The following is a 50030-nucleotide window of genomic DNA, read 5'->3' on the forward strand; positions in this document are numbered from 1 at the left end:
CCGCGCAGAAAACATTTGCCGCTGCCGCCTTGCTTTCGCGCAGAAAACATTTGCCGCTGCCGCCTTGCTTTCGCGCAGAAAACATTTGCCGCTGCCGCCTTGCTTTCGCGCAGAAAACATTTGCCGCTGCCTCCTTGCTTTCGCGCAGAAAACATTTGTTGTCCCGTACCAATCGGGCTTTTACGGGCAGTTGATCTCCTACTTATGGAGTCTTACTGCCAGTTCATACGGGATAAACTTCGTAGCTCTTCTAACATTTCGTTGTTAGAAAAGCTATTTTTTCTTCGTTTAACCATAATGCCCCTACCTCTATAGAAATCTTACAATTTTGAAATATTAGGCCCGCTAATTTGAAATCTATAAAACCAGCACGTTATAATCAAAGTATCACGTGATGGTTCGGAGGTGTTTGCATTGGGACAGAGAAATTAAAAATTGGCGAACTTGCTGAAAAAACAGGTATTACAAAAAGAACAATCGATTATTACACAAACATTGGCCTGTTAGAAGCAGAACGTTCTACATCAAATTATCGCTACTATGACATTAAAATGATTGACCGACTTCAATTTATTGAGCAACGCAAACAACAGGGTCTTTCACTTGTAGAAATTCAACACCAACTAAACATCACACCGTATGAAGAAATCGATGTACAAATGCTACGTATAAAAATGCAAGACTTAGAACATGATGTAACTTCTCTACTAGAAAAAATGAACAAGCAAGACAATATAAGAATTGAAACGATTAAAAAAAATGTTTCACCCGAAAGTATTGCACTCATGCAATCTTTACTTTTACTTATTCATAATTAGGAGGTGACGTTCTGTCTATACAGAACGACTATTTGGAGACCATACTTAACTTATCGATTTTTATCATTTTATTAGCTTTAACTGGCTTTTTCGTGGCAACAGAATTTGCCATTGTAAAAGTACGTTCCTCAAGGCTTGACCAATTGATTTTAGAGGGTAATAAAAAAGCCATTTCTGCTAAGCATGTTGTGAGCCATTTAGATGAGTACTTATCTGCCTGTCAACTTGGTATTACTGTAACAGCCCTTGGTATCGGGATGGTCGGTGAAAAAACGTTTGAATTTATGCTACATCCACTTTTCGCAATGATTGGCATTTCGGATAAGTATATGACGATTTTCACAATTGGTAGCGCTTTTGCCATTGCAACATTTTTACACGTTGTTGTCGGCGAGCTAGCCCCAAAAACTGCTGCGATTCAAAAGGCTGAAACGATTACACTTCTTTTTGCCAAGCCCATTATGCTGTTCTATAAAGTGATGTATCCATTTATCTGGTTCTTAAATGGTTCAGCTCGAGTATTAGTTGGCATATTCGGCATGAAGCCTGCTTCTGAGCATGAGCTTTCCCATACAGAGGAAGAGTTGCGATTATTGCTATCTGAAAGCTTTAAAAGTGGTGAAATCAATAAAACAGAGCTAAAGTTTGTAAATAATGTCTTTGAATTTGACGAGCGTATTGCACGCGAAATTATGGTTCCTCGAACAGAAATTGTTGGCATTGAAAAAAATGAATCATTTACTAACATCATTCATTTTATTGCCGCTGAAAAATATACTCGATATCCTATTTATGACGGTGACCGAGATAATATTTTAGGCTTTATCAACGCCAAGGAATTGTTTACACATGGTTTGCTTGAGCAGTTAACGGACGATTCTTTAAACCTCGAGGAATTCATTAATCCTGTGATTCGGGTGATCGAAACCATTCCCATTCAACAATTACTTGTGCGTATGCAAAAAGAGCGAATTCATATCGCCATTTTAATGGATGAATATGGTGGAACATCCGGGTTAGTTACAGTCGAAGATATTTTAGAAGAAATTGTTGGTGAAATTCGTGATGAATTTGACGATGACGAAATTGCAGAAATCCGAAAAGTAAGTGACAGTCACTATATATTAAATGCAAAAATGCTCGTTGAGGACGTTGAAAATCTACTAAATATAACGCTTGATGCAGAGGAAGTCGAAACATTGGGCGGTTGGTTCTTAACAGTGAATAATGGCATTAAAGCAACAAAAAATATTGAGCTAACTCCGTATGTATTTAGTATTTTTGAACAGCAAGGTCATCAGATACATTACATCGAGGTTCGTCCCCTTCGCAAAGTTATACCTACTGTAACAGAAATCTTATAATACTGTACGATTTTCTTAATAGTTTATAACAATTTTAGCTTCACAATTATTATTCAAATAAGGCTGTAATAGTTTTTCAAATACTTTTGTCTTATTCCATTATTAGCCATATCCCTTTATAATAAAATATGAATATGATTTTATTTTCAGGGGGCATCACATATGAAATTGTTTAAACTTTATCATTCTGACGGTATTCACATTATTACTGACGTCAAAAAACACAAAACTAACATCGAATTAAAAACTATTACCGGTGAAGTTTTATATATTATTGTTGTTACAGATGAAAACTATACAGTGTACGATGATCGCTTTGCTGGTGCTTCAAAGCAATTAAATTCTGTAGAGGCATTTGATATTGACGGAAACTTCCGTAGCCTAGATTTTGATAATATGCGCACACTTTTTAAAGAGGCATTTACGATGTTATTACAAGAAATCGCTGAATGTGTCAATGATAAAGACGAGTTAGTAGATATTGATACACTACGTCACAAAGTAAGTGCTCAAATTAAAGGAATCCATTTCCGCGTTATTTCTGACACTAAAAAATACGAGATTTAAACATGAAACAGACTGTTCAAAGCAATTTTTGGCCAGTCTGTTTCACATTACATAACTTAACTTGTAGGAAATTCAAAAGCACCTCTTTCTTACTTGAGGTATAATTGTTCTTAACTATCTGAAAGAAAGGGTGTTTGGATGAATCGTGAACAATTAATCACACTCATTTCAGAAAAACTGAAATTAATCCGTACAGAAAAAGATTTAACACAGGATCAGATGAGTGATTTACTAGGACTGTCCAAAAAAACACTTGTTCAAATTGAAAAAGGTCGTATTCAAACTGGTTGGACCACAGCGGTTGCAGTCTGTGCATTATGCCGGGAAAGCTCAATTTTACAACACGAACTTGGCGGTGACCCACTCGAGCTTGTTGACTTAATCATTAACAACGGAACATTACTGCCTAAGGAAAAAACGATGGGTGGATACATATGGTGGAAAAGTCTTCATGAGCACAATGGGTATCGCCTACAGCAGAACGTTATTAGTCAGCATTTTCGAATATTAGATGCAAACAACTACCGACTTCTCTCAACATTTGACGAGCAAATAGCTAAGGAAGAATGGGCTAAGCTTAACGACTAATTCAATGTTAGTTTGCCAAATACTCGCACTAGAGAGGAAGTTTGCCAATCCTTCTGATACTTGTGCGAGAGGCAATATAGTTCCTTTATTTCCTTTGCTTCTACATAACACTATTCCCCTCACCTTTGAACAACGCCTTTTTAAACCTCTTTGAGCAATATCACTTCGTTTTTAAACGACTCCTTATAGTGAACAAGCTATATAATTCCCGTACACTTAAAATAATGATAAATAGATCGCGAGCAATTTTTCGTAGCCAAAAAGGATTTTCCAACATTCTAGACAAATGAATAAAGAAATGGAATCACGTTATCATATGCTAAAGTGAAACTAGAAACTTTTGGTATGGAGTGATAACTTCACAACTACTCTATTCTAGGGAAGTTAGACCAGTCGAATTTTGCTGAACTATTCTCTATACTTATTAGTAACTGTTCTTATATTGGAAAGGATGCTTTTTATGGGTCGAAAATTGGCAATTAGTGATATACATGGGGAATTAGAACTTTTTGAAGAATTATTAATAAAAGTTAATTATGATACTATGCAAGATCAGCTATTTTTACTTGGAGATTATATTGATCGAGGGCCTGCATCCTGTGGTGTTTTAAATTTAGTAGGTGAATTGCAAGCAAAGGGTGCACAAGTTCTCTTAGGAAATCATGAAGCCATTATGCTAAAAGCCTGTCGCTCAGGTCATCCTAAACCTTGGAGTCATTGGGTTGGACTTTGTGGTGGCGATGCAACACTTGCCAGCTATGGCTATCATCTAGATGATTTTGAGGAAGCCATTCAAAACAATACATTATCTAGTTTTATTCAGACTTTATCAAAGCTCGAAGAACATTTACAACTTATCGAAACATTTGGCACTTATATTGAATTAGAGGATGCCATTTTTGTACATGGTGGAGTTGTACCTGGAGTAGCTTTGACTGAAACTGACCCAATGCAATTTTTATGGATTCGTGATGAATTTCATGTCGGTTATCAAGGAGAGAAAACGGTAATCTTTGGTCATACTCCTACCTACAGACTTCACCAGAATCCAACAGATTACAGTGTCTATGTTGGTGAAAATAATATCATTGGTATTGATGGTGGCGCTGTTTTTGGAGGTCAATTACATGCTTTAGAATGGCCAAGTCGTCAAATCATCTCAGTGGAAAACGAAAAGCCAACAAGTATAAAATAATTTGTTGGCTTTTCGTTCTAAATGAAAGTTCTAATACAATTTAAAGATAACACCTACTAAAGAGTAGACAATCACTGTTGAAAATAAAATGGTCATATGGAACAGTGAGAAAACAAACATTTTGGTCGCCCATTTAATTTGATCCTTGTTACTATGATAGCCGTAAATACTCATAACAAGCCATGCAATGCTAAGCAATAGCGCAACAAGCATAATGCCAACACTTAAAGTTCCGAATAAGAAGCTTGATAAGATCAATAAAATTAAATAAAAGTTCGTTTGATAATAAGTACGTCGCATTCCTTTTACAACAGGAAGCATCGGAACACTTGCCGCTTCATAATCTGCATGTTTACGAATGGCAATTGCATAAAAATGAGGCATTTGCCAAATAACCATGACAAAAAATAGGCCAAGTATGGCAGGATGTGTAATATCCGTAGAAACTGCAGCCCAACCGATTAAAGGTGGTACCGCACCACTTATACTTCCGATTTCCGTATTATATATAGTGCGTCGTTTTGTCCACATTGTGTACGGTACTACATATAAAAATACACCTAGGAGGCCAAATGCTGCAGCTAGTGGCGAAGCAAGTCCTAGTACAGCTGTCCCGATAATGAGCAGGGCAATAGCTAATATCAACGTAGATTTCGCTGACATTTCACCTGTTACGGTTGGCCGACTTTGTGTACGAGGCATAATAGCGTCAATATCTCGATCATAGACATTATTAAATGCCCCAGCAGCGCCAATAACAAATGCCGAACCGATCGTTGCAAAAATAATTTCAGGTATATTTTCTACAAAAGTCATTTTGTTTTTGTACATCCCTAGCGTTAAACCAGCCCACATAGGAATTAAATTTGATTTAATAATTCCTGTTTTGACTGTCTGCGCTAAAATAGTAGAGCGTGAGGACTTCCCTGAAGATTTCTCGGAAAGTTGTGATTGCTGCTCAGTCTTTAGATTTTGTTCCATTCATTTTAATTCCTTTTCTCTCATAATTTCTACACGCTTACCCGATAGAAAGCGACAAATTTTGCATTAATCATATCAAATTATTATTTTACCTCTTTAGATAGAGTCTGTCTTCATGTTCACATAAAGTACATGATTTCCTTTATCTCTTCATTGTCGATTTCACAACATCTTCTATGATACCACCGTCTGACGTGAATTTGAACCTAATTGGCTTGATTCCTGCATATTGCTATTCAAGAAAAACAATCTGCTCTATACTTATGTGTATGCTTTAACTAAATAAAGGAGTGTCTACCACGTGAAATACGGATTTATCGGCCTCGGAAATATGACTACAGCCATCATTAAAGGAATGTGCAAAAGCGGAGATTTCGATTCTACTTTTATTTATGGCTATAATCGCACCAAAGTAAAAACCACAAAATTAGCAACCTCCTATGGTATTCAAACAGCAAGCTCTATTGCAGATATTATGTCAAATTGTGACGTCATTATCCTTGGAGTCAAACCCCAAATGCTGCCAGATGTATTACCAGAGGTGAAAAAACATTTGCATAGCAACCATGTTATTGTTTCCATTGCTGCAGGTAAAAATATTACATACTTACAAGAGTATTTATCTGAAGTTACCCCTATTATTCGTGTCATGCCAAATATTAACGCTCTCATCGGTGCTTCTACAAGCTGCTATACAGCAAGTGAACAGGTATCAGATGCACACCTTCAATGTGTCATTTCACTGTTTGAAACAGTTGGTACAATTATCGAAGTGCCTGAGCATTTATTTTCCATATTCACAACGATTGGTGGTGCTTCACCAGCATTTACCTATATGTATATTGACGCATTAGCACGTGCGGCTGTACGTGAAGGTATGCCAAAAAGCATGGCACTTGATATCGCAGCAAATGCAGTGCTAGGTAGTGCAAAAATGATTTTACAATCACAGGAACATCCGTGGGCACTTGTCGACCAAGTTTGCTCGCCAGGCGGAACTACTATTCAGGGCGTGTCGTCATTACAAAGCAATCATTTTGAAACAACTATTCATGATGCAGTTGCTGCCGTGACTGACAAAGACCGCAGCTTATCGTAATAGCTTAGCTTTAAACCTAATAAAGATTAAAATGAAAACCGAGACCTATCATGTCTCGGCTTTTCATTTTATTAAATATTTTCTTGTAATTCCTGCGCTAGAAATGCTGTAAGATCACTTATATTTTCAGGAGTAACACCATGACCATCTGGATATTGTTTAAATATCACATTTGCACCAAATTGTTCAAATAGCTCTTTACTTTCAATTCCCCATTGAGATGGGATGACATAATCATAGTCACCGTGAGAGATAAATGCCTGTAAATGATTGACTGAGCGAATTGCATATTCTTCTGTTACGAATTTTGGCGTGTAGCCACTTAATGCTACTATACCTGAAATTAAGTTCCCCATAACAAAGGCAAGCGACTGTGCCAGAACAGCCCCTTGACTGAAGCCAAGCACGTATACTTTATGTGGGTCAATTTGATATTCATCAATTGCCTCTAACATAAATCTTTGTAAGGCCACTAAAACTTTATCAAAAATTTCTCGATCTGGTTTACCCACCTCTTGGATTGTGAAGAAAGCGTAGCCAGGCTTCTGTGTGATTGGACCACGTAAGCTAAAAACATGACATTGCTCTTTAAAATCCTGCACTAATTGTGGTAAATCATCTTCATTACTACCCATCCCATGCAATAAAAAAATCGCTGGATATTTTTTATTCGGGTCCATTGTCGTAGGTTGTGTATGTTTAAATGTAAATGGTGTATTCATTAAATAAAATTCCTTTCAGGTGAACTTCATATTCTCTTAAGACAAACTAGATTAATTTTGTTTTATTGATAATGCTGTCTATATGATAAGCTATATAGCCGTTAATAATACGGATCGTTTCTTGTGGATCTGCATTAAAAAGTATTTTTGATTGCTCTGGTGTTGAGACAAGTACCGTTAACAAATCTATGCGCATTGAATGTCCAGCAGAGCTATAGGCATAATCATATACAATATCTTCCTCTGTCATGCCTGCTGTTTCATATTGCTTATGGAATAGTTCTTTTGCGGCATCCATTTGTTCAGCGACTTGCTGACGAATACGCATTTGATGCATCAATAGCTCTTCCTCGAGAACTGTTGGCATTAACCACTCTTTCTTTTCAAGCATTTTCAAAAATTCATGTTCCCAAACTTGCTCATTTTCAGTAAAATACAGCATATTCATCATAAGTCTATCCCAAAAATCAATTTGAGATTGTGCCGAATCACGTTGCATTTCGATGGTTTCTTTAAAGTGCTGTTCAACCGACATCACATTCATATTACGCACTAAATGATAACATACATTTTCAATAAACTTATTTGCCACTTCTTGTGCCATAAAAAAACCCGTCCTTTATATCTACAAATCATTGCCTCACTATCATACCATGATTGTAGAATATAAAGAAACGGGCAACGCTTAAGCCTGCAATGTTGGTTGTTGGAATAACACTGAAACGCCTGATTCGATAGCAGCACTTCCGACAGCTTTGGCTACGACACCTGCAACACGCTCATCCAATGACTTTGGAATGATAAATTCTTCACATAACTCTTGATCTGATACTAATGAAGCAATCGCCCCTACAGCTGCCAGCTTCATCGCTTCATTAATATCTGTCGCTCGAACATCTAATGCACCACGGAAAATACCAGGGAAGGCAAGCATATTGTTCACTTGATTTGGATAATCGGAACGACCAGTCCCCATCACTCGAACACCCCACGCACGAGCATTATCGTATGTAATTTCAGGGTTAGGATTTGCTAAAGCAAAGACAATTGGATCTGCATTCATAGATTCAATATGTGCTTTTGTTAACAGATTGGCAACTGAAACGCCGATAAAGACATCACTTTTTGTAATGGCATCCTCCAATGTACCTTGAAGATTTTGTGGATTTGACAATTTCGCAATTTGCGCCTTAATGCTATTCATGCCTTCTTCACGACCATCATATATAATTCCTTTTGTATCACACATAACCACATTTTTATAGCCTATCTGAAGTAAAAGACGTAAGATAGCAATACCTGCCGCACCAGCACCATTTATCACTACTTTCATATCCTCTGGTTTTTTGTTGACGATTTTTATAGCGTTTAATAAGCCTGCCCCTACAACGATAGCCGTACCATGCTGATCATCGTGAAACACTGGAATATTACATTCCTGGCGTAGACGGTCCTCTATCTCAAAACAGCGTGGTGCTGAAATATCCTCTAGATTAATGCCCCCAAATGTTGGCGCAATCGCTTTAACAGTACGCACAATCTCATCTACATCTTTTGTAGCAAGACAAATTGGAAACGCATCTACATCTGCAAAGCGTTTCAATAAAATAGCCTTTCCTTCCATTACAGGCAGTGCAGCTTCTGGTCCTATATCACCTAGCCCAAGTACCGCTGTTCCATCAGTTACTATTCCAACTAAATTCCCTTTGATTGTATAATCGTACACAGCCTGAGGATTATTCTCGATTTCTATACAAGGCTGTGCAACTCCTGGTGAATACGCTAGACTTAAATCATATGTATCCTGTACAGGTACTTTCGCAACAATTCTCATTTTCCCCTGTGCTTCTCTATGCATTTCTGCAGCTTTTTGCATAATATCCATTAATCAAACTCCTCTTTTCATAAGATTCATATTAACGTTCATAAATTATCGAATTTATTTTTATTGCAAAACTATTCTTACAATTTAACTTTGAAAATTATATTACTTCACTTGAGTAAAGTCAACGCCACAAAACTTATTCTCATCAAGAACTAGAAAAGTTGTTATTATTTTGTGAATATTAAGAAAAATATAAATCGTTTACATTGGAATACTATCCAAAAATAGGGTTTTCTTTTTAAAGCAATTCACTTTATCTGTTTGTCTGAATATATTTAGTGTTTCCTATCTGTTAACAATAAAAAAACATCCCCGTTATACCATGAAACGAGGATGTTCTATAAAGTGGAACATATTGTACCTGACGATTCGCTTTCGATACAGCCGTTAAAGCGGGAGAAAGCTCTATGCTTCAAGTGCCGTAATGGTATCTAAAATACCTTTTGCATTTTTGTGAAGCGTTTGGTAGCTTTCCTGTAAAATATTAGGAGGTATCGGTTTACTAAATAAGAAGCCCTGAACTGTGTCGCATTTGCTTGCTACTAAATAAGATAACTGCTCCCGCTCCTCTATTCCCTCTGCAACCACTTTAAGCTGTAGATGTTTTGCCATAGAGAGAATCATATCTACTAATGCTTTATCAGTAGAATCAGATTTAATTTTTTGAACGAAAGAACGATCTATTTTTAAGCAATCGATTGGAAAATCCTTTAAATAAGATAATGACGAATAGCCTGTTCCAAAATCATCTACCGCGATAGTAACACCAAGTGCCTTTAATTGCTTTAAGATAGTCGTCATATGATCGATATGAATGCTCATACTTTCGGTTATTTCTAGCTGCAAATATTGTGGCTCTAAATGGGTTTTCTCAAGCACATGTTGGATCATTTCAACTAAATTTTGCTGAAAGAGTTGACCTAATGATAGATTGACCGCTACTTTAATCGGTGGCAATCCAGCAGCTTCCCACTGCTTCACCTGTTTACAGGCTGTTTCTAACACCCATTGACCAATTGGAATAATTAATCCTGATTCCTCAGCAATTGGAATGAAAACTCCAGGGGAAATCCACCCTTTCTTTGGGTGCTGCCATCTAACCAAAGCCTCTACAGACGAAATCTGACCCGACTTTAAATCTATTTGCGGTTGATATTCTAAAAAAAGCTCTTGATTGTCTAAGGCATCGTGTAAATCATTTTCTAATAAAAGCCGTTCAGTCATTCCGCTAGACATTGGCGATTCATAAAATTGTATACGCGATGGTGTTTTATGTGCCTCATGCATAGCGTATAGTGCAAACCTAACAAGCTCCTCCTCCTTATAAGAATCTGTTGGAAATAATGCAATACCAATATTTAATTGACTATTTAGTGAAAAATGCTGTATTTGGAATGATTCTTCCATAACAGATTGCAACTGCCGACTAAGTTTGGTTAATTCATTAACATTATTTACGTCATCTACAAAAACGACAAAATAGTCTTCTCTCAGTATGCATAATAAATATTTCTCTGGTAAAACATTTTTTAGCCTTTGCGCTATGAGACCTATCATTTGGTCTGCATATGTACTCCCTAAAGAAGCTTTCATAGCAGAAATTCTTTCTATACCAATAGCAAGAATAGCCTTTTGTGATTTTGATATGTATAAATTTTCTCTTAATGATTCCATTAAAAAACGATCATTTGGCAAATCCGTAACTTCATTATGATATGCCATAAAATGCATTTTTTCACGAGACTTTTCTAAATGTTCTTGTGTATCGATCAACTGCTGAAAAGGTTGTTCAATAGATGAAAAATAAATAGCTCTAAATAAAAAATAATAAGCACTCAACTGGAGAATATGCCCAATAAAATTTTTAATGTCATATACATCTCGATAAATTGTAAAAAGATAATCACTCATGATTAAATAAATGGCACTACCAAGCAATAAAAATACAATTTTTGGCGCTGCTTTAAAATATTTAAACAAGATAACCATAATCGCTAAATGAAATAGCACAGCTATAAATTGTAAAGTATTCTTTAAGCTTGTCGGGCCTTCACCTTCGATCATAAGTGATGGTAATATTTTCGTTGGTGCATATATGACCATTGAACAAATAATGATTATTATGAATGGCATACTATAAATAAACCAACGATAGGTTGTACCAATTTCCTTTTCCTTTATGAAAAAAATAACAAAAAAGCCGATTGATAGTAGTAATCGACCTATTATGTAAAACCATGTTGCAGCATAAGGTGTGCTCTCCGTAATAAAAAATGGCATTCCTTTATAGGAGAGTGTATGAGCCATTTCGATTAAACTAATCGTTAAAAATAAAGCTCCTATATAGAGAACTCTGTTAGACAAAATAAAGGGCGAAATTAACCACGTCTGAATCGAAATGGTCATTGTCACCACAATAATGAGAATTTCCATCATTAAATGAATCGTTACATAGTTGTTCTCACCAAATATTCCATAAAACGTATCACTACCTAAGCCAATAACGATTAAAAGAATCATCATTATTAGAATGAATTGAATACCTTTCCTTATAAACGGAAAATCCTCATTAAATTTCCACACAATAACTCCCCTCCTTAATCTAAAAATATCCTATTTCTATGACAATTTTTTCATCAAATAATTTTGGCATAATTATACTATAAGATTACCATGAAATATCGACTTTTCAATCAAACTAATTAGAATAGATAGTCATTATGTGAAAACAATGTGAGAAAATTGTTTCTTTATGAATGCTTCCTTACCTAAATTTCCCTAAAAAAGATGCCTCAATTTTTTGAGACATCTTCTAGCTGCTATGAAAATACATAGTTATCCATATTATCTATTGTATTTTGAATAGCATCCTTTAACGATCGTTGATGCTCGTCACAAACAGCTAGCGCCTCCTCTAACGTTATCGCTGCATTTGCTATAAACGGTGCCATCTGTAAATCCTTCGCTAATTGAATCAGGACAAGCGCTTTATTCCATTTCCAGCGCGCATTTTTAGGATCTAAGGTAATAGCTTGCTCTAAATAACCAAGTGCATCGAATGGCATCCAGCCGAAACGATGCATCGTTTGCCCTGTGATACCCCAATATAAAGCCTTATTCGGGCTTTCTTTTACTGCTTGTTTGAAACAATGGACACTCTCATTGTAATGATGTGCAAACAAAAACAATTCACCCTGTGTAAAAAATGACTGTGCCTTTTGAATTGGCATGCCAGTTTTAGCGACTTCTTCAAGTTCCTTTATGCGCTGAGAAAATGCTTCTTCATCTTTAATCGCACGGATTTCTGCAACGGCATCCGATTCAGGATAGCTTTCATCTGCACGTTCCGCATGCTGAATCTCTACTGCTAGCGTCGGCTTTGGATAGCTAGCAAAATCATACTCTTCCAATAATTTAATATATTTATCAGCTAATGCTTTCTCTGTGTCATCTGTCACCTGCTTAGCAGCCTCATAGCATTTCATTAGCTCTCCATTATAAAAATAATCATCCAATGTCATTCAATATACCTCCAGTGTATAACTTTTCAGTATATTTAGTATACACTACAAAAATAAAAAAGACTGATCAAAAATAACTTTTGATACAGTCTTAGCTTTCCCTATTTCTTTAATACTACTGTATTTAAGAAAGAGCGTAAATCCTCTTCCTTTAAAGCCCCTACAAAACGGTTAACTTCTTTGCCGTCTTCAAAGTGAATGAAAGTTGGTGTCGCTTCAATATTGTATTTATCCCATAGATCTCCATATTCATAAACATTGAGTTGGGCAATGTTGATCCCAAGGTCTTTAGCAATTGGCATTAAGATTGGCGTGAAAGCTTGACAGTGCACACACGTTGGACTAAAGAAGTATGCATTTACATCTTCACCCGCTTTGATCTTAGCTTCTAACTCATCAGGTAACATAATGTTTTGGTAATTTTCATCATCCAATTGGTCAATTGTTTCTTGCTTTAATTTTTTGTCGCCATAAGGATTATTTGCGCTTGCTAATTTGCTATCGTTTGATACTTTTGTTAGCACAATTATTGCTGCAAATAACACAACAATAACTGCACCAATAATTAGTAGTTTTTTCACTAAATGAGCTCCTCCTTTTTTACACTAAAAATACCCTAATTTTAGTGCATTCACGAATGATTATAAAGTGTTTTTAAAACCTAGTAAACTAATTTGTCTTTGAAAATAAGTTTCCCCGCAATTCAAACATAATTTATCTCACATTTGGGAAGATACATATATAAAACTTAATACGAAGGTGGAGTGGTTAATATGAAACTCGCTATCCAACATGTTTTTCAAATTTATAAACGCGATATCCATAATATTTTAACAAACTGGGTAGTTGCTGTCATTATTGGAGGACTCATCTTTTTACCTTCTCTTTATGCGTGGCTCAATATTTATGCCTCTATGGATCCCTATGCGCATACGACCAATATGAAAATTGCTATTGTCAATGAAGATATAGGAACGAATGTTAGGGGAGAAGATATTAACGTTGGAAATGAGGTAGTAGATAATTTAGGTGCAAATAAAAACTTTGCATGGCAGTTTACATCTCGTGAAAAAGCCATTGATCATTTAAAAAATGGGGACTATTTTGCGTTGATTGTGATCCCTAGTGATTTTTCTCAAAAACTAACCTCAATACTTTCGAATCAGCCAACAAAAGCAAATATCGATTATTATGTAAATGAAAAAATAAATCCAATTGCACCCAAAATTACTAGTAAAGGTGCCAGTGTCCTTACCCAGCAAGTTTCTAGTGAATTTGTATCAACTGTCAACGGAACACTCTTCTCCATTTTTAATACGATCGGTGTTGAGATGGAAAAAGATATTCCTGACTTTAGAAAATTTGAAAGTTATGTTTTTACCATTGAACAACATCTTCCTGATATTGAAACGTTTTTAGCAAAAACCGCTCAAGGTGGAAAAGAAGCTGAGACATTATTAGACCATACAATGACTAAAATACCTGAGGTTGAAAAATTAACAAATGATGGTCAAACAACTATTCAACAGGGTTTAAAACTAATGAATGAAGCTGAGACATTGTTCAACCAGCTATCTCCAACCATAAAAAAGGATTTAGGAACTGTACAAAATATTGCTCAACATTTTTCAGAAATAGTAGAGAAGCTACAAAATGCTAATGCGAGTACAGCTACCATTACGCAAACAAAAGAAATAGTCCAAAAACAGCTTGAGACATCTCGTGAGAAGATAAAAAATAGCATTCAAACACTTGAAGCACTTCAAAAATTAACGCAAGCTGATGCTGAGGCGCGTAAGCAGCTAGAAAACACACTGCAAAACATCATTACTACACTTCAGCAAAGCAATACTGATGGCGCAAATAATAAAGTCATTGAACAACTGGAAGCCTTACATGGAGATTTACAGGCCAATCCTAGTTTAATCGATCATTCTTTAAATGCTCTAACATCATTAAATCAATTAGATACTTCGTTAACAGATACCTTAAGTAAAATAAAGCAGTTAGATCAAACTGATATAGAAACGATTAAAAAAGATATCGCTGATGTTCAAAGTGTTGCACAAAATGCTGCGAACAATCTTAATCAATTTCTGACCTATTATAACGATCAGCTAGAACCGCATATTCATACGACCTTGTCTACTGCGAAAAATACTTTAACAAATGCTTCATCTATGTTATCGGATGTAAAAAATTTCATCCCTCAAGCAACAGATCGTTTGACAGATGCCAAGAATTCATTAGATACGGCCAATAAGACCATTAGTAAAGTACAATCTGAATTTCCAACTCTCAGCGCAAAAATTCGAGGTCTTGCAGATAAGCTGCGAACATTAGAAAGTGAAGCTGATATTTCCGAAATCGTTCAATTATTGAAAAATGATGTGAATGCTGAGCGAAATTTCTTTGAAGAGCCTATTAAGCTCGAGGAGCATAGAATGTTTCCAATTGCTAATTATGGTACAGCCATGACACCCTTTTACACGGTGCTTTCCATCTGGGTTGGTTGTTTATTATTAATTTCACTTTTATCTGTAGATATTCACAGTAATACTCAGTACGGCATTCGTGAAATATACTTTGGACGTTTATTAACATTTGCAACTTTTTCATTTATACAAACACTCATTATTACAATTGGAGATTATGTTCTTTTAGATGGATCAATTAGTGCACCTTTTAACTTTATATTATTTGGGCTTTTTATAAGCGTAACGTTTGTTACGGTTGTCTATACACTAGTATCGGTATTTGGAAACGTTGGAAAAGCATTAGCCATTGTGATGTTAGTACTACAGATTGCAGGTTCTGGCGGCACATATCCTGTTGAATTACTACCGAAGTTCTTCCAAATAATAAATCCATTTTTACCTTTTACTTACGCTATAGAAATGATGCGTGAGGCAGTTGGAGGTATTATTTGGACAAAGGTATGGGTTGATGTTGCCTTTTTATCTTGCTTCTGGCTAACCTTTATATTATTTGGTTTCTTCTTAAAAAAATTACTAAGTGAGAAAATGGAACTTTTGATGAACAAAACACGCGGGTCAGATATATTTCATTGATTTCCGCCTGCGCTTCCTATAAATGTTAAGGGGAACAATGTTATAATGAAAATATTGTAAACATGTAGGAGGCGCTTTTTTTGAAAAAACTTATATTTATTTTTGCTATGTCGTTATTAGTGTTAAGTGCTTGCGGTAAAGATAAACAAAGTGTTGAAAAAAATCACAACGAAACGCAGACAGAAGCTTCACATGAAGGACATGAACATGCTTCTGGAGATATACAGGAGGAAACTGCATCAGCTGATGTATTACCATCGTTTTTAGAGAATCAATCTGAAAATATTCGCTTAGTGTATCAAATCGCTGGACAGTCAACAGAAATTCTAGAGTGGATACCATGCTATTGTGGCTGTGGTGAATCAGTTGGACACAAAAGTAATCTAAACTGCTTTATTCAGGAAAAGCGTAAGGATGGATCTATCGTCTGGGATGATCACGGTACCCGCTGTATCGTTTGCCTTGAAATCGCTGTCCAATCGGCAAAAATGCATAAAGATGGCATGAGTCTCAAAGAAATTCGCCAAACAATTGATGACACATATAAAGAAGGCTATGCCAAACCAACGCCTACTGATATGCCCGCATAATAACAAAAAGATGCTGAGACAAAAGTGTTTCAGCCAACAAAAATACCGAACTATCCAATAAAACGCTCATGAAGTGTTTCGGAATAGTTCGGTTTTTCTATTTATCATGTTTTATTAATTTAGAGATTATTTCGGCTTTAAAGGAACCATTTAGTTATGTCCCAGCTTCTTTGTTATTTTACTAGCTGTAGCACCGTTTTAAAATGCGGATGATCTGCACATTGTAGTAACTCATATAAAATCATTTCCGTGCTTGTAGGTAAAATACCAAGTGCGTTCATCTTTGCTAAACCTATCTCTTTATTGCCTTTGGTACGAGAGGACACTGCATCTACAACAACTTCTACCTCTAGTCCCTGTTCTTTCAGTTGTCGTGCAGTTTGGTATACACAAATATGCGTTTCGATTCCCGTAATGATAAATTGAGAACGACCACTTGCCTTCAATGCAGCAACAAACTCTTGTTCCTGACAAGCACTAAAAGCCATTTTCGCTATTGGTTGCCCTTGAAGATGTTGAGCAATATCTAAGGCAGTACCACCTAAACGACCTGGATTTTGTTCTAGCCATAAAACCGGTACCTCCAATGCTTTCATTGCTTGTACCAACTTGGATATATTGTGAATCACTTCTTCACTCTCGTCTACAATTGTCGCTAACTTACCTTGTACATCAACGACAATCAAACATGCTTCTTCTACTGTAAACATTCAAACACCCCTTTGCACATAGTCACACTCCATTATACCGAAATTGCTTGGTTTATGTAGGAAATAAGGAATAAGAGCCTCATTGCCCCATTAAGCTTGGTTTCATAGTAGAATATGATTACAAAGAAGCTTACAATTAAATCTATCCCCGCAAATAAACACGAACATTTTATTGATTCAATTAACTTCCAGGGTACAAATTACGAAAGACAAATCAATTTACGCCTATTTATACGTTTGTTCGTTCGTGTTTAAATCAAAAAAGCTAGATGAATTTAACTTAATTTTGTACAATTTGTTGCAAGCCTGACGTTATTCTGCTTAAATATTGAGAATTTTATTTTTTCTCTTGAAAATTGCGTTATAATCCAGTAAAGTGCTTTTATCCCGCTTTAACGATCGATAAGTCGCCGCCCTCAAGATAGAAGGTCAGTTATAGGCGATTAGCTACCGTTGAAGCACATGGTTCGACTAGAAATCTGCGGAGGAAGAATAACCTCCTTCTCTGATTGAAGTTTCACCTTATTAAACAAAACAAGGAGTGTACCACTTTGACACAACGTGCATACAATTTTAACGCAGGCCCATCAGCATTACCGCTAGAAGTATTAGAAAAAGCCCAACAGCAATTAGCAAACTTCCGTGATTCAGGTATGTCAATTATGGAGATGAGCCATCGCAGTGCTATTTTCGATGAAGTACATAATGAAGCAATTGCTTTATTAAAAAAGCTTTATGCTATCCCAGAAAACTATGAAGTTCTTTTCCTTCAAGGTGGAGCAAGTCTTCAATTCACTATGGTACCTATGAACTTCCTTCAAGCAGATCAAAAGGCAAGCTACGTATTATCAGGCTCATGGTCTGAAAAAGCATTCAAAGAGGCTAAATTTTTTGGTACGCCTGTTGAAGCAGCTAGTACAAAAGAAAACCAATACCGTAATATCCCAGCGTTAGCCGACATTCAGTTCAATGAAAATGATGCATATGTCCATATCACTTCAAACAATACGATTTACGGTACACAATGGACGGAATACCCTGAAACAGGTAATGTACCGTTAGTTGCGGATATGTCTAGTGATATTCTTTCAAAACCAATTGATGTAAGCAAATTTGGTCTTATCTATGCCGGGGCTCAAAAAAATCTTGGCCCATCAGGTGTAACAGTTGTCATTATTCGTAAAGATCTATTAGAAAAGGCAAATAAAAATATCCCTACAATGTTAAAATACACAACACATGCTGACAGCAACTCTTTATACAATACACCTCCAACTTTTGGTATCTATATGTTAGGTGAAGTATTAAAGTGGGTGGAATCTAAAGGCGGCGTTGCTGAAATTGCGAAGCATAATGAATTAAAGGCAAAAGTAATTTACGATGCTATCGACAATAGTAATGGCTTCTATAAAGGTCATGCAACACCTGAAAGCCGTTCTTTAATGAACATTACTTTCCGTGTCACTGATGAAGAGCTTGAAAAGCAATTCCTTGTTGAAGCAAAAGCAGCAGGATTCGTTGGACTAAATGGACATCGTTCTGTAGGTGGTTGCCGTGCTTCTACTTATAATGCTGTACCATTAGAGGCCTGTGAAGCATTACGCGACTTCATGGTAGCTTTCCAACAAAAACATCAATAATCAAAAAAACAGGGCTGTCTAACCTGTCAAATAGACTGTGGAAATAATCAAAATACACTTAGCGGCTTGAGTCCCGATTACTAATGGACTCAGGCCTTTTCTTTTCCTTTTTTTCTTAAAATAAGCAATACATTAATAGAAAATAAAAAACTCTGTCAAAGGTTATTTTGACAGAGTTTCATGTTTACATTCAGGACATTTACCATAAATCTCGAATTTATGATTTTCAATCTCATAGTCTGGAAGTTTTTCTCCAAGCATTTCCATAGGGCAAACATTTAGCTCCTTGACATTACCACAATCCATACAAATAAAATGATGGTGATGATGTGCAGACTCACAATGCATACGGAAATTACGTTCTCCGGATAGTTCTGTTTCCTCCAATATTCCAAGCTTCACAAATGTTGCTAAGTTGCGATAAATCGTATCAAAACTCATGCCTGGAAAATCTTTTTTTATAACATCTAGTAAGTCACGGGCAGTTAGATATTTATCAGTTGCTGCAAACATATCTAATATTAACTCCCGCTTATCTGTTTTTTTATAGCCGTTCTCTTTTAAAATTTCCCACGCTCTTGAAATATTCACTGTGCTACCTCCCCTTGTTTTGCAGCCATTTTAAATACTACTTTTTTACCTAGTATCACAAGTAACAAAATGAAGATGGAAGTGACCACAATTGTACCACCTGGCGCTAAATCTAAATAATAAGCACTTACTAAACCGATTAACACAGCCGTTTCGCCAAACACAATTGCATAGATAATCGTTTGCTTAAAGCCCTTTGCTAGTCGCATGGCAGCAGCCACTGGTAAAGTCATAAGGGAAGACACCAGCAAAATACCAACAATTCTCATACTTGCCGCAATGACAAGTGCTGTCACAATCATAAATAGCAGATGAATCCAACGTGCAGGTAAACCACTAGCTTTTGCATATTCCTCGTCAAACGATAAGACAAAAAGCTCCTTAAAAAATAAAAACAAAAAGAGGATAACAACAGCAGCAATTCCAACTACTACCCATAAGTCCTGCCGTGACACAGCTGATACTGAACCAAATAAATAGCTCATTAAATCCGTGCTAAAGCCACTTGCTAGCGAGATAAATATAGCACTAATACCAATCCCACCTGACATAATAATCGGAATGGCAAGCTCTTCATAGTGCTTATATAAACGTCTAAGACGCTCAATTAGTATCGAACCACTGACAGAGGCAAGTATACCTAAATAAATTGGATTTAGCATAGCCAAGGCTGATACAGATTGACTGATGAATAGACTCCCTGCTATACCTGCTAACGTAACATGTGATAAAGCATCTGCAATAAGTGAAAGCCTTCGAACGACAATAATGACACCTAGAAGAGGTGCCAATACGCCGATTAATAGCCCAGAAAAAAAGGCGTTTTGTAAAAATTCGTAGTGTAATATTGCTTCAATCATTGAGCCTTCTCCTTCTAGTGAATCTTTCTCACAGAATGGCCATACCAAGCATCGAGCGCATCCTGAGAAATTGTATCGAATTCATTTTTGTAACCATGGAAGTGTATCGTTTGATTTAAACATGCCACATGACTGATGCGGTTGGACACTGTATCGACATCATGAGTGACAAGAATCATTGTAATTCCCTGTTCCCGATTTAATTTCGCTAGCATATCATAAAATGACTGCACATTCTCATGATCAATGCCAACAGTTGGTTCATCTAATATAAGTAGCCTCGGTTCACTAACTAGGGCTCTTGCAATAAAGACTCGTTGCTGTTGCCCACCCGATAGCTCACCAATATTGCGATTCGTAAAAGCCTCCATTCCAACGGCTTTTAATGCTTCTTGCACTTTTCCTTTTGCATCTCGTCCAGGTCTTTTAAATAGCCCTAATTTTTTGGTTAATCCGCTTTTCACTACCTCCTGGACGGTTGCTGGAAATCCTGAATTGAAGGCATTGGATTTTTGTGACACATACCCTATCCATTCACGATGCTTAAAAGTTGCGCTTGGTTCACCAAATAGCTTTATTTCTCCAGACATTGGTTTTAATAATCCTAAAATAATTTTTAATAAAGTAGATTTCCCAGAACCGTTTGGACCGAGAAGTGCTAAAAAATCTCCCTCTTCTACACGGAAAGAGATATTTTTTAATACTTGCGTATAGTCATATTGAAATGACACGTTCTTAATGTCAATTAATGCTTCTTTCATGTATGCTCGCTTCCTTCTAATTCAAAATCATTACGATTTACAAATTGTAAGTATAAATGAAAGTACAGTTTTTGTAAAGAAAATAAGATTGGTTCATCATCATAACTTGGATTGATTTTCATTTCGACTAGGCACTTTCCTGATGGTCTCCAGTCTTCACTCCCATCGACTTATGCACGTACTTTAATATTCTAGCAAATATCATTATCAACTTTCGGTGATGCTTCATAAGAATGCTATTTTAACTGGCAATAATTAGATACATTTAGATGTCACTTTTGGCTGGTCAAAGTCTAAACAAATTTGTTATTTGAAAAGCTAATAATTTTAAGCTGGAATAGGCACTGTCACTTTTAAAGTGATGGTTTTTATAGCTGTCACGTCATTCATAACTAGGATTTCGTTTCAGGACACTAAAAACATTATAAAGGAGGATTAGCTTTGAGTATTCAATTTTTGCAGCAATTAGCACAAAGTAGTGATAAGGAAATTGTTGCGATTGCTCGTACTGAGGGATTTGAAATTACGACGTCTGAAGTAAAAAAACTTCGGCCCCATTTGGAGCAATTCTCATTTTCATGGCTTTTTTTAGGTATTCCGAAAGATATACTTGTAGAAGTTGAGGCTGTTTTAGGTAGAAAGCGTTCTCGACAACTTATCGCATTGTTTACCAAATAATAATAGAGCCCGAAAATCAGTATTACTTCTAGCTGATTTCGGGCTCATTATTTTTTATCCTTTTAGACCATTTATTAACTCAGGTTTAAATTCACCGTTAAGTAGCATCTCTATTTCGTGTTTATATGGGGCCGATTTTGATTTGGCATCACTATTTAATGCAACATATGGCGTTTCTAAGATTTTAGGAATCTCTTTTAATTGTGGATGATGTACCACGTAGTTTAATGCGTCAAAGCCAATATGACCAAAGCCAATATTTTCGTGACGGTCTTTTCTTGCACCACGAACATTTTTAGAGTCATTAATATGAAGGACTTTAATGCGATCGACACCGATCATTTTATCAAACTCATTCAATACGCCATCGAAATCCTCTACGATATTGTAACCAGCATCATGAGTATGACAAGTATCAAAACATACGGATAGACGCTCATTATTTGTAACGCCATCTATAATTTTAGCAAGCTCTTCAAAGGATCGACCACATTCAGTTCCCTTCCCTGCCATCGTTTCTAGTGCAATTTGTACAGGGTAATCCTGTGACAGCACTTCATTTAAACCTTCAATAATCTTGGCTATCCCTGCATCTGCACCGGCACCGACATGAGCACCAGGATGCAAAACAATTTGTGTAGCTTCTAATGCAGCTGTACGTTCGATTTCAGATTGTAAGAAATCTACACCAAGACGGAAAGTTTCTGGCTTTTCCGTATTCGCAATATTGATAATGTACGGAGCATGAACAACAATATTTGTCATCCCATGCTCTTTCATGTGTAGTAGACCGTTCATAATATTAAGGTCAGCAATTGCCTTACGACGGGTATTCTGTGGTGCCCCTGTATAAATCATAAAGGTATTTGCCCCATATGAAAGGGCCTCTTTACTTGATCCCAGCAGCATTTCTTTTCCGCTCATTGAAACATGTGATCCAAGTAACATTAGAATGCCTCCTTACTTTTTACCGCGATTTTTTAAGCGACGTTCGCGTTTTTTGATTTTTTCCATTTCCCATTTCATATTACGCTTATAGCCTGGTTTTACTTTTTTCGGTTTACGAACCAATGCTTTTGCTTTTACATCGATTTCATTTTCATGCTTGACACGATTTTTTCGAGCATGACGATCTTTTAGTTCAGACCATTCTCCATCTTTTACGTCTTTTTGTACAAATGGAATGCCCATTTTTTCAACACGAATTAAAGCATCCTCATCAGATGGCTCAAACAATGTGATAGCAGTTCCTTTATTTCCTGCACGAGCTGTACGTCCTACACGATGAATAAAGAATTCTAAGTCCTCTGGAATTTCGTAGTTGATGACATGTGAAATTCCTTGAATATCGATACCACGTGCAGCAAGATCTGTTGCAACAATATATTGATAGTCCAATTCACGAATTTGTTTCATCATTTTTTTACGATCACGCGGGCTTAAATCACCATGTATTTGTCCACAACGGATGCCATGCTCATTTAAATAGCTGGCAACTTGCTCCGCATTTTTACGTGTGTTTGTAAAAATGACAGCCAAAAACGGATTTATGCCTTCAATTACATCCAACAAACGTTTATTGCGGGATTTAGATCGCACTGGTACAAGCACAAAGTCAATGCCTTCTGCAACTGGGCGTTTATCGTTCATGTGGATGTGCACTGGTGCTTCCATATATTTTTTTAAGAAAGGCTGAAGCTTTTCTGGAATCGTTGCAGAGAAGACATACATCTCAAGCTTTTCTGGCATTTGGGAAGCAAAACCATCAATCTCCTCTATGAAACCCATATCGAAGGCTAGGTCAGCCTCATCGACAACTAAAATTGGCGCAGTATGCACAAATAACGCTTGCTCTGAAACGAGATCACGAATACGTCCTGGTGTCCCCACTACAATTTGTGGTTGCGTTTTTAACTTATCAATAGAGCGTTGTTTGTCCGTACCCCCAATAAATAATTTCGCTTGAATAGTTGTTCCTTCTATTAATTGATTTAACGCATCGAAAATCTGTTGTGCAAGCTCACGTGTTGGTGAAGTAATAATAGCTTGTACTTCCTGCTTGTCAGGTTCAATACGTTGCACAATCGGAATTAAAAAACTATGTGTTTTTCCTGTCCCTGTATGTGCCTGCCCGATTGCACTCTTCCCTTTTAATAGTAGCGGAATGATTTCCTTTTGAATTGGCGTTGGTTCTGTAAAGCCAAGTTCTGCAATTGCGTCCTGCAAAAATGGCTGAAAATTATAATCAGTATATTTTGACATAATTCGTTCCTCCTAACATCTTTCCCATTGTATCATGATTCGAACTTTTAGGTATATTAACGTCCTATTATCTCAAGCATGAACATTATTTTGTATTTTTATCATAGCTATTGCCAAGCCCTTATCAAAGTTACTCGAAATGCTGTTAATATGCAATAAAAAAAGCGCTGTAATGCTGTTGAAGTATTAGTATTTTTTATGTCAATTTATTGTTACCCGACATAAGACTTCCACTGTAAGGTATAGTTATATTTGAATAATGCTGCGGCAAACTTTTTATTGATAGACGAGATAAAAAATGATAAGATTTATTTGATAATGATTATCACTCACAAGGAAGTAGGTAGATCTCATGAACCTTCATGCGGTTCAGTTGGGGGAACATGTTAAAGTAAAAGACCTTCAGCAAGTTGATTCCCTTTTATCTAAACGTTTACAAGCTTTTGGCATAAAAGAAGGCTGCCAAATTTGTATGGTCCAAAAAGGATGGTTTTCTGGAGCATGTATATTAGAATGCCAAGGACAGAAAGTTGGGCTTAGAAAAAGGGATTTAATGGATATAAAGGTCGAACAATTATGAGCAGATTAGCTTTAATAGGAAACCCCAATATCGGTAAAACATCATTGTTCAATACGTTAACAAATTCATATGAATATGTTGGCAATTGGAGTGGTGTAACCGTTGAAAAAAAAGTAGGACAAGTAAAAAAACTACAAAAAGAAATTATAGATTTACCTGGTGTATATACACTTAACCCAATTTCAAGAGATGAAAGTGTTGTTACTTCATTTTTACTTGAAGATCAGGTAGATGGAATTTTAAATATTATTGATGCCTCTAATTTCGAACGAAATATGCAATTAACTGTAGATATCCTTGAACTTAGAAAACCAGTTTTCATTTGTTTAAATATGATTGATGTAGCGAAAAAGAAGGGTATTTCAATTGATGTTGAGAAATTACAGAGTTCTTTAGGGGTACCTGTTCTTCCAATAAGCGCTCGGACTGGGAAAGGCGTTGAAGGTCTTTATGCTGCTATTCAATCCCCAGACTGTACCCAACAACGTTTTACATTAACCTATGATGACCTAATTGAAGAAGGTATCTCGAAAATTAAAGCATTATTACAGCATATTCCTGAGGAACAAAGAAGATGGTGTACCATTCAATTTTTAATGGGAAATGAGGCTGTTGACGCTTATTTAAAAGAAAAGGAAGACTTTGAACAGCTTGCTGCAATGCGAGATGCTTTAGAGATGCAAATAGGTGAACCATTAAATAAAGCTATTGCTAAAAAACGTGATTTATATATTTCTAGCATCTACAGCGAAGTAATCATACAAGAGAAAAGTGAAACACAATGGTCAGAGAAAGTTGATAGAATTTTAACACATCCAGTTTTAGGTATTCCGATTTTCTTAGCACTAATGTATTTAATGTTTCAAGCAACGTTTGCATGGATCGGTACACCTCTTTCTGATTACCTAGATGGCTTTGTAGGCGGACCACTTACAGATACTGTTACTCAAGGCTTAGAAGCTATTGGTGCTGCACCTTTTATTATCCGTTTAATATGTGATGGGATAATTGCAGGTGTTGGCGGTGTCTTAGTTTTCATACCACAAATCTTTGTTCTATTTTTCTTTATTTCACTATTAGAGGACTCTGGATATATGGCGAGAATCGCTGTTGTCATGGATCGTCTTATGGAATTTTTCGGCTTAAACGGCAAAGCCTTTATTCCGATGATTGTTAGTTTTGGATGTAATGTTCCTGGCGTAATGGCTGCCAGAACAATTGAACATCCAAAGGAACGTTTATTAACCATTCTTGTAGCTCCGTTTATGAGCTGTTCAGCAAGATTACCTGTATATGCTTTGTTTGGTGCAGCATTCTTTACAGAACATCAATCTTTAGTTGTATTTTCCCTATATGTACTGGGAATAGTAATAGCGCTTATTGTGACGAAAATATTATCTATGACCATTTTGAAAAATGAAACTTCCGTTTTCTTCGTTGAATTACCCGCCTATCATGTACCACAGCTTAAAACACTTTGGCGTTCTACCTGGGAAAAAGGAAAAGGATTTTTACGTAAGGCTGGTACGATAATCTTTGCTGGCTCCGTAATCATTTGGCTCCTTTCTTATTTAGGACCACAAGGCGTTAATGTCGACATGGATGATAGCTTTTTAGCACTTATCGGGGGCGCTTTTGGAGTGTTGTTTATTCCGCTTGGATTCGGAACATGGCAAGCTGGTGCATCCCTTATTTCCGGATTCCTTGCAAAAGAAGTGATTGTATCGACAATGGCCATTATTTATGGTGTGAGCGAGGGTGTATTATCTTCAACAATGACAACTCATTTTAACGCATTAAGTGCCTATACGTTCCTAGCCTTTGTCTTACTTTATATGCCTTGCTTAGCCACAGTCGGTGCCATAAAAAGAGAAACCCAGTCCTTTAAATGGACATTATTTGCTACAATATATCCATTTGTAGTCGCATACTTCATTGCACTTATCATTTATGGTATTGGGAATTTATTTATATGAGGTGTTGAGAATGACTTTATTGATTAATATCTTAATCGGTTGTATTATATTTGGCTATGCAGGAATTACCTTATATAAGAGCATTAAAAAGCAGAAGAAAGGCAAATGTGCAGCATGCTCATTACAGAAGAGTTGTTCCACTAACGCTTGTGTACCTCCTTCTAAACTAAATGATTTTTCCCATAAATAATACGTGCTTTTGCAAAAAATATAGCGAGGTAGTGCCAATTGATTATTCATATCTTTGGAGCTACCTCGTTTTTTTGTTCATAAAAAAGACTGTAGTGGTTGATAATTGGCTCCCCACTACAGTTCTGTCTTAAATTTTAAATTTATTAATCTCTTCCTTCACCAACATTGCTTCTTCACTTAATGATTTGGCAACAGCATTAATCTCTTCAATAGTTGCTGTTTGCTCTTCAATTGTCGATGCGATTGTTTCAGATTGTTGTGCAGCATGAGTGGCAGAAGAGGACATTTCATTTACCGATGCAGCCATTTCTTCTGAGCTTGCAGAAATTTGTTGTGTAGATGCAGAAACATCTTCGATTTGAGAAGTCATTTCACTAATTGCTTTCAAGATTCCATCGAAGGCATTTTGTGCATTTTGGATGAATGTCACACCCTCATCGACATTTAACACTGTTACGCTTACAGCTTTGTCCACTTCCTTCATTTCCTGCTGAATCTGCGCGATTAAATCCACAATTTGATTGGCAGATGCTTTGGATTGCTCAGCTAATGTACGCACTTCATCTGCCACGACTGCGAATCCTTTCCCATGCTCTCCTGCACGAGCTGCCTCTATAGCAGCATTTAATGCTAACAGATTTGTTTGCTCTGTAATATCTGAAATTACTTTCGTAATCGTAACAATTTCAGCTGATTGTGCATTTAGCTGCTTAATGCGTTCATTTGTTGTATTAGAAGATTGCTGGATAACCGACATTTGATTCTCTGCGATATGTAATGTTTTTTCGCCTTCGTTTGCTATAGATTGTGTATCTACTGCTTTTGAATGAAGCGTCTGAGTAGCTTCCGCAATTCGTTGAACCCCTTTGGCAGTTTCATCCATCGCAATTGAACTTTCACGACCAGTAGCAGCAGCTTGATTATCACTTGTCGCCATTTTTTCTACTAAGTTAGCAATATCATTAGATGACTGTGATATTTCATCTGTGCTTGCAGCTAATTGTTCAGCTGCTGATGTTGAATGTTCAACATTTACGGTCATGCTATGTATTAGTGAATGTAAATTAGACTTCATTAAATTAAAGGAATCCGCTAATTTTTTAATTTCATCTTTTGTTCTGACTTCAATATCCTCTTGACACAAATCTCCTTTAGCAATTACCTCCACTGCAGAAGTAAGCTTACTTACAGGAACAACGATAGAACGTACAAAAATAAAACCTACTACTATACAAATGATTAAAATAATGCTGAATATCCATAAGAACCACTGTTCATTTTCATCAATATGCTTTTCAACATCGGCTAGAGAATTTTGCATTTCTGTGATACTTTCTTTCTGGAAGATATCTACTTTTTTATTAATTTCAACAGATGTAGTATCAAATTCAAGCATAATTTTATTACCTTGTTCTGGTCCATCTTGGATATAGCTATTAGCCATTTTCTTTCCAGTGCTATAATAGTCATCAAAAGCTACCTTAATGGCATCTAATTTTTCCTGATATTGTGGTTGTAAATTTTTAAGCTTTTCTAAATCCCGATAAAAAATTTCGCTATAATTTTCAGCTTGCTTAAAGCCGTCATCTAAATTATTGAGTGCTCTTGTAGCACTAATATCTGTCAAATATTGTTGAACCTGTACAACTGATAACTTCATCTCATCTGCTAGTAATGCTGATTGAAGTGTCTTCTCTTTCATTAAGTGTACTTGCGCTAATTGGGATTTGGCGTTTTGTTGCTGAAAAATCCCCATAATTAATACTAATAATACGATAATCCCAAATGACACAATACTTCTCACTTTAATTGTCACAGTATCCCCCCTATTTTAAATTCCTATAAAAAATAACATCCCATGCTTTTGATGATGATTCTTTATAAAATCATCTTATCGAAACCATCTACACAATTTATTTACATGCAAATAACAAAGCCTTAACTAACAAAACATTATACTATTACAAACAGCTGGATAAGTGAAAAAAGTGTGTACTTTTTGAGAATTTTCCCTACATATCAACTACTTTGGAACGGGAAGAATTACGTAGATATAGAGTAAGATCTCTCACAATCATCCTAATTGCTTATTTGTCTTAGTCGAACGCTATCATAGCCATCTGCATATCATATCTATAATCGGGTATGTCATCAATGATAAACAAGTATTGAAAGGAGATCATTATGGTATTTAGACCACCTTATCAGTTCCCTATGTATCCGGGCGGCATGAGGATGCCCATGCAAATGCCGATGCAAATGCCCATGCAAATGCCAATGCCAACACCTCCTCAGATGTCACCGCAGTCCTTTTTCACGCCTGGAGGCTTCCCTGCCCAACCACGAATTCCGGGTGGCTTTCCAATGTCCAATGGAATAGGGACATTTGGAGGGCAAATGCCGATGCCAACTATGCAGGAGCCTTCAAAAATCGGTTCATTTTTACAGCAAGCGAATAGTTTATTCAACTCTGCCAAAACATATACGCCTTACATTCAGCAAGCAATGCCGATGGTAAAAAATATCCCGTCACTTTTAAAACTGTATAAAGGATTTCAAGGTCTCCCTGCTGCAGGAGCTGCCGCGGGGGCTGGAGCAGTAGCTGCTGGTGCTGCAGCAAGCGATGGTAAAGGTTCTAGTAAAAGCCGAAGAGAGTCGCGGCAAAATGCATCACTTACTCCTCCTGAACCACTTCCATCCAAACCACGTATTTTCCAACCACCTATGTAGATGAACGTTTCTTTGTATTCGCTGTCCCTGTCCGTTATAATGTAGATAGGTAAGCTTGAAAGGAGTCACAACCATGCAAGTATTAAAAATTAATCCACGTGGCTATTGCTACGGTGTTGTAGATGCGATGGTTATCGCTCGAAACGCCGCACTCGATAAAACATTACCAAGACCTATCTACATTTTAGGTATGATTGTGCATAATAAACATGTCACAGATGCCTTTGAAGAGGATGGCATCATCACATTAGATGGCGATAATCGTTTAGAAATTATTGAACAAGTTGAAACAGGCACTGTTATTTTCACAGCGCATGGTGTTTCACCTGAAATTCGTGAAATTGCGAAGCGAAAAGGCTTAGTGTCCATTGATGCTACATGTCCTGACGTAACAGTTACACACGATTTAATTCGTGAAAAATCAGCAGAAGGCTATGATATTATTTATATCGGTAAAAAAGGCCATCCAGAGCCAGAGGGAGCCATTGGCGTTGCACCAGATCATGTGCATTTAGTACAGTCATCCACTGATATTGATGCATTAAATTTAACAAATGATAAATTATTGGTTACAAATCAAACAACTATGAGTCAATGGGATGTTGCTCATTTAATGGATAGTTTAAAAGAGAAATTCCCACATATTGAAGTGCATAAAGAGATTTGTTTGGCAACACAAGTACGTCAAGAGGCAGTTGCTCAGCAAGCTGGGGAAGCCGATTTACTTATTGTTGTTGGTGACCCAAAATCCAATAACTCGAATCGTTTAACGCAAGTGTCTGTTGAAATTGCAGGGACACCATCCTATCGAATCGCAGACGTTTCTGAGTTAAAAATTGAATGGTTAAAAGGAATTAATACTGTCGCTGTAACAGCAGGGGCTTCGACGCCAACGCCGATTGTAAAAGAAGTTATTTCATTTCTTGAGCAATTTGAGGAAAATGACGAGTCTACTCACATCATCAAGCGTACTGTTACATTAGACAAGATTTTACCTAAAATTAAAACGCCAAAGCCTGTCGAAAAAATTATGCCATACTAATATAGCCATAAAAAATCCTGATTGCCTATAGGACAATCAGGGTTTTCGTTATTTACTAAAATAATAATTTACTGGACGACCAATGCCACCATAATGCACATCCATCGTAATTTCTTCTTGCTTCTCTAAATAATCTAAGTATCGTCTTGCTGTTACACGGGCAATGCCTACTCCACTCGCAACTTCTTCAGCAGATGCTCCTTCTACGGATTGCAAGTAGTGCACAACTTTTTCAAGTGTTGCCCGATTAAAGCCTTTAGGTAAACTTTTTTCTGAACGTAAAATATTTGGTTGCTCCAACGTGTTATGCTCGCTATGATAATGGAATAGCTGATCAAGCTCTCCTTGTGTTAGCTCACGTTCTATTTGCATGCGCTTTTTAAAACGCAAATAATTTTCAAGTGTTCCTTGTACTCGTTCAAACGAAAAAGGCTTCATAATATAATCAAAGACACCAAGATGCAGTACTTGCTTTACAGTTTCCATATCGTTAGCAGCGGTTACCGTAATGACATCTACTGATAATTTGAGTTCACGAATTTTTCTTAAGCTCGTCACCCCATCCTGCTCTGGCATGAAAATATCCATAAATACTAAATCTGGTTTAAGTTTACGTATTTGGGCAATCCCCTCAATGCCATTTGAGGCTTGTCCAATTACTTGGAATCCGGCTACCTTTTCAATAAATTGGCGATTCACTTCTCGCACCATCGGATCATCCTCTATTAATAACACCCTTATCTGTGACACTGTCAGCCCTCCATACACTCTTTTCTATCTCTATATGAGCAAATTTTCATCTAAGGAAGCATTTATGCAGAGTGTTGCACTGTTCCTATAAAATTTTTAGCTACTGCAACAACATCCAATACTATTATTAAGAATGGTAAAAAGTTATTAAAAAGCTTGTACCCTTATTCGGTTCACTTATGACCTCTATTTCACCTTGCCCTTTTTGCACGATTTCTTTTATTAAATAAAGTCCAATACCTCGTCCTTTTTTCTCTTTTGTTGAATAGCCATTATCAAAAATTCGTGCCTTTACCTTATCTGACATACCTATTCCATTATCCGTTACTAAGATAGCTAGTACATCATCATCTTCATCCACTGAAACATGGACAATCTTATCTTCAATTTGTGTATCTCTTAATGCATCAATGGCATTTTCAATTAAGTTACCAAATAAAATGACGAAATCATGATGATCTAAATTGTTTGGAAATGTCGTAAGGCGACTTTCTCGATCAATCTCAAGCTGAATTCCCTGCTCTTTTGCATAGGAAATTTTACTAAGTAATAGTCCTGAAATGTTTTCATTTTTAATACGTTCATTTAAGAAGTTTGTAATCTCATCATGTTCTTCCTTCACTTGTGTTAAATAGGAAAGTGCCTGGTCATGATGTCCAAGTTGTAACAGACCAGCAATTGTATGCAATTTATTTTTATGCTCATGTGTTTGGACACGTAATGCTTGGACAAATGCCTTTACACCCGTTAATTCCTCCGCAAGCTTTTTCACTTCTGTACGGTCCTTAAACATTGCCACAGCCCCAACCGTTTCTCCATTTACTTGTATAGGTATACGATTACTCATAATACTATGATCATTAATATAGAGCTCTCGATTAAAAATGGGGTAATCTAGCTCCAAAATTTCAGGTAATCGCGTATCAGGCAACACATCATAAATTTTCTTTCCTATTAGTGTTGACGGTCTTTGGTGGACACATAATATATCACAAGCTTTTTCATTAAAAATCGTAATTGTCAATTCATTATCAATTGCAATGATTCCTTCATGCATCGCGTTAAAGGTTTCTGTTCGTTCTACGTACATTTTAGCAATTTCATGAGGCTCTAACCCAAACATTTGCTTTTTCATATGAAGCCCTAACGTATGGGCACCCCATGCACTAAATAAAAGAGACAATAATAATGTAATGATTAATTCCGTTTGGATGGATTGTAGTAATTCAGCTACAGTTAAAACACTATAGCCTACCACAACGACTCCTATTTGTCTTCCTTCATTATTCATGATGGGTACGAATGCTCGTACCATATCTCCGTGTTCACCATGTGCAATGGATGTATAATAATGCTCGGAAAAGGCAGCGTTTAAATCCCCTGATTGTGAAACTTGACCTATCTCATCAGGATTTGGATGAGAATACTTACGTCTTAGCATATCTAGTACAACAATATATTGTGCGCCATTTATATCACGTATTTCTTCCACTACAGGATTAATGTGATTTGTAGCCTCATGAAAATCATCGTGTACAATGTAAGTTTTTAGTTCAGGAAGCTGTGATACAGTTTTTGCTACAAGCAAAGCCTGATTTCCAAGCTTATCCTTCTGCTCATGCATCACAAACCCAAGCAAAAATGTACCACCTATACTAAAGGAAAGCATGAGAATAAAAAAAGTCAAAGACATAATTTTTCCCTTCATCGATAACTTTTGAAATTTCAAGATTTGCGCCTCCCTCTACTATATTTTAGCTTACTCCATATGTTAGAATAACAAAAACATTAGAAAATACGAATTAATTGGGTGTAATAGATGAAAAAATTTATTATTGGAACAATCGCAACCGTTTTACTATTAACAATCTCGATTGGTATTCAACAAGGCTTACTATTCGCAAAACCATTCCCCTACGACGATGAACAAAAAGGCTTGGACACACAAATTATTATTCATTTAAGTCACGTTGTGGCTGAGAATACGCCAAAAGGACAAGCTGCAAATAAATTCGCCGAGCTTGTTGAGAAGAATACAAATGGTAAGGTGAAGGTGCATATATACCCTAATGCCTCCATGTATAATGATGAAAATGAGTTTCAGGCTTTACAAAATGGAAAAGTAGAAATGATTATCCCCACTTTTTCAAAGATGACTTCTTTTGTACCAAATTGGCAGGTTCTTGATTTACCCTACCTGTTTAATACAGATGATGAAGTACATGAGGTACTAACGGGATCGATTGGTGAGCAATTGTTAAATGAGCTGAAGCCTTTTCATATAAAGGGGCTTGGCTTTTGGCATAATGGCTTTAAGCACCTAACCTCTGTCGATCATCCTATTCATACATTTGAGGATTTAAAGGGCTTACGTATTCGTACAATGCCAAGTAAAACGCTCGAAAAGCAATTCGAGGCAGTTGAAGCAACACCAATCCCAATTTCTTTTAGCGAGGTTTTTACGGATTTAGAATCGCATGCCATTGATGCACAGGAAAACACTGCGTCTAATATTTATTCTAAAGGCTTTTACAAAGTACAAAAGCATATGACATTAACAAAGCATGGCATTTTAGGATACGCTGTTTTAATAAACGAAAACTTCTGGAATTCCTTACCTTCAAAAATTCAAAAGCAAATTATGGCTGCTATGAAGGAAACGACAGACTGGCAATTTGAGCAAGCTGTCCTAATGAATGAAACAGATTTGCAAAAACTTGAGCAACAAGATAACTTTGAAATTTACTCAATGAATAATGAAGAACGCCAACGTTTTAAAGAAAAGCTTACACCAGTCTATGACCTTTATAGGGCTAGTGTACAAAACAATCAAATATTATCGGAGATCGAAAAAATTGTATCTCCCTAATACTTTTGTTCATTAATGATAAATCCTCACAGTTCGTGAGGATTTTTTGTTTGTATTATAATAGATTCCAAAATTACTAAACTACTATAAAACAGCATCAAACCCTTGTTATTACTACCTTTATTCCCCCTCCAAGCAAAAATGAACAAAATGAACAATAGAAACTTTACGGTCATAAAAACTATTGTCGGAAAATTTCAGCTATCATAACCACATGAAAGCGTTCACACAATATTCACTAATGTTGTAGGGGGAGAACTTTATGCGTATAAATTTTAAAAACTTAACGGTACAAGTATTGATTGCTATTGTACTTGGTATTATTGTCGGTGCTACGTTCCCAGAGTTCGGAGCGAAATTGAAAATATTAGCCGATATCTTTATTAAATTAATTAAAATGTTAATAGCTCCTATCATTTTCTTAACAGTTGTTATTGGAATTGGTAGTATGGGCGATGTAAAAAAAGTTGGTAAAATTGGTGGGAAGGCTTTAATTTATTTTGAAATCGTCTCTACTTTCGCATTAGCGATTGGCTTACTCGTTGTCAATATTGTTCAGCCTGGTAAAGGCTTTAATACAGATGCTGCAAATGCTGCAGATGTTTCACAATATACACAACAGGCTGCTGCCGCAGAGCATGGCTTTGGTGCATTTATTATGCAAATTATACCTGAAAATGTTGTCGGCGCACTTGCCAATGGTGAATTACTACCTGTTTTATTCTCAGCTGTATTATTTGGATTAGCTGCTGCTGCTCTAGGTGAACCAGCTAAACCAGTTATTAAATTTTTCGAACAAGTAGCAGATATATTCTTTAAAATTGTTAATATGGTCATGAAGGTTTCTCCGATTGGTGCATTTGGTGCTATGAGCTACACAATCGGGAATTTTGGTCTTAAATCGCTTGGAAACTTAGGATTTTTAATGTTATCCGTTTATATTACAATGTTCATCTTTATCGTAGTGATCATTGGTCTTATTACACATTACTTTGGGTTCAGTATTTTTAAGTTTATTAAATATATTAAAGATGAAATTTTTATCGTTATTGGGACATCATCATCAGAATCTGCCCTACCTTCGATGATGCGCAAATTAGAAAACTATGGTTGCTCTAAACAAGTCGTTGGTCTTGTCATTCCAACAGGGTACTCCTTTAACTTAGATGGTACGTCCATTTATTTATCCATGGCGGCTATTTTTATCGCACAAGCTTATGGAGTTGAGTTAGATATTTGGCATCAAATTACATTGCTTGCCATTTTAATGCTAACATCTAAAGGAGCAGCCGGTGTAACAGGTTCAGGCTTTATTACGCTCGCGGCAACACTAGCAGCATTCCCGATGATCCCAGTTGAAGGGATCGCACTGTTAATCGGTGTCGATCGCTTTATGTCAGAGGCTCGCGCCGTTACAAACTTAATCGGCAATGGTGTGGCAACAGTTGTCGTTTCAAAAATGGAAAAAGAATTCGACCCCGAACAAGAAAAACGCGCTCTTGCAGGAGAAGTTACAATCCAATAAATAACAATGAAAGGCTGTCCAAAAGTGAAACATTCATCTCATCGGACAGCCTTTTTCTAATAGTAGTAGTTATTAAAATTGATTTCCAAGTTAGTTAAATGCGGCCAAAAGTTGCAATATGAAGGTAACTACTGGAAAATATTTAATCTTCTTTGAAACCTCGTATCACGCTACCTCGTATAGTAAGTAGATTGGAGGATTTTTTTATGGCAACATTTACGCTTACCTATCCAAAAGCATTCCAAAACTTTTCTAATATTCCTATTGTAGACGAACAAAATGAGATAGTTTGTGTACTGCAAAAAGTGGAACGTTCAACTGTTGGAAAAGTAATCAATGCCGTGATGTTAGTAGCTGCACAGCAGTCATTACCACATCGTTATGAAACACGTACTTCTTTAGGTGCACCACTTTTTGAAGTGCAATCTACACTCCTAACAAAGGGTGCCAGCCATCTGCTCATCATGCCAGATGGATCAATATTACCCATTCAACAGAAGACGGTTCAATTACTCGAATCCTCCTACTCTTTTACAATGGATGGACTCGCTTTTCGCTTTGAAAAGGATTTTACTTCAACCGCTTATTTATATTGTAATGATGAAAAAATAGCAAGTGTTAGAAATATAGAAAACGAGCTGGTGCGCACTGGTCTATCTTTTAAGCTTTTCAATTCAGATGATATGCACTTTGTAGCTTTGCTAGCAACTCTTTATCAGGAATTGTTCTCCATAAGTAAATAAAGTAGATAAAACTTCTATTTAGGAGATTTTGTAGAATTTATGATATCTCATTCTTATGCAGAACAATTGTATAACGGAAGTGACGGATAAAAATGTCGAAGTGACCGATAAAAACAACAGACTGACGGATAGAAATGCCGAAGTGATCGTTAGAATCAACAGACTGACGGATAGAAATGCCGAAGTGATCGTTAGAATCAACAGACTGACGGATAGAAATGCCGAAGTGATCGTTAGAACATTGAAAAGAGGGAGGAGACTCTGTTAATTCACATGCTAGAATCACCCCTTATATTCCGGGACACGAAATAAATTTGCTTTGTTTTGCCCATTTTATGCCACCCTTCTAAAAAAGGAGTACACTAAAGAGGTAGAAATACTATACTTTCGGAGGCATTTAAAATGGATACAAAAGCAGCAGATATTAAAAATTTAATGACGTTAAATCTACTTGTGCAAATTTTAGAGGAACGCGGTATTATGACAGATAGAGAGTTAAAAGAACGTCTCACAAATAACGTTAAGCTTTCCTCTATGGATGCTGATTTAAAAGAAAAAGTTATTGGAGAAATAAAACATTAATGGTATGAATTTAACTTCTCATCAATTTCGCTTTCGCATAATTGCGTCTGGATTTTGATAATCCGTGAAATCGCCAAAGGCTTTATCTCCATTCAGCAGAAGATAAAAAGGACCGCTTCAGCGAGTAGCGGCCCTTTCCTTTATATTTGCAACTTTAATTCCTCCACATACACAGCCGTGCCTGCAATTGAAATACTCATTTTCTCCTTTTCACTTTGTACATGTACATGCACACGCCCATCCTTCCCAAGTTCCTGACCTTGTTCCACGACAAGTGTTTTTGGCAATTGTCCATCTCGATCAATATACTCAGCAAAATATGCTCCCATTACACCAGAGGCAGTGCCTGTCACAACATCTTCAACTGTTCCAGAGTATGGAGATGAAAAGTGTCTTGCGTGCATATCAGCGTTTTTATCAAATGTCTCTAGGCAAAAAGGATGTAAGGATGCTTTGGGCATTTCTTTAAGGATGGCTGGAAAACCCGCATTTTGAGGAATCATTTTTTCAAAGAATGTTAAATTTTTAATAGGTACTAGCAATGTCCAAATTCCTGTGCTACCGTAGACGATTGGAAAATCAGGATGTAAGGCTTCCTCAGTAAGTCCAATTGATTGCGCAAGCTCAGCTTTTGAACCGTTAAAGCTTGCAAATTCAGGCGTAGCATGTTGCATAGTAATGTAAATTTCCCCTGCACTTTGCTCTTTGATCTCGATTGGGAGAATCCCTGCTTTCGTCTCAATGGTAAATGTAGACTTCTCTTCTAATAAACCTATTGACTTTAACGCATAAATCGTTGCCATCGTAGCATGACCACACAAATTTATCTCATGACCTGGCGTGAAATATCGTATACGTAAATCAGCTTTATCTGATTTTATTGCAAAGGCTGTTTCATTAAAGCCTATTTGCTTCGCAATAGCCTGCATTTCATTTTCACTAAATTGATCTCCCTCCACCACGACACCTGCAGGATTCCCCTTATGAGGTATCGTACTAAAAGCATCATAATGATGAACGGTTACAGTTTTCATAAGCTTTTCCTCTCTCTTTATAAATTGTAATTCTCTGTCCAACTTTATTACGTGGCATCATGGAGGCGCCTTCCACAACAACAGGAGAAAAATAAAATAGTATACTCATCGGTAAAAATAATCGCTAATCCAATTGTCTTAAATCCACGCCCATATTCCATTATGATTTGTTTTTGTCGGCACATTTTACAATTTCAATTCTTCTTTACCATTCTATATATTGTTAGATACGAATTCCTTGCATAATAGTTCCGAAAATTGCGGTAATAATAATTATTTTTTCAAAAAAAAAAAGCAATATGTACTTTTTTTTCTGTACATACTGCTAATTGCTATTATCGAATTGTTTTTAATGCTGTTGCCCAAGGGATAAGCTGATCTAGCATTTGATTTACAGAATCTACTTGCATATCCTTTGGTTTAAACGTTTTGGCATTTTCAAAGTCTGTAAACAAGGATAGAGCTGGATGTACGCGAACATCCGCCACTAATAATTCACCAAGAATACCACGTAAATGTTCGGCAGCTCGTGCACCGCCCACAGAACCGTAAGAAACAATACCTGCTGCTTTATTATTCCATTCCGCACGCAAATAATCTAATGCATTTTTTAGAGCTCCCGTAATTGAATGGTTGTACTCTGCAACGATAAATACAAAACCATCACATGCAGCGACGCTTTGCGCCCATGCAGCTACTCCAGAAGCATCTCCACCTGGTTCACCAAGAAGTGGTAATTTAAAATCAGCAATATCAATAATTTCATATTCTGCATCTCGACGCTTTTCGGCTACTTCCTTAACCCATTCTCCAACTTGTGGACTTAAACGACCTTCACGCGTACTACCTAAAATTACACCGATTTTTAACATATTACTCCTCCTTCTCCCATACCTGAAATTATAGCCACATCATACACTTCTTACCTTTGTCAACATGAAATAGGCTCACTTAGCCATATTGGACAGCAATTCATTCCTTTATTCAATACTTAGATAAGAAACTATTGTTTTGAATTAATTTATCTTTAATTCAAAATAAAAATAGCACATACTTACCATTTATGTCAATTAATTCATCATGGATTTTAGATCGTTCCATTATTTTATTTTAATTGGACGTTCTAATGCTGCGAGCTCATCCTCAATGGATGCATATTGTCTTTCCACTACGTATTTTGTATCTGATATGGCTGCATTATAAATATGCGGAGCGATATATTCTTTTACAAAGTCCAATACTCTCTCTGCTTCAAATTCAGAGATATCCTCATCTCGATGATTATAGAAAAATCGTTGAATATCAGCTATTATCATTTCCTGTTGATCTTTTGTTAAGCGAATAAACATAGCCATTCTCTCCTTTTAACCCGCATATTTTCCAATTATCATAACACCATCATTTCATTTATGCATACACAAAAAGACTGAACTATAGTACATACTATAATTCAGTCTTGCTATTTTACTGTTTACAATTAAATGAATAGCTTGTTGATAGAAAATTCTTTTCCTTCGAGACAATGGCCTCTCCACCACCTTTTTCACACTGCTCTGTCATGGCATCAATTTTTTTAGCATTCATTGTATTCGTCATGAATGTCATGCCTATGCCAAACACCGCAATCGTTAAACCAATGATGATCCATAGCTTACCGGCTTTGTTACCAGCTGGTCTCTCACTCGCCACACTTATTCCCCTCTCTTACACAAATAAAAACGGTTCTGTATGAATTGTAGATTGTACAAATTCGACAGTATATTTTTTGTCCTCACACATTTTTGCCATCTTTTTAGCTACACCTGCAATCATCACTTTCTCAACATGATGACCTGGATCTACAATTTGCAGACCAATAGCTTGAGCGTCCTGCGCAGTATGGAAATACATATCGCCTGTTAAAAATACATCTGCTCCTGCACGTTTGGCAGAATAAATATATTTATTGCCGTCACCACCAACAAGTGCAACTTTTTTCACCTTTGACTGTAAATCCCCAACAACTCGGACAGCAGGTACATCAAGTTGCTGCTTTACAAATTGTGCAAAGTCGTGAAGGGTCATCTCTTGTGGTAAAAAGCCCACTCTCCCTAAGCCCATTACATTTGTTTGCTGGTCTAGGCGAATAATATCATAAGCAGGCTCTTCATATGGATGTGCGTTTAACATCGCCTTAAATACGCGGTTTCTCAAGGATTCCGGAAATACTACTTCTATCTTCACTTCTTCTTCAACATGTAATTCACCAATAGAACCAACATGTGGATTTGCACCTTCTAGTGCACGGAAACGCCCTTCTCCTAATGAAGTATAGCTACATGCTTCATAATCACCAATTCGACCTGCTCCCGCGTTTGCTAATGCTTCACGTAAATCAGCCGCATTTGTTGTCGGTATAAAAACAGCCAGCTTTAACATATTTTCCGCATATGTTTCTTCTAAGATGGAACGATTTTCAAGCTGTAAAGCATCGGCTAGTAAATCGTTTACTCCGCCTTCAGCGACGTCAAGATTTGTATGTGCTGCATAAACGGCTATATCATTTTTTAGTAGCTTTTCATATAAACGTCCAGCTGGATTGTCAGTACGAATGTTCGCCAATCGTCTAAAAATCGGAGGATGATGTGCTATTATTAGCTCGCAGCCTTGCGCGATTGCCTCTTCGGCAACTTCCTCATTAACATCCAAAGTGACTAATACTTTACTTACAGGTTTGTTTAATGTGCCAATCGCAAGCCCAATTGGATCATTTTCCATACAAGCAAGCTTTTTGGGTGACCACGATTCGAATAATTGGATAATCTCTTGTCCGTTTACTGTTTTCATCTTACAAAACCCCTTCCACTAAATCGAGTAGGGCTACTAACTCAGCACGTTTATCTTCAATCTCAGGTGTTTGATCAGCACCTTCAATGGAATTTAGTACACGCTGCCAATTTTCCTTTTCACGCACCCACTTTTTGATAAATGCTGGTGATTTTCGTTGCATTAATTTCGGTCCAAATAAAACCTCCTCTGCCGTTAACACCATTGAACTTCTTTGGAATACAAGAATTTCATAAATTTTTTCATCTTCCTCTAAAATCTCTTCATCAAGAATAGCCCAATTATGCGCTAAAGCCCACTCCCGTATCACCTTGGCATGAATATTTGGTTGCAAAATAAGTCGTGTTACCCCTTGCAGTTTTTCAGGATGCTTCTCAAGTATAGATACAATTAGAGGACCACCCATTCCAGCAATTGTGATTGTGTCTACGTGATCGGTTGTTTCTACTGCTGCTAAGCCATTCGCAAGTCGTACCGTAATCTTTTCTGTTAAGCCTTCTTTTTGTACTTGTCCAACTGCAGAATCAAAAGGCCCTTTCACAACCTCTCCTGCTATTGCATAAGAAGCAATGCCTTTATGAATTAAGTAGCATGGTAAATAAGCATGGTCACTACCTATATCAGCTACCACAGCACCGGAGGGTACAAATTTTGCTACTGTTTCTAATCGTTTTGATAATTTTTGTGCGTTCATTTTTTTACCGCCTACCTTAAATAGAGTCCATTATTAGTATGGATGATGTTGCGCAAAAAAACAAATGGAGTTGTCTCAGATTATGAGCAACTCCATTGACTTAAAAAATAAATAAATTGTAGCTGTACCAATCACGATTAAACGCTTTCAGTACAGCTACTTTTGTAAACTATTCTAGAGTTGAAATGTACTTAGCGATTGCTTTTGCTTCCGCTTCGTTTTTCATTCCAGGTGTCATCGGTGTACCCTCGATACCGTTCGTTAAAACGTCAACGAAACGAGCCTCATCTAAGCCATGTAGGGTTGGACCTATATTACCAGTTAAGTCAGCAGCGTGACAAGCGATACAAGATTGTACTAATGCAGAATCATCAGTAGCTTCTGTAGTTTCGCCACCCTCAGCCCCCGCAGCAATTTCTTTTTTGTTCTCTGCGCCTGTTAAAGACATGAAGAAAATAAGACCAATACCAAATGCCAAAATTAAAATGTAAGGAACGACTGGATTGTTTTTCATATGTTTCCCCTCCTCATTGTAAATCTACTTCTATTATAATATAGAATCAGTCAACATCTAATATTGTACTGCATTAACCATGAAACGAAAAGCCCTATTCGCTAAGTTTTCCTTTGTTTGTAACAAATTCGACATTTCTGTATCTATTGGATAAAATATGTCTTGCCATGTCCAATAATTGGACTATCTATTATCTTTTAGCAATTAAATATAGCTTTCATTTATGTAGTTATCTTGCCACTCTTTGTACTTTCTATACCAAGAACATCAAAATTTCTTATTAATAGCTCTATCGGCAAATTTGCTATTCGAAGTACCAATTCACTGAATAAGCTCTGCAATTATCTCAAAATACTATAAAAGTATTTTTCACGATATCAAAAAAAGAATCTGTAAGCTTTTAGAAAGCAAACAGATTCCTGTTATTCAAAGAAAATCATCGCTTATGATAAGTTTATGATATAGTAGGCAATTAACGCTAGCAAACCAAGAACACCTGAGACCGTGAAATAAAGTAACTTCATTTTAATTCCCGACCATAGCCAAACTCCACAATTTGCTGCAATCAAGCAAAACAATGCAATATTATCACCATTAAAATATGTAGTATAAATTCTAATAGACATACTAAATAATAAAACCGCTGCTAATAAATGAAAAATAGGCGCTAATAAATTATTTTTTTGTGCCACCCGAAATGCAGAAATGAATAATATCAATGCAACTATGCCAACTATAACCGTTAATATTAACGTTAAAGAAGTTATAGTAAAATAAATAGAAAGAAGAGCAACCGTAGCAATACACATACCTACGATTAAAAGTATCAACTTCCTCTTTTCTAAGGATATTATAGCTTGTTTATGATGTACAGGATGTACAGGGTCTAACTCCTCAAGATCAGCTCCCTCTGCATAAAGAGCCGCTAAAAAGTCACAGTAGTGCTCTGGTAATAGCTTATTCTGCTTCCAAAACAAAATCTCATTTAAGATTATTTTTTTTCGAGGATTTGTCATAGTATTTGCTCCAAACATTGCTTAATAATGGTTGTTATTACAATTTTATATTACAACCACCAAAAGTACATCTGTATAAAGTAGCAAAAATATTAAGATTGTCTCATTCTAATTACACTTTATATGCATTTTTTGGAAACATTGATTGCTATAATTAGATACGGTTTTCTAATAAGTTTAAGTAAAAGAGAAAGTTCTTAGTGAGGAAAGCTTCTTTTAGTAGGTTACCTCCTGTCCGCGCGGGTATTTGCCTCGCTTCCGCGGGTATTCCACTCCTCCGCACGGATATTTGCTTCTCTTCCGCGGGTATCCCACTCCTCCACGCGAGAATCCGCTTCTCTTCCGTGGGTTCCACCTGTTTCATGCGGATAATATATAATAGTTAAAAAAATAAATGGAGCCAACTAATTAGTATGTTAATCAATACTAATCAGATAGCCCCATTTTGTTGATCTTTATTCTAAGAAATCTTTTAAACGTTTGCTGCGAGAAGGGTGGCGTAATTTTCTTAGCGCCTTCGCTTCAATTTGGCGAATACGTTCACGAGTTACACCAAATACTTTCCCTACTTCTTCTAATGTACGTGTACGACCATCATCTAAACCGAAGCGTAAGCGAAGCACATTTTCTTCACGGTCAGTTAATGTATCTAACACATCCTCTAATTGTTCTTTTAACAATTCATATGCTGCATGGTCAGATGGAGATTGAGCTTCAGAATCCTCAATAAAGTCCCCTAAATGAGAATCATCTTCTTCTCCAATTGGTGTTTCAAGAGATACTGGTTCTTGCGCAATTTTTAAAATTTCACGTACTTTTTCAGGTGTTAAATCCATTTCTTCCCCAATTTCTTCCGGAGATGGCTCACGACCTAAGTCTTGTAATAATTGGCGTTGTACACGAATTAATTTATTAATTGTTTCTACCATATGCACTGGAATACGAATCGTACGTGCTTGGTCGGCAATGGCACGTGTAATTGCTTGGCGAATCCACCATGTTGCATAAGTGGAGAATTTAAAGCCTTTACGGTAGTCAAATTTCTCAACTGCCTTAATAAGACCCATATTCCCCTCTTGAATTAAATCAAGGAATAACATACCTCGACCAACATAGCGTTTTGCAATCGACACAACAAGACGTAAGTTTGCTTCTGCTAGGCGTTTACGTGCTTCTTCGTCCCCTTGCTCAATACGCTCCGCTAATGCAATTTCTTGCTCGGCAGAAAGTAAATCAACTCGACCAATTTCTTTTAAATACATTCGTACAGGGTCATTTATTTTAACGCCTGGTGGTACACTCAAATCATTTAAATCGAAAGTCTCTTCGTTTGCTTCTTCTTTCATTAAGCTTTCTTCTTCAAATTCTTCTTTTCCGATGATTTGAATGTCTTTATTCTTTTCAAGGTCTTCAGCAAAGTGGAAAATTTCTTCATTCTCCAGTTCATAAGGCGCTAATTTCTCTGAAATTTCTTTCATTGAAATTTCACCCTCTGTTTTTGCCTTTTCTTGTAGTGATTTTTTTGCTTCATCTAATGTGATTTCTACTTCTATCTCTTTTGAACGTTCTGACTTGTCCGCCATAAACCTTCCTCCTTCTAAACAACCGAATCGGGTTAAATCGCCGATAACGATTTTCTTAAATGAATAATCTGTTGGGCGATTTCAAGTGCACGCGCATACTCATGCATCTTCTCCGCTTCCTTTGACTCATGCATCTTTTGTTGAATTTCTTGCTCAATTCTATATTTTTGAAGCTGCCGTATAGAGTCTGTGAACTCTGCCTCTGCTTGGTCAGGGTCCCGCTCAGCTAAAGCCGCTTCCATTACAATTTTTCGTAATTCAGGGTCATCTAATACCTCAACAAAGCGCTGATAATCTGGATGACCGTATTCCTCATAAAATCCAACTAGGCGAACAAAAACTGCCATATATGCATCACGTACAAATGGCTCTTTTTGCTCACTACGTAATACCCTGTCCACTACATCTATATTATGAAGCATATGAGCCAGTAATAAACGTTCGGCACGTTCAGCTGCGTCCATAGGCTTTTGTTGCTGCGTGACTGGCATCGAAGGCATTTGTACTGGCATTTCTACTTTTGCAGAACGTACCTGATTTGCCTCAAGCTTTCGGAATTGAGCATATATCGCTTCTTCCGAGATATTGGTTTCATTTGATAGCTGTCGTATATACAAATCTCGTTCAACTGGAGAAGATCTACCAGCTAACTGCTCGAGGACTTCTTGAATATACTGAAGCGTATCATTTTCAAACTGAAAGTTCTTATTGCGTCTAGCATGCATCATCATAAAAGCAATATACGCATGAGGGTTTTCCAAAATTTGTTCTTTAAATGCTTGTCCACCTAAACTACGAATGTATTCATCGGGATCTAGCTTATCTGGTAATACCGCTATATCAACTTTCATACGTTCTACTTGAAGTAACTGTGCCGCCCTTTTTGCCGCGTCAAAACCAGCATTATCACCGTCATAGCAAATCGTAACCTGCTCTACTAAGCGCTTTAGCTTTGTGATATGCTGTTTTGTAAGCGAGGTACCCATTGTTGCTACGGCATTCGTTACACCAACAGAATTTGCTGCTAAAACATCCATAAATCCTTCCATCAATACTACTTGACGATTTTTTCTTATTGAGGTTCGTGCTTTGTCTAGGTTATATAGCACTTCACTCTTTTGAAAAATTGGTGATTCTGGACTATTTAAATATTTTGCCTCCTCACCAGTCGAAGAAAGTATTCGTCCTGAGAATGCAATTATTTTTCCGTTCTCATCACGAATGGGAAACATAATACGTCCTCTAAAACGATCAAAATAGCGTTCTTCCCCTTCTCGCTTGATTATTAAACCACTCTCTGCGATTTCTTGTAAGTTATAACCTTTTCTTTCAAGCAATATCGTTAATGCATCGAAGCTTGGGAGAGACCATCCAATGCTATTAGATTCGATAAGTTCCCTTGTAAATCCTCTTTCTAGTAAATAATTTAAAGGTTCTTCACCATCTTCCGTGTTCAACAGTAAATGATGGAAAAAATCTGCTGCAAAAGCGTGTGCTTCTTTCATCCTTTCTTCCGCTTTAGATATCTTTTTCGTTACTTCAGGTAAACTTGGTCCAACATCTAAATGTATGCCGGCACGTTCACCAAGTTTCACGACAGCGTCAGGAAAAGAAATTCCTTCCATATCCATGACAAAAGTAATAGCATTACCGCCTGCACCACAACCAAAGCAATGAAAGATTTGTTTGTCTGTTGACACAGAAAAGGATGGTGTTTGTTCTCCATGAAATGGACAGAGGCCAAACCAGTTGCGACCACGCTTTGTTAGCTGCATGTATTCGCTAATAACATCAACAATATCCGATTGTGTACGAATCTGTTCAATCACTTCTTCTGGAATTTTCCCTGCCAAGCTCATCACCATCTTTAATTTACGTTCTAGAACACAATTCGCTATCCGTTTTAAAAATCCTTTAATTCTCGACAAAAAAATAGGATTTTTCTCTTTTTAAATATTTTTACCACAATTTTATTATTATAAAACAAAAATTAGTTTTTATCTATACTATTTTCTAAAACCGACTCAAAAAAACCGCCTCTTACTACTGAGGTGGTTTATCAAAATTCAATTCTTATTTACAGGTCGAGATATGTTCTATAATAATATTTGCTGTTTCCTCTACAGCCTTATTCGTAACATCAATAACCTTACAACCGATTTTATCGACAATTTTTTCAAAATGCTGAATTTCTTCTAATATACGATTATGCTGTGCATATATAGCATCATCATTCAAGCCAAGTGTCATTAATCTTTCTTTTCTAATTGAGTTTAATTTATCAGGAGAAATAATTAAACCGAAACATTTTTTGGGATCGATCTTTAATAGTTCTTCAGGTGGCTCCACTTCTGGTACTAAAGGTACGTTCGCCACCTTATAGCGTTTATGTGCTAAATATTGTGATAGCGGTGTTTTGGAAGTGCGTGATACACCAACGAGCACAATATCAGCCTGTAATAGACCACGAGGATCTCTACCATCATCATATTTTACAGCAAATTCAATAGCCTCAATTTTTTTAAAATAATCATCATCTAGCTGGTGAACGATGCCTGGTGCCTCTAATGGTATTTCTTCCATAAATGTTGCCATTGTTTTTAAAGCAGGCCCTAAAATATCGACAGCATGTATCTTTTCTTGAACACACAGTTCATGTAATAACGATCGCATCTCCTGTCGAACAAGCGTGTACACAATGAATGCCTGTTGTTTTGCTGCAAGGCAAACAATTTTTCGGATGAGATCCTCCGTTTGAATATGAGGAAAACGCCGAATTACCGTGTTTTCTAAACCAGGACGAAACTGGCTAATAACCGCTTTCGCTACTTGATCACCAGTTTCACCGACTGAATCAGATACAACAAATACTCGAAGTCTTTTCATGCTGCTCTCCTTCAAATTTAGACATTCTGTGCCAGTGATAAGAAAGCTCGCGTAATCGTTGTTTTTGTTAGACGACCAACGATTGTTAATCCACCCTCCTGTGGTTCAACTACTGGTAGCGAATCAACTTCTCGTTCAATTAATTTATTCGCTGCAGTAACTAAAGAGTCTGACCTTTCGCAGTACGAAATATTTGGCATACGTGTCATAATGATATGTACAGGAATTTTGTTTAAATCCTGAGTGCCAATACTTGTACGCAGTAAATCCTTGCGAGATAGGACGCCTGTTAAAAACTCGTTCTTATCTACGACGAAGAGAGTTCCAACATCCTCCGAAAACATGAAGCATATTGCATCATAGACTGTCATTGTTTCTGGTACAACAACAGGTCCTGAATGAAAATCTTTCACCTTTAAATTGTGAATACTATCCATCAATGTTACGGATGCTTTTTTACCTGAATAGAAATAGCCAACCCGAGGTCTTGCATCTAAAAAGCCTGCCATCGTAAGAATTGCTAAATCTGGTCTTAAAGTCGCTCTAGTCAGATTGAGACGTTCTGCAATATGTTCGCCTGTAATCGGGCCGTTTTCTTTCACAATTTGTAAAATGTCTTCCTGACGTTTATTGAGTTCGATTGGACTCACCGCCTCAAATCTAATAGTGTTATACTTATGCTCAATTATTATATACTATTTTAATAATTATTGCGAAGAAAAGAACTACATGCTACAATATTGACACATACGCTTGCTCTAGATGTATTTTCGAGCGATATGCGTTATACAGGCGATGATAGGAAAAAAAGTATCTGTTCCATTTTAAAGCGAGTAGAAGATGGTGAAAGTCTACATAGTAACAGAGAAAAGGCACTCCTTGAGCTAACTTTTTGAAAAGAGGTTTTAAACAAAACGTTTAAAACAATCAGGGTGGAACCGCGGGTTTTAGCACTCGTCCCTGGGCATTCATTGTGCCCGGAGACGGGTGCTATTTTTAATTTAGTCTTGCACTAAGTTAAAAAGTACTTTGGCTTATGTATATGAGCCAAGGCAAAATTAATATTCACTCTATGTATGTGAAAACTATGAAGGAGGCTATTTTTATGGCTAACAAATCAATGGAAACAATTGTATCATTAGCGAAGCATCGTGGCTTTGTCTTTCCAGGTTCTGAAATCTACGGAGGCTTAGCAAACACTTGGGATTATGGTCCACTTGGTGTTGAATTAAAAAACAATGTAAAAAAAGCATGGTGGCAAAAATTTGTCCAAGAATCTGAGCATAATGTTGGGATAGATGCTGCTATTTTAATGAATCCTAAGGCTTGGGTTGCTTCTGGTCACGTGGGTAACTTTAATGACCCAATGATCGATTGTAAAGCATGTAAAGCGCGCCATCGTGCCGATAAAATCATCGAAGACGCTGCATTAGCTAAAGGCGATGAAATCATTGTTGATGGTATGACATTCGACCAAATGAAAGAAACTATGGTTAAGTACGAAGTAGTGTGCCCAGATTGCGGTAAAGCTGATTTCACAGATATTCGCCAATTTAACTTAATGTTTAAAACATTCCAAGGTGTAACAGAATCTTCTACGAACGAAATTTATTTACGCCCAGAAACAGCGCAAGGTATTTTCGTTAACTTTAAAAATGTACAACGCTCTATGCGTAAACGTACACCATTTGGTATCGCACAAATTGGTAAATCATTCCGTAACGAAATTACTCCAGGTAACTTTACATTCCGCACACGTGAATTTGAACAAATGGAGCTTGAATTTTTCTGTAAACCAGGTGAAGACCTTGAATGGCATGCATACTGGAAAGAATTTTGTAAAAACTGGTTATTAAACCTAGGCATGAAAGAAGAGTCAATGCGTCTTCGCGATCACGAGCAAGATGAGTTATCTCACTACTCTAACGCTACAACAGATGTCGAATTCAAATTCCCATTCGGTTGGGGCGAGCTTTGGGGTATAGCGGACCGCACAGATTACGATTTAAAACAGCACATGGAGCATTCTGGTGAAGACTTCACTTACATCGACACAGTTACAAATGAACGCTATGTGCCATACTGTATCGAGCCTTCATTAGGAGCGGACCGTGTGACATTAGCATTCTTATGCGATGCTTATGACGAGGAAGAGCTTGAGGGCGACGATAAGCGTACGGTATTACGTTTCCACCCTGCTCTTGCGCCATTTAAAGCTGCTGTCCTACCACTTTCTAAAAAGCTTTCAGATGAAGCTACAAATGTTTGGGCAGATCTTCGCAAAGCATTCCCAGTTGATTTCGACGAATCTCAATCAATTGGTAAACGTTACCGTCGACAAGATGAGATCGGTACACCTTTCTGTATCACATATGACTTCGACTCTCAAGAGGATGGTCAAGTGACGGTGCGTCACCGCGATTCAATGTCCCAAGTTCGTATGCCGATTGCAGATGTGCAAGCATATATTGAAAAACATCTTCAATTCTAAAATCGAGTAGGAGGGGGTGACTAACCCCCGACCTCTCTCACCACCGTACGTACGGATCCGTATACGGCGGTTCAATTAAGATGAATAACGCAAG

49 protein-coding genes are annotated in these 50030 nt (G+C 36.9%); 20 read left to right on the forward strand and 29 right to left on the reverse strand.

Features of this window, described 5'->3' with window-relative positions; all coding sequences use genetic code 11:
- Positions 1-434: 434 nt before the first annotated feature.
- The 5 genes from ACIQXF_RS06770 to ACIQXF_RS06790 all read left to right on the forward strand — a co-directional run bounded on the left by ACIQXF_RS06770 (position 435) and on the right by ACIQXF_RS06790 (position 4532).
- Positions 435-818, forward strand: a complete 384-nt coding sequence (locus ACIQXF_RS06770; RefSeq protein WP_402780594.1) for a MerR family transcriptional regulator — start codon at positions 435-437, stop codon at positions 816-818.
- Positions 819-850: 32 nt separating this feature from the next.
- Entirely contained in the window at positions 851-2182 is a 1332-nt protein-coding gene (locus ACIQXF_RS06775; protein ID WP_402780453.1) for a hemolysin family protein, read from the forward strand.
- A 162-nt stretch (positions 2183-2344) separates the two neighbouring features.
- Positions 2345-2749: a hypothetical protein gene (locus tag ACIQXF_RS06780; protein ID WP_402780455.1), complete on the forward strand. Its 405-nt coding sequence runs from the start codon at positions 2345-2347 to the stop codon at positions 2747-2749.
- A 138-nt stretch (positions 2750-2887) separates the two neighbouring features.
- Positions 2888-3337 (forward strand): helix-turn-helix transcriptional regulator, encoded by a 450-nt coding sequence (locus ACIQXF_RS06785; protein ID WP_402780458.1) that lies wholly within the window; start codon positions 2888-2890, stop codon positions 3335-3337.
- A gap of 460 nt (positions 3338-3797) precedes the next feature.
- On the forward strand, positions 3798-4532 hold the full coding sequence (locus tag ACIQXF_RS06790; protein WP_402780461.1) for a metallophosphoesterase: 735 nt from the start codon (positions 3798-3800) through the stop codon (positions 4530-4532).
- A 30-nt stretch (positions 4533-4562) separates the two neighbouring features.
- Here ACIQXF_RS06790 and cyoE read toward each other — a convergent pair whose 3' ends face one another.
- Entirely contained in the window at positions 4563-5513 is a 951-nt protein-coding gene (gene cyoE, locus ACIQXF_RS06795) for a heme o synthase (protein WP_402780463.1), read from the reverse strand.
- A gap of 301 nt (positions 5514-5814) precedes the next feature.
- Here cyoE and proC point away from each other — a divergent pair, with 301 nt between their 5' ends.
- Complete coding sequence (proC, locus tag ACIQXF_RS06800; protein ID WP_402780465.1) at positions 5815-6612, forward strand: pyrroline-5-carboxylate reductase; 798 nt, start codon at positions 5815-5817, stop codon at positions 6610-6612.
- A gap of 71 nt (positions 6613-6683) precedes the next feature.
- Here the strand turns inward: proC and ACIQXF_RS06805 are convergent, their stop codons facing one another.
- From ACIQXF_RS06805 to ACIQXF_RS06830, 6 genes are all read right to left on the reverse strand, one after another.
- Entirely contained in the window at positions 6684-7334 is a 651-nt protein-coding gene (locus ACIQXF_RS06805) for an alpha/beta hydrolase (protein ID WP_402780467.1), read from the reverse strand.
- A gap of 46 nt (positions 7335-7380) precedes the next feature.
- Positions 7381-7938, reverse strand: coding sequence for a hypothetical protein (locus tag ACIQXF_RS06810; RefSeq protein ID WP_402780469.1), 558 nt, complete (start codon positions 7936-7938; stop codon positions 7381-7383).
- Positions 7939-8019: 81 nt separating this feature from the next.
- Entirely contained in the window at positions 8020-9219 is a 1200-nt protein-coding gene (locus tag ACIQXF_RS06815) for an NAD(P)-dependent malic enzyme (protein WP_402780471.1), read from the reverse strand.
- A gap of 405 nt (positions 9220-9624) precedes the next feature.
- The gene (locus ACIQXF_RS06820) at positions 9625-11802 is read right to left on the reverse strand and encodes a bifunctional diguanylate cyclase/phosphodiesterase (protein WP_402780474.1); all 2178 of its coding nucleotides are present in this window, start codon (positions 11800-11802) and stop codon (positions 9625-9627) included.
- Between the two features lie 236 nt (positions 11803-12038).
- Positions 12039-12740, reverse strand: coding sequence for a tetratricopeptide repeat protein (locus ACIQXF_RS06825; protein ID WP_402780477.1), 702 nt, complete (start codon positions 12738-12740; stop codon positions 12039-12041).
- A 101-nt stretch (positions 12741-12841) separates the two neighbouring features.
- Positions 12842-13321 (reverse strand): thioredoxin family protein, encoded by a 480-nt coding sequence (locus ACIQXF_RS06830; protein ID WP_402780480.1) that lies wholly within the window; start codon positions 13319-13321, stop codon positions 12842-12844.
- Positions 13322-13513: 192 nt separating this feature from the next.
- On the opposite strand from ACIQXF_RS06830, the gene ACIQXF_RS06835 reads away from it, so the two are divergent.
- Together ACIQXF_RS06835 and ACIQXF_RS06840 are read left to right on the forward strand one after the other, a co-directional pair.
- Positions 13514-15811 carry a YhgE/Pip family protein gene (locus tag ACIQXF_RS06835; RefSeq protein WP_402780483.1) on the forward strand — a complete coding sequence of 766 codons (2298 nt, stop codon included), beginning with the start codon at positions 13514-13516 and terminating at the stop codon, positions 15809-15811.
- 80 nt (positions 15812-15891) lie between these two features.
- On the forward strand, positions 15892-16401 hold the full coding sequence (locus ACIQXF_RS06840) for a PCYCGC motif-containing (lipo)protein (protein WP_402780486.1): 510 nt from the start codon (positions 15892-15894) through the stop codon (positions 16399-16401).
- A 173-nt stretch (positions 16402-16574) separates the two neighbouring features.
- Here the strand turns inward: ACIQXF_RS06840 and ACIQXF_RS06845 are convergent, their stop codons facing one another.
- Positions 16575-17111, reverse strand: a complete 537-nt coding sequence (locus tag ACIQXF_RS06845) for a hydrolase (RefSeq protein ID WP_402780489.1) — start codon at positions 17109-17111, stop codon at positions 16575-16577.
- A gap of 551 nt (positions 17112-17662) precedes the next feature.
- On the opposite strand from ACIQXF_RS06845, the gene serC reads away from it, so the two are divergent.
- Positions 17663-18751: a 3-phosphoserine/phosphohydroxythreonine transaminase gene (gene serC / locus ACIQXF_RS06850; RefSeq protein ID WP_402780492.1), complete on the forward strand. Its 1089-nt coding sequence runs from the start codon at positions 17663-17665 to the stop codon at positions 18749-18751.
- Positions 18752-18913: 162 nt separating this feature from the next.
- Here the strand turns inward: serC and ACIQXF_RS06855 are convergent, their stop codons facing one another.
- Genes ACIQXF_RS06855 through ACIQXF_RS06870 form a run of 4 tightly spaced genes read right to left on the reverse strand, consistent with a single transcriptional unit; the run spans position 18914 to position 21085 of the window.
- Positions 18914-19342: a Fur family transcriptional regulator gene (locus tag ACIQXF_RS06855; RefSeq protein ID WP_402780495.1), complete on the reverse strand. Its 429-nt coding sequence runs from the start codon at positions 19340-19342 to the stop codon at positions 18914-18916.
- Positions 19339-20202 carry a metal ABC transporter permease gene (locus ACIQXF_RS06860; protein ID WP_402780498.1) on the reverse strand — a complete coding sequence of 288 codons (864 nt, stop codon included), beginning with the start codon at positions 20200-20202 and terminating at the stop codon, positions 19339-19341. Before ACIQXF_RS06860 ends, ACIQXF_RS06855 begins: the two co-directional genes overlap by 4 nt.
- 14 nt (positions 20203-20216) lie before the next feature.
- Positions 20217-20963, reverse strand: a complete 747-nt coding sequence (locus tag ACIQXF_RS06865) for a metal ABC transporter ATP-binding protein (protein WP_402780501.1) — start codon at positions 20961-20963, stop codon at positions 20217-20219.
- Positions 20960-21085: a hypothetical protein gene (locus ACIQXF_RS06870; protein WP_402780504.1), complete on the reverse strand. Its 126-nt coding sequence runs from the start codon at positions 21083-21085 to the stop codon at positions 20960-20962. Before ACIQXF_RS06870 ends, ACIQXF_RS06865 begins: the two co-directional genes overlap by 4 nt.
- A 319-nt stretch (positions 21086-21404) precedes the next feature.
- On the opposite strand from ACIQXF_RS06870, the gene ACIQXF_RS06875 reads away from it, so the two are divergent.
- On the forward strand, positions 21405-21641 hold the full coding sequence (locus ACIQXF_RS06875) for an endonuclease IV (RefSeq protein ID WP_402780507.1): 237 nt from the start codon (positions 21405-21407) through the stop codon (positions 21639-21641).
- Positions 21642-21695: 54 nt separating this feature from the next.
- Here the strand turns inward: ACIQXF_RS06875 and ACIQXF_RS06880 are convergent, their stop codons facing one another.
- Positions 21696-22589 (reverse strand): deoxyribonuclease IV, encoded by an 894-nt coding sequence (locus ACIQXF_RS06880; RefSeq protein ID WP_402780510.1) that lies wholly within the window; start codon positions 22587-22589, stop codon positions 21696-21698.
- Positions 22590-22601: 12 nt separating this feature from the next.
- Positions 22602-23903 (reverse strand): DEAD/DEAH box helicase, encoded by a 1302-nt coding sequence (locus ACIQXF_RS06885; protein WP_402780513.1) that lies wholly within the window; start codon positions 23901-23903, stop codon positions 22602-22604.
- Positions 23904-24255: 352 nt separating this feature from the next.
- Here ACIQXF_RS06885 and ACIQXF_RS06890 point away from each other — a divergent pair, with 352 nt between their 5' ends.
- The 3 genes from ACIQXF_RS06890 to ACIQXF_RS06900 are packed head-to-tail and all read left to right on the forward strand — an operon-like array spanning position 24256 to position 26649.
- Positions 24256-24483 (forward strand): FeoA family protein, encoded by a 228-nt coding sequence (locus tag ACIQXF_RS06890; RefSeq protein ID WP_402780516.1) that lies wholly within the window; start codon positions 24256-24258, stop codon positions 24481-24483.
- Positions 24480-26459 carry a ferrous iron transport protein B gene (feoB, locus tag ACIQXF_RS06895; RefSeq protein ID WP_402780519.1) on the forward strand — a complete coding sequence of 660 codons (1980 nt, stop codon included), beginning with the start codon at positions 24480-24482 and terminating at the stop codon, positions 26457-26459. The genes ACIQXF_RS06890 and feoB overlap by 4 nt, the downstream gene beginning before the upstream one ends.
- Positions 26460-26469: 10 nt before the next feature.
- Positions 26470-26649: a FeoB-associated Cys-rich membrane protein gene (locus ACIQXF_RS06900; RefSeq protein WP_402780522.1), complete on the forward strand. Its 180-nt coding sequence runs from the start codon at positions 26470-26472 to the stop codon at positions 26647-26649.
- 129 nt (positions 26650-26778) lie between these two features.
- Here ACIQXF_RS06900 and ACIQXF_RS06905 read toward each other — a convergent pair whose 3' ends face one another.
- Entirely contained in the window at positions 26779-28467 is a 1689-nt protein-coding gene (locus ACIQXF_RS06905; protein WP_402780525.1) for a methyl-accepting chemotaxis protein, read from the reverse strand.
- A gap of 368 nt (positions 28468-28835) precedes the next feature.
- Here ACIQXF_RS06905 and vrrA point away from each other — a divergent pair, with 368 nt between their 5' ends.
- Both vrrA and ACIQXF_RS06915 read left to right on the forward strand, forming a co-directional pair.
- Complete coding sequence (vrrA, locus tag ACIQXF_RS06910) at positions 28836-29381, forward strand: VrrA/YqfQ family protein (protein WP_402780528.1); 546 nt, start codon at positions 28836-28838, stop codon at positions 29379-29381.
- A gap of 73 nt (positions 29382-29454) precedes the next feature.
- Positions 29455-30423 (forward strand): 4-hydroxy-3-methylbut-2-enyl diphosphate reductase, encoded by a 969-nt coding sequence (locus tag ACIQXF_RS06915; RefSeq protein ID WP_402780531.1) that lies wholly within the window; start codon positions 29455-29457, stop codon positions 30421-30423.
- Positions 30424-30471: 48 nt separating this feature from the next.
- On the opposite strand, the gene ACIQXF_RS06920 is transcribed toward ACIQXF_RS06915, so the two are convergent.
- Positions 30472-31173 carry a response regulator gene (locus ACIQXF_RS06920; protein ID WP_402780534.1) on the reverse strand — a complete coding sequence of 234 codons (702 nt, stop codon included), beginning with the start codon at positions 31171-31173 and terminating at the stop codon, positions 30472-30474.
- A gap of 127 nt (positions 31174-31300) precedes the next feature.
- On the reverse strand, positions 31301-32881 hold the full coding sequence (locus ACIQXF_RS06925; RefSeq protein ID WP_483869724.1) for an ATP-binding protein: 1581 nt from the start codon (positions 32879-32881) through the stop codon (positions 31301-31303).
- Positions 32882-32992: 111 nt separating this feature from the next.
- Between ACIQXF_RS06925 and ACIQXF_RS06930 the strand changes: the two genes are divergently transcribed.
- The 4 genes from ACIQXF_RS06930 to ACIQXF_RS06945 all read left to right on the forward strand — a co-directional run bounded on the left by ACIQXF_RS06930 (position 32993) and on the right by ACIQXF_RS06945 (position 36892).
- On the forward strand, positions 32993-34042 hold the full coding sequence (locus tag ACIQXF_RS06930) for a TRAP transporter substrate-binding protein (protein ID WP_402780537.1): 1050 nt from the start codon (positions 32993-32995) through the stop codon (positions 34040-34042).
- A gap of 262 nt (positions 34043-34304) precedes the next feature.
- On the forward strand, positions 34305-35567 hold the full coding sequence (locus tag ACIQXF_RS06935) for a dicarboxylate/amino acid:cation symporter (RefSeq protein WP_402780540.1): 1263 nt from the start codon (positions 34305-34307) through the stop codon (positions 35565-35567).
- Between the two features lie 206 nt (positions 35568-35773).
- Positions 35774-36310, forward strand: a complete 537-nt coding sequence (locus ACIQXF_RS06940) for a tubby C-terminal domain-like protein (RefSeq protein WP_402780543.1) — start codon at positions 35774-35776, stop codon at positions 36308-36310.
- 402 nt (positions 36311-36712) lie between these two features.
- Positions 36713-36892, forward strand: coding sequence for a hypothetical protein (locus ACIQXF_RS06945; RefSeq protein ID WP_402780546.1), 180 nt, complete (start codon positions 36713-36715; stop codon positions 36890-36892).
- A 140-nt stretch (positions 36893-37032) separates the two neighbouring features.
- Here the strand turns inward: ACIQXF_RS06945 and ACIQXF_RS06950 are convergent, their stop codons facing one another.
- From ACIQXF_RS06950 to ccpN, 12 genes are all read right to left on the reverse strand, one after another.
- Positions 37033-37926, reverse strand: a complete 894-nt coding sequence (locus ACIQXF_RS06950; RefSeq protein ID WP_402780600.1) for a PhzF family phenazine biosynthesis isomerase — start codon at positions 37924-37926, stop codon at positions 37033-37035.
- A gap of 335 nt (positions 37927-38261) precedes the next feature.
- On the reverse strand, positions 38262-38798 hold the full coding sequence (locus tag ACIQXF_RS06955; protein WP_402780549.1) for an NADPH-dependent FMN reductase: 537 nt from the start codon (positions 38796-38798) through the stop codon (positions 38262-38264).
- A gap of 228 nt (positions 38799-39026) precedes the next feature.
- Positions 39027-39275, reverse strand: coding sequence for a DUF2164 domain-containing protein (locus ACIQXF_RS06960; RefSeq protein WP_402780552.1), 249 nt, complete (start codon positions 39273-39275; stop codon positions 39027-39029).
- Positions 39276-39390: 115 nt separating this feature from the next.
- Entirely contained in the window at positions 39391-39615 is a 225-nt protein-coding gene (locus ACIQXF_RS06965) for a hypothetical protein (protein ID WP_402780555.1), read from the reverse strand.
- Positions 39616-39630: 15 nt separating this feature from the next.
- A complete protein-coding gene (locus ACIQXF_RS06970) occupies positions 39631-40752 on the reverse strand; it encodes a Nif3-like dinuclear metal center hexameric protein (RefSeq protein WP_402780558.1) in 1122 nt (373 codons plus the stop codon).
- Between the two features lies 1 nt (position 40753).
- Entirely contained in the window at positions 40754-41446 is a 693-nt protein-coding gene (locus ACIQXF_RS06975) for a tRNA (adenine(22)-N(1))-methyltransferase (RefSeq protein ID WP_402780561.1), read from the reverse strand.
- A 169-nt stretch (positions 41447-41615) separates the two neighbouring features.
- Positions 41616-41960: a c-type cytochrome gene (locus ACIQXF_RS06980; protein ID WP_402780564.1), complete on the reverse strand. Its 345-nt coding sequence runs from the start codon at positions 41958-41960 to the stop codon at positions 41616-41618.
- Between the two features lie 443 nt (positions 41961-42403).
- Complete coding sequence (locus ACIQXF_RS06985) at positions 42404-42976, reverse strand: hypothetical protein (RefSeq protein ID WP_402780567.1); 573 nt, start codon at positions 42974-42976, stop codon at positions 42404-42406.
- 455 nt (positions 42977-43431) lie between these two features.
- Positions 43432-44559 carry an RNA polymerase sigma factor RpoD gene (gene rpoD / locus ACIQXF_RS06990; protein ID WP_402780570.1) on the reverse strand — a complete coding sequence of 376 codons (1128 nt, stop codon included), beginning with the start codon at positions 44557-44559 and terminating at the stop codon, positions 43432-43434.
- 32 nt (positions 44560-44591) lie between these two features.
- Entirely contained in the window at positions 44592-46424 is a 1833-nt protein-coding gene (gene dnaG / locus ACIQXF_RS06995; protein WP_402780603.1) for a DNA primase, read from the reverse strand.
- A 208-nt stretch (positions 46425-46632) separates the two neighbouring features.
- Positions 46633-47445 carry a pyruvate, water dikinase regulatory protein gene (locus tag ACIQXF_RS07000; RefSeq protein WP_402780573.1) on the reverse strand — a complete coding sequence of 271 codons (813 nt, stop codon included), beginning with the start codon at positions 47443-47445 and terminating at the stop codon, positions 46633-46635.
- Between the two features lie 17 nt (positions 47446-47462).
- Entirely contained in the window at positions 47463-48095 is a 633-nt protein-coding gene (gene ccpN, locus ACIQXF_RS07005) for a transcriptional regulator CcpN (RefSeq protein WP_402780576.1), read from the reverse strand.
- A gap of 455 nt (positions 48096-48550) precedes the next feature.
- Here ccpN and ACIQXF_RS07010 point away from each other — a divergent pair, with 455 nt between their 5' ends.
- Positions 48551-49936 carry a glycine--tRNA ligase gene (locus ACIQXF_RS07010; RefSeq protein ID WP_402780579.1) on the forward strand — a complete coding sequence of 462 codons (1386 nt, stop codon included), beginning with the start codon at positions 48551-48553 and terminating at the stop codon, positions 49934-49936.
- The last annotated feature ends 94 nt before the right edge of the window (positions 49937-50030 follow it).

Origin of the sequence: Lysinibacillus sp. NPDC097231 (assembly GCF_044761885.1) — a bacterium.
Lineage (GTDB): Bacteria > Bacillota > Bacilli > Bacillales_A > Planococcaceae > Lysinibacillus.

Coding starts and splice junctions, on each gene's coding strand:
- ACIQXF_RS06980 (WP_402780564.1), bottom strand. CDS start 41,960: ATGAAAAACAATCCAGTCGTTCCTTACATTTTAATTTTGGCATTTGGT.
- ACIQXF_RS06935 (WP_402780540.1), top strand. CDS start 34,305: ATGCGTATAAATTTTAAAAACTTAACGGTACAAGTATTGATTGCTATT.
- ACIQXF_RS06835 (WP_402780483.1), top strand. CDS start 13,514: ATGAAACTCGCTATCCAACATGTTTTTCAAATTTATAAACGCGATATC.
- ACIQXF_RS06930 (WP_402780537.1), top strand. CDS start 32,993: ATGAAAAAATTTATTATTGGAACAATCGCAACCGTTTTACTATTAACA.
- cyoE (WP_402780463.1), bottom strand. CDS start 5,513: ATGGAACAAAATCTAAAGACTGAGCAGCAATCACAACTTTCCGAGAAA.
- ACIQXF_RS06955 (WP_402780549.1), bottom strand. CDS start 38,798: ATGTTAAAAATCGGTGTAATTTTAGGTAGTACGCGTGAAGGTCGTTTA.
- ACIQXF_RS07010 (WP_402780579.1), top strand. CDS start 48,551: ATGGCTAACAAATCAATGGAAACAATTGTATCATTAGCGAAGCATCGT.
- ACIQXF_RS06940 (WP_402780543.1), top strand. CDS start 35,774: ATGGCAACATTTACGCTTACCTATCCAAAAGCATTCCAAAACTTTTCT.
- ACIQXF_RS06970 (WP_402780558.1), bottom strand. CDS start 40,752: ATGAAAACAGTAAACGGACAAGAGATTATCCAATTATTCGAATCGTGG.
- ACIQXF_RS06880 (WP_402780510.1), bottom strand. CDS start 22,589: ATGTTACTTGGATCACATGTTTCAATGAGCGGAAAAGAAATGCTGCTG.
- ACIQXF_RS06915 (WP_402780531.1), top strand. CDS start 29,455: ATGCAAGTATTAAAAATTAATCCACGTGGCTATTGCTACGGTGTTGTA.
- ACIQXF_RS06945 (WP_402780546.1), top strand. CDS start 36,713: ATGGATACAAAAGCAGCAGATATTAAAAATTTAATGACGTTAAATCTA.
- ACIQXF_RS06890 (WP_402780516.1), top strand. CDS start 24,256: ATGAACCTTCATGCGGTTCAGTTGGGGGAACATGTTAAAGTAAAAGAC.
- ACIQXF_RS06950 (WP_402780600.1), bottom strand. CDS start 37,926: ATGAAAACTGTAACCGTTCATCATTATGATGCTTTTAGTACGATACCT.
- ACIQXF_RS06900 (WP_402780522.1), top strand. CDS start 26,470: ATGACTTTATTGATTAATATCTTAATCGGTTGTATTATATTTGGCTAT.
- rpoD (WP_402780570.1), bottom strand. CDS start 44,559: ATGGCGGACAAGTCAGAACGTTCAAAAGAGATAGAAGTAGAAATCACA.
- ACIQXF_RS06860 (WP_402780498.1), bottom strand. CDS start 20,202: ATGATTGAAGCAATATTACACTACGAATTTTTACAAAACGCCTTTTTT.
- ACIQXF_RS06805 (WP_402780467.1), bottom strand. CDS start 7,334: ATGAATACACCATTTACATTTAAACATACACAACCTACGACAATGGAC.
- feoB (WP_402780519.1), top strand. CDS start 24,480: ATGAGCAGATTAGCTTTAATAGGAAACCCCAATATCGGTAAAACATCA.
- ACIQXF_RS06810 (WP_402780469.1), bottom strand. CDS start 7,938: ATGGCACAAGAAGTGGCAAATAAGTTTATTGAAAATGTATGTTATCAT.
- ACIQXF_RS06865 (WP_402780501.1), bottom strand. CDS start 20,963: ATGAAAGAAGCATTAATTGACATTAAGAACGTGTCATTTCAATATGAC.
- dnaG (WP_402780603.1), bottom strand. CDS start 46,424: ATGGTGATGAGCTTGGCAGGGAAAATTCCAGAAGAAGTGATTGAACAG.
- ACIQXF_RS06925 (WP_483869724.1), bottom strand. CDS start 32,881: ATGAAGGGAAAAATTATGTCTTTGACTTTTTTTATTCTCATGCTTTCC.
- ACIQXF_RS06960 (WP_402780552.1), bottom strand. CDS start 39,275: ATGTTTATTCGCTTAACAAAAGATCAACAGGAAATGATAATAGCTGAT.
- ACIQXF_RS06780 (WP_402780455.1), top strand. CDS start 2,345: ATGAAATTGTTTAAACTTTATCATTCTGACGGTATTCACATTATTACT.
- ACIQXF_RS06845 (WP_402780489.1), bottom strand. CDS start 17,111: ATGTTTACAGTAGAAGAAGCATGTTTGATTGTCGTTGATGTACAAGGT.
- ACIQXF_RS06885 (WP_402780513.1), bottom strand. CDS start 23,903: ATGTCAAAATATACTGATTATAATTTTCAGCCATTTTTGCAGGACGCA.
- ACIQXF_RS07000 (WP_402780573.1), bottom strand. CDS start 47,445: ATGAAAAGACTTCGAGTATTTGTTGTATCTGATTCAGTCGGTGAAACT.
- ACIQXF_RS06825 (WP_402780477.1), bottom strand. CDS start 12,740: ATGACATTGGATGATTATTTTTATAATGGAGAGCTAATGAAATGCTAT.
- ACIQXF_RS06785 (WP_402780458.1), top strand. CDS start 2,888: ATGAATCGTGAACAATTAATCACACTCATTTCAGAAAAACTGAAATTA.
- ACIQXF_RS06790 (WP_402780461.1), top strand. CDS start 3,798: ATGGGTCGAAAATTGGCAATTAGTGATATACATGGGGAATTAGAACTT.
- ACIQXF_RS06815 (WP_402780471.1), bottom strand. CDS start 9,219: ATGGATATTATGCAAAAAGCTGCAGAAATGCATAGAGAAGCACAGGGG.
- vrrA (WP_402780528.1), top strand. CDS start 28,836: ATGGTATTTAGACCACCTTATCAGTTCCCTATGTATCCGGGCGGCATG.
- ACIQXF_RS06985 (WP_402780567.1), bottom strand. CDS start 42,976: ATGACAAATCCTCGAAAAAAAATAATCTTAAATGAGATTTTGTTTTGG.
- ACIQXF_RS06975 (WP_402780561.1), bottom strand. CDS start 41,446: ATGAACGCACAAAAATTATCAAAACGATTAGAAACAGTAGCAAAATTT.
- ACIQXF_RS06870 (WP_402780504.1), bottom strand. CDS start 21,085: ATGAAAATCAATCCAAGTTATGATGATGAACCAATCTTATTTTCTTTA.